Annotated in this window: 31 protein-coding genes and 2 rRNA genes; 17 read left to right on the top strand and 16 right to left on the bottom strand. The window is 38.1% G+C overall.

Features of this window, described 5'->3' with window-relative positions:
- Both E6H07_19790 and rrf read left to right on the top strand, forming a co-directional pair.
- Nucleotides 1-444, top strand: a 23S ribosomal RNA gene (locus E6H07_19790); the annotation flags it as partial.
- A 101-nt stretch (nucleotides 445-545) separates the two neighbouring features.
- Nucleotides 546-657 (top strand): 5S ribosomal RNA (gene rrf, locus E6H07_19795).
- A gap of 86 nt (nucleotides 658-743) precedes the next feature.
- Here the strand turns inward: rrf and E6H07_19800 are convergent.
- The 5 genes from E6H07_19800 to E6H07_19820 are packed head-to-tail and all read right to left on the bottom strand — an operon-like array spanning nucleotide 744 to nucleotide 7,197.
- Nucleotides 744-3,041 carry a hypothetical protein gene (locus E6H07_19800; GenBank protein ID TMI61308.1) on the bottom strand — a complete coding sequence of 766 codons (2,298 nt, stop codon included), beginning with the start codon at nucleotides 3,039-3,041 and terminating at the stop codon, nucleotides 744-746.
- Nucleotides 3,042-3,066: 25 nt separating this feature from the next.
- On the bottom strand, nucleotides 3,067-4,794 hold the full coding sequence (locus E6H07_19805; GenBank protein TMI61279.1) for a hypothetical protein: 1,728 nt from the start codon (nucleotides 4,792-4,794) through the stop codon (nucleotides 3,067-3,069).
- 43 nt (nucleotides 4,795-4,837) lie between these two features.
- Entirely contained in the window at nucleotides 4,838-5,263 is a 426-nt protein-coding gene (locus tag E6H07_19810) for a hypothetical protein (protein ID TMI61280.1), read from the bottom strand.
- Nucleotides 5,264-5,293: 30 nt separating this feature from the next.
- Nucleotides 5,294-5,755 (bottom strand): hypothetical protein, encoded by a 462-nt coding sequence (locus E6H07_19815; GenBank protein TMI61281.1) that lies wholly within the window; start codon nucleotides 5,753-5,755, stop codon nucleotides 5,294-5,296.
- 44 nt (nucleotides 5,756-5,799) lie between these two features.
- Nucleotides 5,800-7,197 (bottom strand): phosphatase PAP2 family protein, encoded by a 1,398-nt coding sequence (locus tag E6H07_19820; GenBank protein ID TMI61282.1) that lies wholly within the window; start codon nucleotides 7,195-7,197, stop codon nucleotides 5,800-5,802.
- Nucleotides 7,198-7,447: 250 nt separating this feature from the next.
- Here E6H07_19820 and E6H07_19825 point away from each other — a divergent pair, with 250 nt between their 5' ends.
- Nucleotides 7,448-8,584: a hypothetical protein gene (locus tag E6H07_19825; GenBank protein TMI61283.1), complete on the top strand. Its 1,137-nt coding sequence runs from the start codon at nucleotides 7,448-7,450 to the stop codon at nucleotides 8,582-8,584.
- On the top strand, nucleotides 8,581-9,294 hold the full coding sequence (locus E6H07_19830; protein ID TMI61284.1) for a response regulator transcription factor: 714 nt from the start codon (nucleotides 8,581-8,583) through the stop codon (nucleotides 9,292-9,294). The genes E6H07_19825 and E6H07_19830 overlap by 4 nt, the downstream gene beginning before the upstream one ends.
- Nucleotides 9,295-9,297: 3 nt before the next feature.
- Here E6H07_19830 and E6H07_19835 read toward each other — a convergent pair whose 3' ends face one another.
- From E6H07_19835 to E6H07_19845, 3 genes are all read right to left on the bottom strand, one after another.
- Nucleotides 9,298-12,570, bottom strand: coding sequence for a TonB-dependent receptor (locus tag E6H07_19835; GenBank protein ID TMI61285.1), 3,273 nt, complete (start codon nucleotides 12,568-12,570; stop codon nucleotides 9,298-9,300).
- A 110-nt stretch (nucleotides 12,571-12,680) separates the two neighbouring features.
- Entirely contained in the window at nucleotides 12,681-13,433 is a 753-nt protein-coding gene (locus tag E6H07_19840; GenBank protein ID TMI61286.1) for a response regulator transcription factor, read from the bottom strand.
- Between the two features lie 48 nt (nucleotides 13,434-13,481).
- Nucleotides 13,482-16,142, bottom strand: coding sequence for a hypothetical protein (locus E6H07_19845; protein ID TMI61287.1), 2,661 nt, complete (start codon nucleotides 16,140-16,142; stop codon nucleotides 13,482-13,484).
- Nucleotides 16,143-16,456: 314 nt separating this feature from the next.
- Here E6H07_19845 and E6H07_19850 point away from each other — a divergent pair, with 314 nt between their 5' ends.
- From E6H07_19850 to E6H07_19865, 4 genes are read left to right on the top strand one after another with little or no spacing between them, the layout of a single operon-like run.
- The gene (locus E6H07_19850) at nucleotides 16,457-17,158 is read left to right on the top strand and encodes a hypothetical protein (GenBank protein ID TMI61309.1); all 702 of its coding nucleotides are present in this window, start codon (nucleotides 16,457-16,459) and stop codon (nucleotides 17,156-17,158) included.
- Between the two features lie 54 nt (nucleotides 17,159-17,212).
- Nucleotides 17,213-18,211, top strand: coding sequence for an FAD:protein FMN transferase (locus tag E6H07_19855; protein TMI61288.1), 999 nt, complete (start codon nucleotides 17,213-17,215; stop codon nucleotides 18,209-18,211).
- A 13-nt stretch (nucleotides 18,212-18,224) separates the two neighbouring features.
- The gene (locus E6H07_19860) at nucleotides 18,225-19,433 is read left to right on the top strand and encodes a Gfo/Idh/MocA family oxidoreductase (protein TMI61289.1); all 1,209 of its coding nucleotides are present in this window, start codon (nucleotides 18,225-18,227) and stop codon (nucleotides 19,431-19,433) included.
- 10 nt (nucleotides 19,434-19,443) lie between these two features.
- Entirely contained in the window at nucleotides 19,444-20,811 is a 1,368-nt protein-coding gene (locus E6H07_19865) for a DUF1080 domain-containing protein (protein TMI61290.1), read from the top strand.
- An 8-nt stretch (nucleotides 20,812-20,819) separates the two neighbouring features.
- Here E6H07_19865 and E6H07_19870 read toward each other — a convergent pair whose 3' ends face one another.
- The gene (locus E6H07_19870) at nucleotides 20,820-22,136 is read right to left on the bottom strand and encodes a Gfo/Idh/MocA family oxidoreductase (protein TMI61291.1); all 1,317 of its coding nucleotides are present in this window, start codon (nucleotides 22,134-22,136) and stop codon (nucleotides 20,820-20,822) included.
- Between the two features lie 86 nt (nucleotides 22,137-22,222).
- On the opposite strand from E6H07_19870, the gene E6H07_19875 reads away from it, so the two are divergent.
- Nucleotides 22,223-23,458, top strand: a complete 1,236-nt coding sequence (locus E6H07_19875; protein TMI61292.1) for a DUF418 domain-containing protein — start codon at nucleotides 22,223-22,225, stop codon at nucleotides 23,456-23,458.
- A 3-nt stretch (nucleotides 23,459-23,461) separates the two neighbouring features.
- On the opposite strand, the gene E6H07_19880 is transcribed toward E6H07_19875, so the two are convergent.
- The 3 genes from E6H07_19880 to E6H07_19890 form a co-directional block, all read right to left on the bottom strand.
- Nucleotides 23,462-25,165: an HAD family phosphatase gene (locus E6H07_19880; protein ID TMI61293.1), complete on the bottom strand. Its 1,704-nt coding sequence runs from the start codon at nucleotides 25,163-25,165 to the stop codon at nucleotides 23,462-23,464.
- Between the two features lie 101 nt (nucleotides 25,166-25,266).
- A complete protein-coding gene (locus E6H07_19885; protein ID TMI61294.1) occupies nucleotides 25,267-26,991 on the bottom strand; it encodes a hypothetical protein in 1,725 nt (574 codons plus the stop codon).
- Between the two features lie 129 nt (nucleotides 26,992-27,120).
- Nucleotides 27,121-27,375: a 30S ribosomal protein S20 gene (locus E6H07_19890; GenBank protein TMI61295.1), complete on the bottom strand. Its 255-nt coding sequence runs from the start codon at nucleotides 27,373-27,375 to the stop codon at nucleotides 27,121-27,123.
- Nucleotides 27,376-27,621: 246 nt separating this feature from the next.
- On the opposite strand from E6H07_19890, the gene E6H07_19895 reads away from it, so the two are divergent.
- From E6H07_19895 to E6H07_19910, 4 genes are all read left to right on the top strand, one after another.
- Nucleotides 27,622-30,372: a 2-oxoglutarate dehydrogenase E1 component gene (locus E6H07_19895; protein TMI61296.1), complete on the top strand. Its 2,751-nt coding sequence runs from the start codon at nucleotides 27,622-27,624 to the stop codon at nucleotides 30,370-30,372.
- Nucleotides 30,373-30,396: 24 nt separating this feature from the next.
- Nucleotides 30,397-31,650, top strand: coding sequence for a 2-oxoglutarate dehydrogenase complex dihydrolipoyllysine-residue succinyltransferase (gene odhB / locus E6H07_19900; protein ID TMI61297.1), 1,254 nt, complete (start codon nucleotides 30,397-30,399; stop codon nucleotides 31,648-31,650).
- Between the two features lie 9 nt (nucleotides 31,651-31,659).
- Nucleotides 31,660-32,514: a hypothetical protein gene (locus tag E6H07_19905; protein ID TMI61298.1), complete on the top strand. Its 855-nt coding sequence runs from the start codon at nucleotides 31,660-31,662 to the stop codon at nucleotides 32,512-32,514.
- A gap of 63 nt (nucleotides 32,515-32,577) precedes the next feature.
- Nucleotides 32,578-33,771 carry an Fmu (Sun) domain-containing protein gene (locus tag E6H07_19910; protein TMI61299.1) on the top strand — a complete coding sequence of 398 codons (1,194 nt, stop codon included), beginning with the start codon at nucleotides 32,578-32,580 and terminating at the stop codon, nucleotides 33,769-33,771.
- Here the strand turns inward: E6H07_19910 and E6H07_19915 are convergent.
- The 3 genes from E6H07_19915 to mnmA form a co-directional block, all read right to left on the bottom strand.
- Nucleotides 33,766-35,784: a T9SS type A sorting domain-containing protein gene (locus tag E6H07_19915; GenBank protein ID TMI61300.1), complete on the bottom strand. Its 2,019-nt coding sequence runs from the start codon at nucleotides 35,782-35,784 to the stop codon at nucleotides 33,766-33,768. The genes E6H07_19910 and E6H07_19915 overlap by 6 nt on opposite strands.
- Nucleotides 35,785-35,875: 91 nt before the next feature.
- Nucleotides 35,876-36,694: a hypothetical protein gene (locus E6H07_19920; protein ID TMI61301.1), complete on the bottom strand. Its 819-nt coding sequence runs from the start codon at nucleotides 36,692-36,694 to the stop codon at nucleotides 35,876-35,878.
- 131 nt (nucleotides 36,695-36,825) lie between these two features.
- Nucleotides 36,826-37,938: a tRNA 2-thiouridine(34) synthase MnmA gene (gene mnmA / locus E6H07_19925; protein ID TMI61302.1), complete on the bottom strand. Its 1,113-nt coding sequence runs from the start codon at nucleotides 37,936-37,938 to the stop codon at nucleotides 36,826-36,828.
- Nucleotides 37,939-38,073: 135 nt separating this feature from the next.
- Between mnmA and E6H07_19930 the strand changes: the two genes are divergently transcribed.
- From E6H07_19930 to E6H07_19945, 4 genes are all read left to right on the top strand, one after another.
- Nucleotides 38,074-39,849, top strand: a complete 1,776-nt coding sequence (locus E6H07_19930) for a transcriptional regulator (GenBank protein TMI61303.1) — start codon at nucleotides 38,074-38,076, stop codon at nucleotides 39,847-39,849.
- Between the two features lie 342 nt (nucleotides 39,850-40,191).
- A complete protein-coding gene (locus E6H07_19935; protein ID TMI61304.1) occupies nucleotides 40,192-41,454 on the top strand; it encodes a hypothetical protein in 1,263 nt (420 codons plus the stop codon).
- A 5-nt stretch (nucleotides 41,455-41,459) separates the two neighbouring features.
- Nucleotides 41,460-44,264: a hypothetical protein gene (locus E6H07_19940; GenBank protein ID TMI61305.1), complete on the top strand. Its 2,805-nt coding sequence runs from the start codon at nucleotides 41,460-41,462 to the stop codon at nucleotides 44,262-44,264.
- 18 nt (nucleotides 44,265-44,282) lie between these two features.
- Complete coding sequence (locus E6H07_19945; GenBank protein TMI61306.1) at nucleotides 44,283-44,672, top strand: LytTR family transcriptional regulator; 390 nt, start codon at nucleotides 44,283-44,285, stop codon at nucleotides 44,670-44,672.
- 296 nt (nucleotides 44,673-44,968) lie between these two features.
- Here the strand turns inward: E6H07_19945 and E6H07_19950 are convergent, their stop codons facing one another.
- Nucleotides 44,969-45,670: a VIT family protein gene (locus E6H07_19950; protein ID TMI61307.1), complete on the bottom strand. Its 702-nt coding sequence runs from the start codon at nucleotides 45,668-45,670 to the stop codon at nucleotides 44,969-44,971.
- Between the last annotated feature and the right edge of the window lie 360 nt (nucleotides 45,671-46,030).

The raw sequence follows: 46,030 nt of genomic DNA on the forward strand, positions 1-46,030 counted from the left end.
CGGGGATAACAGGCTGATCTCCCCCAAGAGCTCATATCGACGGGGAGGTTTGGCACCTCGATGTCGGTTCGTCACATCCTGGGGCTGGAGAAGGTCCCAAGGGTTCGGCTGTTCGCCGATTAAAGTGGCACGTGAACTGGGTTCAGAACGTCGCAAGACAGTTCGGTCCCTATCTGTGGTGGGCGTTAGAAGATTGAGAAGACATGACCTTAGTACGAGAGGACCGGGTCGTACGTACCGCTGGTGTATCAGTTGTGCCGCCAGGTGCAATGCTGAGTAGCTATGTACGGACAGGATAAACGCTGAAAGCATCTAAGCGTGAAACCTACTTCAAGATGAGTCTTCTTTTAAGGGCCGTCAGAGACTATGACGTTGATAGGCTACAGGTGTAAAAGTGGTGACACTAAAGCCGAGTAGTACTAATTGCCCGTACGCTTTAATTTTTTTCTTTGTTTTCTAAAAACAAAGCGCTGGGTACTCTCTAACATTTTCCAATATGTAAAGTTATTATGTTGTGCTTTTTTATTGAAGCATGATAAACGACTTATGGTGGTTTTGCCGAGGGTGTTCACCTCTTCCCATACCGAACAGAGAAGTTAAGCCCCTCATGGCCGATGGTACTGTACCACAATACGGGAGAGTAGGTAGCTGCCATATTTATTAAAAAAGCCTTTCAGTTTATTCTGAGAGGCTTTTTTGTTTTATATCACTATAAACTTATACTTAAAACAAAATCATATTTTCTAGAAGTCGATCCTCCAAACTCCGCTAATTGAATTTTGAGTTTCATGTGCCCATCCACCTGCTAAATAAATTTTATTATTGACAGAAATTAATCCCGCTTCACTTCTTTTAATTGGTAATAAACCTGTATACCAGGTGTTAGTATTCAAATTATATAGATCAAAATGTTGCCAGAGGTTTGTAAATAATATTTTATTATCCTTTAAGACAGCGTACTCTGCTGTAGTTGGGTGTGATAAATAATCAAATGAAGTGGCCTGAGTATTTGCATTTCTGACCTCAACTTTACAAACGGTGCCTTGACTATTTTCCCCTCCAGCCCAATATATTTTATCATTAACAGCAAAACCTCCCATTCTCACTTTAGGCTCGTCCAATGTTGAAACTGACCAGGAGTTTGTGGTTAAATCGTAAACATCTATTTTATCAAATAGCTGATGGCCACCAATTGTCCAAAGTCCTGTTTCTCCTCCAGCGAAATAAACTTTATTGTTAATCGCTACTGCTGATATACTGGTTCTTCCTTCACTAAGGGTTGCTGTAGACCATGTATTAGTGGAGAGATCATAAATATCCACTTTGTTGCTATAATGAAATGTTGCGAAGCTTTCGATCCAGTAACCTCCTGCAAAAAAAACTTTGTTGCCTATTGTGGTAGCTGAAATATAACCTCTCGGTTCACTCAGTGATGCAACCGACCACGAATTTGTTGCAGCGTCATAAATATCAACAGTTGCATATTCACTTATATCAACATCGCCATAAAAACTCGTGTGTCCTCCGGCAAAAAAGACTTTATTTCCAGCCGATACAGCTGCAATACCATGCCTTGCCACACTGAGCTCTGCTACGCTCCATGAATTAGAATTAATATCATATATATCAACTCTTGATTCACCTGCCCATGCAGATGGACCCTCTCTTGTATAACCACCAGCAAAAAATATTTTATTTCCAACTGATGCAGTTGCTAGTTCCATTCTCGGTTTAGAAAGATTTCCTAAAGGAGTCATGGTTACATTTACTACAGGTCTACCGCCTGTTAAGACTGTAAAGACAATATATTTTGTATTGTTTGATCCATTATTATCGGTTACTATGAGTGAGTAATTAAAAGTACCCTGAAATAATCCGGTTACTGTAGTGCTAGAGGAATTCGGGTTTGAAATTGTACCTGGGCCGCTCCAATGATATGAAATAATATTCCCATCGGGGTCATATGAACTACTCCCATCTAAAATTAAAGTTAGCGGTACCGCACTGCATGCCGGCAGGCTGGAATAAATTATTGAGTCATTTCCTGGGACTGCAACAGGTGGTAAATTGTTCGTGCTACTAGTTACCACGACAGTAGTTGTGTCTTTTGAAAACAACCCTCCTGCATCAGTTACTTTTAGTTCAAACTGATAAGTGCCTTGTATAAGATTCGTCACACTTGTTTGTGTAGCATTAGAGTTGACGATATTAAATGATAAAGGCCCGTTTATTTTTGTCCAGCTATAATTGGAAATATTACTATCTGGATCAAAAGAATTGCCACCATCAAGTAATACATTATTTATTGGTAAACGGATTGCTTGATCAAGTCCCGCATCTGCAATTGGTGGATGATTACTCGTTAATACTGAATCTACAGTTATCATAACTGTATCCTTTGCAGAAAGCCCATCGTTATCTGTTACTTTTAGTTCAAACTGATAAGTACCCTGTATAAGATTCGTCACACTTGTTTGTGTAGCATTAGAGTTGGCGATATTAAATGATAAAGGCCCGTTTATTTTTGTCCAGCTATAATTGGAAATATTATTATCGGGATCAAAAGAATTGCCACCATCAAGTAATACATTATTTATTGGTAAAAGAATGGTTTGATCAGGTCCGGCATCTGCAATTGGTGGATGATTATTTGTTAATACGGAATCTACAGTTATCATAACTGTATCTTTTGCAAAAAGCCCATCGTTATCTGCTACTTTTAGTTCAAACTGATATATTCCTTTTGAAAGATTTTTTATAACAGTTGAAGATGAGGTGGCATTAATAATATTAAATGCAGCAGGTCCGGAAATTTTTTTCCAGAGCCATTCATTTATTGTTCCATCAGGGTCGGTGGATGCAGAACCATTTAAGAGAATACTATCGGTTGGCAGAGTGACGATTTGATCAATGCCAGCAACTGCGATAGGGGGTTTATTGCTATCTTTACAATTCTCACACGATGTTTCTTTTTTACACGAATAAAATACGGCATGCATTACAATCAATGATATCACCAATAAAAGAGATTTTTTTTTCATATTGTTGATTGCATGGTTAGAGAATTTAAAACTCCAATTTCCAAACCTGGCTTGAAACTGATCCGTTTAGATAACCACCGGCTACATAAACTGAATTGTTTACAGAAATAATTGTAGAAGAATTAATATTTACTGGCAATGCACCAATTGACCAGGTGCCTGTGCTTAAATTATAGATATCGATCCTGTTGTTTGTTATTGCAGCATTGTTATTACCTGTGAAAAATATCAATTTATCATTTGCCTGCACTGCATTAAAAAAAGTTCTTGGACTTATACATGCATAGCTGGAAGTTCCTGTGGATAGGTCCCTTATTTCAACATTATCTGATAATATAAATCCACCGTTTAATGCTGCATATTTATTTCCGCCTGCCCAGAATATTTTATTTCCTGCAGCAATAGATGCATGAGCCATTCTTGAATCTCCTTGAAATACGGATGTCGACCAAGTGTCCGTAACTCCATCATAAATGTCAATTGAGTTTAATACATTCAGCGAAACCCAATAACCAGCCGTACCTCCTGCGAAGTATATTTTATTTTCAATTGTTGTAGCACTATGATCCATTCTTCCGGTACCCATGGAAGCTGTAGACCATGTATTTGTTGAATTATTATAGATGTCAACCCTTGAGCTTCCAATAAGATTTGGTTCCCAATCACCGCCACCAGAAAAGAAAACCTTATCTCCTAAAGTAGTTGCTGTCATGAACTCTCTTTTTTTACTTAATTCAGCAATTGACCATAAATTGTTAACTGCATCATAGATATCAACCCGTGATGTTGTAATACCGTTATCATTATCTCCACCGCCTGCAAACAATATTTTGCTTCCAACTGATGCAACTGCCATGCCCTGTCTTTCCGGTATTGTTAGTTCTGCCGTTGACCATGTATTTGTTACAGTATTGTAGATATCTACTCTTGAAGAATAATGACCGAAAGGAACAAAGCCACCTGCAAATAAAATTTTGCCACCGGCTGTACCGCTGCTTAATGCAATTCTTGCTTCAGAAAGTGTGCCTATCGGAATAAGGTTTACATTAATAACAGGCCTGTTACTGCAAGGTTCAATAGCAGCTACCGGATGAACTGTAACTTGTACTGTGTCATGGGAGAATAATCCACCTGCATCCGTAACTTTTAATTCAAATTGATAAACACCTTCAGTAAGAGATGTTATTTGTGTTTGTGATGAAGCTGGATTTGCAATATTCAATGATGAAGGTCCCGAAATTTTTGACCATTGATACCCAGTAATATTATTTTCAGGATCTGTGGACTGTCCGGCATTAAGATTAACTGTATTATTGGGTAAAGTGATCTCTAGGTCTGCACCTGCATTGGCAACAGGAGGCTGATTGGCTCCTGTTGAATTTGTTACTGTTATGGTTACTGTATCTCTGCCAACAGCACCTTTATTATCTGTTATTCTTAATTCGAATTTATATACTCCAATAACCAATTGTTTTATTTTAGTGATAGCAGATTGAGAGGTAGTGATTGTAAAAGAAGCCGGGCCGCTGATGTGAGACCAATTGTAAGCACTGATATTTCCATCGGGGTCATATGAAGTACTTCCATCAAGAGTAACGCTATCCTGTGGTAAAAAAATAAAAAAATCATTTCCAGCTTTTGCCACAGGTTGTATGTTGTTGCAATCCATACAGGAGTTGTGTTTCCGGCAGGATATAAAAAAGCAAAAGCCCAATAATAAAAAAGGAGCAACTTTTTTGAAGAATAATTTCATATTAGTGATTTTATTAACTCACCAAACTTCAGTTGAATTTTACCTATTTGTACTTTATTAAAACATCTGATTGATGATGGTTTAATTCAAAGGTTGTCCTGGCAAATAGTTGTAGCTGTCCTGGTGTTGCCGAATACGAAATATGAACAGTATCTGTTAAATTGGGATCGAAATAACTCACAGGGATTCTTACCCATGGACTTTCGCCAGCACCCAATACAGCAATCTCTACATTTATTCCCCTGATAATTTGCTCCTGGGTTAATCGCTGTGTATTTATCTGTAGTTTATATCCGTTTGAAGCAGTATCCCACGGTTGATTATAAAAAACCTCCTGGTTGGGCGGTGGGGGAGGTGGGAGTACTGGGGAGCCACTTCCAGACCCGGAGTAAGTACTGCCATCTTTACTGCAAGATGAAATAACAAAAACAGTGAGAATCATTATGGTTACTGTTATTTTGGCTTTCATGATTTTTATTTTTACCTGTTATCAGTCTGGTTATGGAAATTTAACCCGTACGGTAACCTTTTTGCCAACTAGATCGGGAGTTTCGTTATTCGTCAGAATACGTAATGTTGTGAGATTACTATAATACCAATAATAAAAATCATTAGGAGCATATATAGGGCTGCGTTGTGCATAATACCAATCTGTGGAGTTTTCCAATTTTAATGAAACTTCAAACTGCCTGTATATGCTAAAAAGACCTGGCCTTGGAGGAGTCGTTACTAAAGTGAAATCTCTTTCCATACCCTCGTCGTATACCGTGTTCCAGGTAAGACTGTCAAATTGGAATGTCCTGCCACTCAAACTGTCTATTACTATTGGAGGCAGATTTGATGGCCGGGATGGCGGTGGTGGTGCAGTATAATCATAGCCATTTTTATTTTCATTCCCTTTATGACAGGAAGTAATAGCGATAAATAAAATTATTATATAACTTAAAAGATGTAATCTCATTTTCATGTTTTATGGTTTTTCTAACCAAAATATTTTGATAAACATTAATTCTCCAATAATGAATGTGTCGCTATCCAGTTGCCAACACTGTTTCCTAAATTTTCGCCATCGATACAAGCTTTTCGAAAATGATATCCTACATAAATTCTCGATAAAGAATTCTCTCTTGCAGCTTGTGAAAAACTTGTATAGCTTCTTGGGTTTCCAGGTAATGAAGTACTACTAAATGAAAAATTGAAATTATCCTTATCAAAAAAATGTTTCAACAATTCTGCTGCAGCACCACCAGCGGCGGCATGAGCAGAAGGATGATCAGCGATAGGTGGAATAGGAGCAACAAGTACCTGCCAGGTCGGATCAGCAATTGTATTAGGGTTACCATCAATATCTCCCAAAAGAATTGCAGTATATGGTCTCCAGAAGAAATGGATCATTTTTGTTTTAAGGCACGCAATGTATGCATCTGCAATACTCATCTGTAATAGTGCAAGCAGCCGTGCTGTTTTCCATGCGTCTATGTTTTTTTGTTCTATGATTGCTTTTGCAACTTTATTCCATCCGAATGCCGAACTTTCAACCCAAAATCTTGCAATTTTTTCCTGGTCTTCAGTACGGCCATTTGCACCGGTACATGTCGCACATCCTAATCTTTTTACTTCATTATAATCAGCAGTATATTCCGAACTTATTAAAGAATAAGGAGGTGGAACCACAAACTGGATACTGGTTTGTATACCAAATGGTTTTACATTACCCCAACCGGGTGAATCATAAAATCCATTTGCAGTAAAAGGAGGAGTGGAACGATATTCTCCCGGTAATGTGCCTTGAGTGATCGCAAATACTGCAGTGGCACTCCCATCATTAGCCCGGTTTTGAATAATTGCTTGAGCAGCTGCAATCCCTAATGCGATCCCTTTTGTTTTTGCTTCGCCGTTTGGAATTGAACTCAAAGATTGAACTAACAAATTATGAATAGAATCCTGTATCGATTGAGGTGTATTATTTGCAGGTGGGTTCAGTTTGCCAAAGAAAAAAGAAATAACATCATGTGCCGCCTGTGCTACTGCTGCATCCGGATCAGCATCTTTATCTCTTGCATTTAAAGCATAGCTTTTGTATTTAGGTACAATATTATTTAATGCATCATACATTGCCAGGTTAACCATAGCATAGTAATGGCTTTCACGAAATGGCGGGATGCGTGGTGCAGCTTGTAGTTGCAATGTTCTTAATACAACATAAGTGGCTGCATCATTCCAACGTAAAACCATTTCAGGACTTATATTACCGAAATGATTACCATTGTTATTTAAACCCGCTGCACTTGCAGGTTCAGTGTTTACTGAACGGTTTGAATTGTTTGTCTCTTTTTGACAGGAAGTAGCAAATAGAGTAGCGAATGATAAAAACAGAATTGTGTACTGTAATCTCTTTCTCATAAAAAAATATTAAGTGATGAAAAATTAGATTTGATTTTGATTGTGAAAGCAAAATAGAACTACATGGATTCAATTTCTAACCTTAATAGCTTAGTGCAATGTTTCTTAGAAATAAAGCCGACAAAGTGCTTTAATGGCTTTGGTAAAGACAATCCTGCCGTTTATCGGAAATAAAAGCGGTTGGTCTTTTTTACGATCTAGTTGTCCTGTGAACAAGAGTAAATTCTTATTTTGCAAGAGATAGCACCAAATGAAGGCTTTTAAAACCATTGATTTTATTTTTTCTCCCCGGTACCGTTTACGGCGACATATATTTTATTGGTTGCTGCACACAATTTTCTGGACAGTTCTGTTGAATTTTATGCTACGCCGCAATTCTGTATCCCAGGACTTTTCTCTTTGGCACAACCTCTTTAATGTATCGGGCTGGTTACCTGTTGTCATTCCCTATAGTTATTTACTGGCCTATTTTATTGTACCTAAATTTTTATTAAGGGGAAAATTCGTGCAATTTGCTTTCTCTGCACTGTTATGGATTATTGCCGGAGTGGCTATCAATTATTATTATAGGATTTATATTCTTGTTCCTGCACAAGAAGCCATGCACTTCGGCACTATTGCAAGAGGTGGTTGGCAACTTCCTTCCTATATGTTGCTTATTGTGCATGGAACAAATGTTGCCATCTTTAAATTATTTAAGTACTGGTTTAAAAAACAACAGGAATGGATGAAGGCAGAAAAAGAGAAAATAACCGCCGAATTGCAGCTGTTGAAGGCGCAGGTGCATCCGCACTTTCTTTTCAATACACTTAATAACATCTATTCGTTCTCATTGGAAAATTCGCCCAAAACTCCCGGTCTGATTTTGAAGCTTTCTTCACTGCTTAGTTATATGTTGTATGATTGCAGGGCAGAAGAAGTATTGCTGGAAAAGGAAATCGAAATAATGAAAAATTATATTGACCTGGAAAAAGAACGATATGGTAATAAGATTGAAATATCATGGGATATTGAAGGGGACATCAAAGATAAATTTATAGCTCCTTTATTAATGTTTCCATTTTTGGAAAATGCGTTTAAGCACGGCACTTCCGAGCAACTTGAAAAACCCTGGCTGAGTGTTGATATTTCAGTAAGACAAGATACACTTAGATGCAAAATTGCTAACAGCAAAAACGAGTATATGCCGGTTAATACCCACGGAATCGGGATGCAGAATGTACAAAAACGACTATCATTCATATACCCGGACAAGCATGAACTTAAGGTTAATGATGAAGGAAATTTCTTTGTAGTTTCGTTATTTGTTGAGCTAAAAGCAAAAAAGAATAGTCCGGTTATCTCTTCACAGAGTAATTTACATGCTGCTGAAAAAATTGCACTATGAAGCTGCGTTGCTTACTTATAGATGATGAACCTCCTGCTTTAAAGGTTTTGGCTTCTTATATTTCCAATATTAATGGGCTTGAAATTGTTGCCCAATGTAAAAATGCGATTGAAGCTTTGGATGTTCTGCATCAAAAAACTGTCGATGTTATTTTTTTGGATATAAAAATGCCCAAAATATTGGGCACCGAATTTCTAAAAAACTTATCCCATCCTCCGAAAGTTATTTTCGTAACTGCTTATCGTGATTATGCAGTAGAAGGATACGAGTTGGATGCGGTTGATTATCTCGTAAAACCTGTTTCCTTTGAACGATTTTTTAAAGCTATTACAAAACTAAACAGGGTAATTGACAAGGAAACTGTAACTACAACTGTTGAGTATAAGCCGAACCCTGAAGCGTTCGTATATCTGAAAGTAGATAAGGATATGAAAAAAATTTTTGTGAATGACATCATTTATATCGAAAGCTGGAAGGATTATGTAAAACTTTTTCTTTCAAACGGGAAAAATATTCTTGTAAAACAATCGATTAGTGCGATGGAAAACCTGTTATCCGATCACAAATTCATGAGGGTTCATCGGTCATACATGGTTTCACTGAATAAAATTTCAGGATATAATGGCCTTTCAGTTCAGTTGGATGCAAAAGAAATCCCTATTGGCCGTTTGTATAAGCAGGTTGTTATGGAAAGACTGCAAACACAATAGTTTTTAATTCAAATTTATTTTAATACCCAACTGACTTATCCAGCGGGCACTATTGCCGGGAATGGTGCTGGTTTGCAATGTCCAGGGCTTTCCATTGAATGGCCTGAATTGATATTGAGGAGTAAGCGTTGTTGTGCTGATAAAACTTTCAAATGTTATCAGCGGGTAGCTATCATTTGTTAAGAACCAGGTGTGTCCCCAGTTTTTGTTAAGCATATTCGTAAAGTTGAATACATCATAAGTAATTGTAAGTCCAACTTTTTTGTCTTTTATTTTTAAAGTAAAGTCTTGCTGTAACCTGAGATCAATAATATGAGTAAATGGAAGTCTTGCTCCATTTCGTTGCGAAAATTCTCCGCGGTGTTCTCTTAAATATTTATCGCCTTCAATAAAAACATTTAATGCATCTTTTTGCTGCTGTGGAGTATATGACACAGAACCTGTGATCGGGGCAAAGCTCATATTTATAAGATCATTTGTAGTTGGGATATAAATAAGATCAAAGTTTTCATTTCTTTTTCCATTATCGTTGATCATGCTATTTGTATACACATAACTATAGGGCGATCCCGACTGGCCGTTATAGAAAAGCGAGATGGTTGTTGCTGTTCTGTTTTTTGAATAATTTATTTTTTTTGAGATCCAGGTTGTAATGCGATGTCTCAGATCATTATCGGAAGTGGAAAGAGGAGCAAAGTTTCTGCCATTTACTGTTTCCATATTCCTCCATTGTGAAAGAACGAGGGTTTGAGGGCCGGTTATTTCAAATAAAAGGTTTGACCGGCCATAAGTATAGCTGCTGTTAAAGGAAAAACTATTTGCTTGTTTGTGAATAATGAAACTTAGACTGTATGAACTTCCTTTTTTACCATGATTATTTGCAAGTAACATGACCTGGCTAAATGGATTTATCCCATTGCTTTTTAATGGTATTTTGGTCGGAGCAGAATTAAGAGAATAGATATTTCTCGAATCGGGTAATGCCGATGTCAGGGTGGGTGGTAAAATATTTACATTACGGAAAACAGTTTCATGAATATTCTTTGTGAAAATTCCTTCTATTGAAATTGTCCAGTTGTTTTGCAATTTTTTTTCAGCAGTAAATGACGATCTGAAAACCGAAGGATACTTATAATGCTTAGCCATTAAGTTTAGTGCTCCTTTGAGATTGGATGGATCCATGTTTAATGATTCCGGAGTTGGCTGATTGTAAGGATCGGGATAAAATTGCGACGGAACAATATCGATATTGCCCGTACTGCTATTGAATACGTCAAAGGTCCAAGAGTTAATGGGGTGTCCAATAAATATTCCTGCCCCTCCTGTTAAATTTATCTTCTGATTTAATAAGTTATAATGTAAGCTGAATCGGGGGGAGAGTCCCCATTGCGCATCCATTGGTTTACCAGACCGCGCCCCTTCAAGATCATAATAACGTGAAATGATATTGATGGCAGTGTCATTAAAAAACTGGTCAATGGCCGGCTTTGATACGATTGAATTCACATCAAGACGGAGACCAAAATTTAGTTTAAGATTTTTACGAAGCCTGATCTCATCGTTTGCAAAAAAACTGCTTCTTAATGTGTGGAATTTTTCGGAGATCCTTGAATCCTGGTAAAATGCACGCTGGAGTCGGGAAGGTGCAATGATATTTACAAAATCACTTAGACTCCTGAATTGATAGGCACCAAAAAAAAACGATAAAAGCTGCAAGTTATAAGCTGAATAATTAATGTCTGTTCCAATTGAGTATACACTTTTCTTTTTAATGTAAGTAAATACATCAAACAAACTAAGATCAGAGGCTTTAAAATCATTGCTGTCTGTGTTGGCTTCGCTTCCAAAACTGAGAGTGCCATTACCATCAAGGATGGTAACTGAAGGAAACGGCTCCCCGATCCATTTCCGAACTTCAGCAACATTGGTAAAAGTTAACAGCAAGCGATTATTCATGCCGGGTTTTAAAAAACGCAACCATTCAAGGGATGATGAATGTGTGCAGGAGGGTAAGATGATCCCATTGTTGTCAAAAGAAATAGCATTGGCGCCGCTGGGACGGGGAGCTGTCCTTCGACTGGCATAGCTATAGCGATAGCTCAGCATGAATTTATCTTTTAAAGAAGCATTCCAGTCCAATTTTAAATTTAATCGTGTTGCATCTAATTCATCTTTTGTTTCCAGAAAAGATCCCGGGTCATATTGATAAGTATCATGAATAAAACCTGACAATAGCTCCAATTGCTGCTGGTTGCTGTTGCCGCGATAATCAGCCATATTAAATGGTTGCGGTCTTGATTCGGATTGTCTTTCAACTAACGCAAAATAAAATAGTTTGTTTTTTATCAGGGCTCCGCTGTTCCATGCTCCAAAAACCTGGTTAAAAAATGTTGATAAGCGGGGGCGATAATAATTACCCGGTTCATTAGGCTTTTCGACAGGTTGTGGCGATCGGCCTGCAAGGTTTTCATTTCTGAAATAATACCAGGCTGAAGATTTGGTCTCGTTGCTGCCAGAACGGGTAATTGCATTAATGCTTCCGCCGGTAAAATTGCCGTATTGTACATTGTAAGGTGATAGCAAAACATTTATTTCTTCGATCGATTCAATGGAAACAGGAGGTGCACCTGTTTGCCCGCCATTCATTCCGTTTACAGACGTTCCTTTTATGTCAGTATTGTTTGCTCCGTCAATAAAGAAAGCATTAAAGCGGTTGTTTTGCCCTGCCAATGACATGACGCCTTCGCCATTGACCTTTGCCTGGGGTACTAGTCTTATATAATCCTGGAAGCTACGGCCGATTGAAGGCATAGACTTTAATACCGTGCCGGTAATAATTGTTTCTACACCGCTTTTATTCCGGTTATCGGATCGGGCATTAATAATAACCTCATCTAAGGCAATATTTTTTTTCTTTAAAGTAAAATCAGCTATCTCAGAGTTATTTATAAAAAAATATTCACCTGTTAGATGAATGAACAAATCATTTTTTTTTAATGTTTCATAACCAACAGAAGAGAAAGTTATACTGTATGGCCCGCCGGGTTTGAGGTTGAAGAAATAGAAATAACCGTCTTTATTTGTTAGATTAACATATTTGTTTTGCGTGGGCTCGTGAATTATTGTAACTGTAACATTAACTTGAGTTTCATTACTGTCTGAAATCACTCTACCGGAAGCACGGCTATTGGTTTCCTGAGCATAAAGACCGGAAATTAAAGTTGATAAAAAAGCCCCAATAAATAGCAAACGAAATAGGAAATAGTTACGGACCATGGTTTCGGTTTCAAAGCTCCCAAATTAATTAAAAGATTTGTGGAGGGCAATTTAATTAGACGAACAACCATTTTTTTAGATAACCGCCATTGATATTTTTTAAATGGCTTTTATTCTTTATAGGGGAGTAGTTTTTTCAATAATATTTCTTTCTTATTTCTTGCGACATCAATAGAAGTTCCATCACTCATTACCAAATAGCCGCCTTCACCTTTAATGTATTTTTCAATTTCATTCAGATTAACAAGATAGGAGCGGTGTACCCTGATAAATGAATGCTGTTCCAGGATCTCTTCTATTTCTTTTAATGAACGGGTGACCAGTAATTTTTTCCCGCCTTTCAATTTTATTTCTGTGTAGTTATCGTCCGACTCGCAACTGACTATTGTTTCAATCGGTATCATCTGTAATCCCTCCATGGTTGGCAATGCTATTTTACTTGCGGGATTGGAGTTTTGTTTCAGTTTTTCCATCAGTATTTCCAATTGCTGCGGAATTGTTACCTGTTGTCTTTCTTTTACTTTTTGTACAGCTTTTTTTAGTTCTTCCCTGTCAATAGGTTTGAGTAAATAATCTATAGCACTGAAACGGATCGCTTTTAATGCATACTGATCATAGCTGGTAGTAAAGATGAGATGAAAATTTATAGCTGGTAATTGTTCCAGCATTTCAAAGCCATTCATCTTTGGCATTTCTACATCGAGAAAAACAAGATCAGGTGAGTGCTGGCGGATGGCGGTTAATCCATCAGAGGCATTACTGCAGATACTTGTAACTTCTGCATCCGGGCAGTCGGATTCAAGCATTGCTGCCAATATCTCGCAGCAATAAGGTTCATCATCTATAATGATAGCTTTAAGCATATATACCCCCATCCCCTAAAGGGGAGTTTTGTGAACATTCTTTTTTATTCATACCATTTCTTCAACTGATTCTTTATACATGATCTTTAATTGTACTCTTGTGCCGGAAATTTCTCCATGTTCGTTTCTTAGATCTTCAATCTCATAAAATGTACCTCCGGTTGTACCCTGGTTCAATAATGATAATCTTTCTTTGGTAATTTTTAGTCCCATTGATTTTTCTTTTTCAGCTGACTTGCTTTTGAATTCTTCGGCTTTTTCCCTTCCTACTCCATCATCTGTAATTGCACAATGTAAAACTCCGTTTGTTTCATTTAGTTCAATATTTAAATGTCCATGCCCGTCTTTGTGCATCAGCCCATGCCAGATCGCATTTTCACAGAAGGGTTGTAAAAGCAGGGGAGGAATAAATACCGAGGAGTTTTCAATGGCATTGGTAGTAGTGATATGATAATCGAAAGCATTTTTAAAACGTAACCTTTCCATATCCAGGTAAAGTTTCAGCATTTCCAGTTCATCTTCCAGCGGTACCAGTTTTTTTTGTGAGTGAAGCAATACCATTCTTATCAATCTCGAGAAACGTGTAAGATAATCGGATGCTGCGGTAGTTTCATTTTTAAAAATGAAACGATTGATGGAGTTAAGACAATTAAAAATAAAATGCGGGTTCATCTGGGCACGGAGGGCTTGCATTTCCAGTTCAGCAACTTTTTGCTGAAGCTCCGCCTGTTCTTTTTTGATTAAAAGCTTTTCGTTTTTACGTTTCAAAGAAAAAACTCTGAAAACAAAAACCCCCAATAGTATAAACAGCAAAAGCCCTCCAAGGAGGGCATTGCGGATGAAGGCTTGTTGTTTCAATCGCTGGTCTTTTAAGTTGTTTTCTTTATCTGAAAGGATTAGTTGAGATTGGGTTTGATTTTTAAGCAGAAGTTGTTGCTTTAGTTCCTGGTCTTTAATCTGTAGTTGCTGCCCTTTTATTTCATTGTCTTTATCTAAAAGGCTGAGTTGCGCTTCATTTTGTTCTTTTATTAAAAATTGTTGTTGAAGCTGTTGTGCTTTAATCAGGTTGTCTTTTTGAAGTAATTGAATTAAACTGGTTTTTCTCTGTTCCTGGGATTCATTTTTTAAAGCGTTTAGTTTAAAATAAAATTGACGAGTGATCAGTGAGTCTTTGAGTTTGGTGTATTGTTTCAAATATGTGAAGGCGCTGTCAGGTTGTTTTAAGTTAGAATAGATATCCGAAAGAAGTTTATAATTAGTAATCATGAGCAATCGCCCATTCATTTGCCTAAGGTAAATCTGTGCTTCTTTGGCATATTGTAATGCCTGTTCATATTTTTTCTCGCCATTTGATGCATTGCCTGCTATCATGAGTGTTTGCGCAATAGGCGGAGTGATCCTGTTTATTGTTTTCAAATTTTTATAGTAAGGAAGAATCAATGAAAGAGCTTTTGAGTACTCTTTAAGATCGAGATACAAATATCCAAGATGCATTTTGCCGAAATTGTTTGGATTGTTATCTGTAAACTGGAAGTCCTTTAAGTAGTACATAGCCGAATCATAATTCCCAAGTAAACGATGTACATCGCCAATCTCTGCCATCCATGGGTTCCTTGAAGCAGAATCAAATGCTGATGGATAATATTGACGGCCGTAACGAATAGCCGCTAATGCTCCTTCATAATCGCCTGCAGTTTTGTAGAGTCTTGACATCCAGAAGTAAGCCTGCCCGGCTGATCTAGTCTTTGCGCTGCCCGCGGGTTTGTTTTTGAAATATTTTTCAATTAGAGATACACTTTTCTTTAATGTGGCAATACCTTTTTCAAATTCACCATTTGTTTCATAAGTTTTACATAATTCATTGGTCACTGTCAATTCTTGCTCTATATCCCCTGCCTCATGAAGGTATTGCATGGATTGTAAGTATGCGAATTCCGCTGATCGGTATTCATATTGGCGATAGTAAAAATTACCTAACTGTACATATAAATTACCTACAGAAGATTTATCTCCAGTCATCTTGTAGTAATAAATGGCCTTGTCTACTTGCTCCCTTACTTCAGGAGTAATCCCTTTTTCTGGCGCATTTATTCCTGCAAGTAATTGATATAACCAGGCAAGCTGACCTTCATTTCCTTTGCATTGTTCACATTGGGAAATGCCCAAATGACCGGTTATTTTTTTAGGCATTGATTTTTCATAGTAGTAGATCGCTTTCTCAACATTATTTTTAAACTTCGCTTGATCGCCTTTCCAACGTTCGAGCCATTTCAACATGTCATATACATCTCCAGCCAATCTGTAATCTTTTATTTCTTCTCCAATTTGTATTGCTTTATTTGCATAGTTATAAGCCTCTGTATAATTGGCTTCAGAATTATTATTGTTTCTATTATCATCTACACGGCCTCCAAAGCATTGGGCTTTCCATAAAAGTGCATAGCCTAGTCCTAGTTTGTAACCAGAATTTTTTGCAAGTTTATAGGCCTCTTCAGTGTACATACAAGCTGTGTCAAGCTGTTTATCATCCTCATCCCAGATATCATAATAGGCTTCTGCAAGAAGGTTCAAGCAATCTATTTTTTTATTTCCTTTTGCAGTCTTAAGTTCATTTTTAGTACTGTCAATAATTTTTCTGGTAGGCTCCTGGCCATTCAGGTAAGAAAATAAGAAAAATGAAAGGCTAATTAAAATGAATTGTTTTCTCATAACAAAACCCTCATGCCGGTTTAGGTTAAGAAGATGGTGGATAGAAGTTACGAAAAGAACGGCAATCGGATAACCGAAAATAGAATGTGGATATACTTTTTTATAGCCAGAATGGGTAGATAGCAGAATTTATGGGTGAGTGTGATAGAAAAATGGGTAAGAATTTATTTGCAATAGATTTGAAAGCTTTTGTAATTTGAGGAATGAGGATCAAGGATAAACGTGTTGAATCAACTGTTACAGTTTCTTCCTTTCAATAAAAAAATACGCTTGTGAATAATTACACGACGAAGTATAAAAATCTGCATCTATGGATGATCATTCCCATACTGATCATGCAAGCCGGAATATTTCGAGATTACTGGGGCGATTTTTCAGAGAACGCCTGGTCTGTGCATGTTCATTACATAACGGGGACTATCTGGTATTTCTATTTGATCATTCAACCTTATTTTGCTACCCATGGGCAAATGGCAAGACATCGTACCAATGGTATCATCGGCATGTTTATAGCCGGTGCCGTTTGCCTGACGGCGTTAAGCATGATGCATCGTGATATTGCGAGTGCTGAACATTCAGTGATCAGAAGGCAGGACTTTGGTCCGTTCGAGCCCTGGTTTTTCTTTGGTGTGGCTGCAGTGGAAATTGTAATGATGACAGCATTTGGATATGCGGTTATCAAAAGTATAATTCACAGGAAGCAAGTGGAAGATCATTCATGGTGGCTTATATCAACGGTGTTTATTATTATGATGCCTGCCCTGGGCCGTGGGGTACAATTTGTGTATATTGGACTGAATGGCCAGCATTGGCCCAATATTGATATAATATTTCCGCTTTATATTGCTGAAGGGATAATCCTTACAATGTTGCTATTGGGTGCATGGAAATATGGAAAGCTAAAGCATCCTGCTACCTGGTTGGCTGTAGCTGTGAATGTGTTTAATCTTTTTCTGGAACCCATCGGAAGATCAGAAGCAGTGCAATCCTTTTTAAAAGTATTGATCAAAGGCTAACGGAGTTTCTTGTAGTAAAATAATTTTTTATTTGAATCAGGCTATTTTTGAAGTATGAGATGCCTGTTATACTGTTGGCTCCCCTTCTTGTTTATTGTTCGGAATGGTGAGTTGAAAAAATATACTATTACTGGTTTTGCACAAGGTACTACTTACTCTATTACCTATTATGCAACAGATAGCATAGTTATAAAAAGACAAGTTGATAGCATCCTTGACAAAATTGATAGTTCGCTTTCACTGTATAAACCTTACTCTATAATTAATCAATTCAATAATTCCAGGACTGGCAGAAAAATTGATAACCATTTTGTAAACGTGATAAAGAAGTCAATTTTAGTTTATCATGAAACAAATGGACTTTTTGATGTTACCGTTAAACCACTTGTTCAGGCCTGGGGTTTTGGGGTGACTAAAACTGATTCTTTGCCGGGGAAAAAGGAGATTGAAGCAATAAAAAAATGTGTTGGCACAAACAGGCTGCTACTGGAAAAAAATTATTTGTCCAAAAAAGATAGTTGCGTGCAGGTTGATTTGAATGGAATTGCACAAGGTTATTCAGTTGATGTGATTGCTGATTTTATTGAAAAGAATGGGATTAAAAATTATCTCGTTGAGTTGGGAGGAGAAATAAGAGTGAAAGGCAGAAAACAACCTTCGGGAGAAAAAATGAAGATCGGGATTGAATCGCCGGATGAAGATGAATTCAGGGATCATCCGATGCAAAAAATAATTTCACTGGAAAATGGCGCTATCACTACATCCGGCAATTACAGAAAGTATTATGAAAGCGATGGGAAGAAAATTACGCATATCATTGATCCGAAAACGGGCTACCCTGTACAGAATGAACTCATAAGCGTTACTGTTTATGCAAAAGATGGTATGACTGCCGATGCCTATGACAATGCCCTTATGTTGATGGGCTTGAAAAAAGCTCTGCAGTTTATTGAAAAACGAAAAGAACTTGCTGCTTATTTTATTTATAAAGACAAGACAGGAAAAATTGCCGATACTGCAAGTTCCCGCTTTTATAAACTCATGAATCCGTAACTTCATCCCGTCTATGAAAAGAAGGAATTTTATAAGTAATACTGGCCTATTTGCCGCTGGAGCATTAATGCACAACAAGCTTTTAAGTTTATACGGCTCTACACAACCTGGCGATATTATTAGTATTGGTATTATCGGTAGCGGTGATAGGGGAAGAGGTCTTGCCGATACTCTAAATTCAATGCCTGAAAAATTTTCCATCAAAGCAGTCTGTGATATACTTCAGTTCAGGTTGGATAATATGAAGAATGCTGATAAACAGGGAAGTTTTCAATATCACAAAGAGTATAAAAAAATATTGGATGATAAAACGATTGATGCAGTTATTATAGCTACACCGCTATACAATCATTTTGAAATTGCTGCGGATGCATTAAATGCAGGTAAGCATGTTTACCTTGAAAAGGCTATGACTTATAATGCTGCTCAAACAATTGAACTTTCAAAACTCTGTACTCAATATTCCAAACAAATTCTGCAGGTTGGTCACCAATACCGTTACACACCACTTTATTTTAAAGTAAAGGAGATGATCGATAAAGGTTATCTCGGGAAAGTAGTACATATTGAAACCCGTTGGGATCGTAATTGGAACTGGCGTCGCCCTGTGCCGGATGGATATACTGACAGGCAGATCAATTGGCGGATGTATAAAGAGTATTCAGGTGGTTTACCAGCTGAATTATTATCGCACCAGGTTGATTTTATCAACTGGGCCTTTGATACACATCCTGATGAAGTACTGGGCACAGGTGGTATAGATTTTTATAAAGATGGCCGTGAGACTTTTGATAATGTACAGGCTGTATTGCGTTATAATAAAGATGGAATGATCGGAAACTTTGGAGCTACCTGTGGCAATGCAAAGGATGGATATATTTTTAAACTGAAAGGAACAAAAGGAACAGTTGAGTTATTAGTGGATGAAGGAATTTTTTATCCTGAAGCTACAACTAAAAAGGAATTGGAAACAGTAGACGGAGTTGCCGGTGCAACAAAAATTGAGTGGAATAAAGATGGTGGCATTCCTATCATTAAAGAAAAACTGAAAGATGGTAGTTGGTATGCACTGCAGGAGTTTTATAAATCTGTTACTGAAAAAATAAAACCAGTTTCAAATGTTATTACAGGTGGTAAAACAGCTATCTGTGTGCATATGATGAACCAGGCCATCTTCAATCACGGAATTGAAAAATGGAAACCGGAATATAATATCGCATAAATTATTAAGTATGAAAAAAACAATTCTGCCTTTAATCTTATTGATTTCATTATGTGTTAACAGCCAGAAACCGGGTTGGGAATATTTATTCGATGGCAAATCACTTAACGGATGGAAACAAATGACCGGCTCAGCAAAATATGAAGTGGAGAATGGGGCTATCGTAGGTACTGCGGTACCCAACTCGCCGAACTCCTTTCTGGTTTGTGAGAAAAAATTTACAGGCGATTTTATCCTGGAAATGCAGGTTATGATGGGTGATACTATAACCAATTCGGGTATTCAGTTCAAAAGTAATTTTGATCCCACTGCAAATAAAGGCGCCGGAAGAATATACGGTTACCAGTATGAATTAGATCCCTCTGCAAGAAGATGGAGTGCCGGTGTGTATGATGAAGGAAGAAGAGAATGGTTATATCCTGGTTCATTAAATTCAAAAGCGCAGGTTTATTTTACTCCTAATGTATATCACACAATAAAAATCGAATGCATCGATAATACAATTAAAACATGGCTTGATGGCGCAGCAGTGAGTTATGTAGTGGATACGTTAACGGCTAATGAAGGATTGATCGCTTTGCAGGTACATTCCATTGGTAAACCTGAGCATGCAGGTATAAAAATTTATTGGAAAAATATTTTGATCCGGACAGCGGGCCTGGCACCGTCACAATTTCCCAAAGGCATTTATGTCGCTAATCTTAAACCTAATACCCTAACGGATTTTGAAACGAAAAGCGGGTGGCAGTTATTGTTTGATGGAAAAAGCAATAAGGGCTGGACAGGGGCTTATAAAAAAACATTTCCTGAAAAAGGGTGGGAGATACGAGATGGTATTTTAAAAGTATTGCCATCCACAGGTCGTGAGTCAACTAATGGAGGTGATATAGTGACGACAAAACAGTACAGCGCATTTGATCTTTCATTTGAATTTAAATTGACACCCGGCGCTAACAGCGGACTAAAATATTTTGTGACGTTGAGTGAAAATAATTCCGGCTCTGCAATTGGGTTGGAATACCAGTTACTTGATGATACATTGCATCCCGATGCAAAAATGGGAATTGACGGAAATCGTACGTTGGCTTCATTGTATGATCTAATAAAAGCACAAAAGACGACACGTTTTATTAAACAGCCGGGCAACTGGAATACAGCCCGGATCATTGTTTATCCTAACAATCATGTAGAGCATTACCTGAATGGTGTAAAAGTGCTGGAGTATGAAAGAGGTTCACAAGCTTACCGTGATCTAGTTGCTATCAGTAAATATAAAGTATGGCAAAATTTTGGTGAAGCTAAGCAAGGCTATATTCTTTTACAGGATCATGGGAATGAAGTGAGCTTCCGAAGTATTAAAATTCGTGAGTTGAAATAACCTGTGCATCAGATCTTTGGTTCCCATCCCTTCTGATAGCTTCTTCTCCATAATTTCATTGCTGCATTATCATTCAGTATATGCCCGTTCCTCGGATCGCAATGCAAAGTATGTCCAGTCCGTTGTGCAATACTTGCCAAATGACAAAGCAAAATACTTTTATGTCCTTCATCAATCGGTGAATTGACTTTTGATTCACCTCTAATACTATCAACAAAATTATTGAAGTGGAAGAAATCAAGATTGCCTGTTGCACTTACTGCATTGGTGCCGTCATTTTGTGTAGCTGTCTTTACTTCCTTTACCAGTTTATTATCTGCATCAAAAATTTTATAGTCATCATTGCCGGCATTGATCAATGTTCCCTTATCTCCATAAATTACAAATCCACGACTGCCGCCTTCTTCATGCATTTTGTTGCAACTCCTGGATTCCCATGTTATCGCTTTTTCATTTCCGAATTCAAATGTGGCTACCTGCGTATCGGGAGTTTCCCAATCATCCTTAAAAGCATAACGGCCACCGGCTGATGTTACTTTGGTTGGATAATCAGCATTTAAAAACCAGCGGCACATATCTATTTCATGTGTTCCGTTATTACAAGTTTCGGATGTGCCCCAATGCCAGAACCAATGCCAGTTGTAATGAACATAGTTGTCTTTATAATCTTGTCGTGTTGCCGGGCCTTGCCATAGATCCCAATCCAATGTGGATGGTACAGGAACTATTTTACCATGCCCAATACTTTTCCTATTATTCGCATACCAGCTTCTTCCGAAATAAGCATTACCGATTATTCCATCTCTTACTTCTTTTACTGCATTGATAAGATTCGGCATCGAACGGCGTTGATTTCCCATTTGTATCAATTGCTTTGGATATTTTTTTATTGCCTGTATCAACAATTCACCTTCGTAGGGATTATGACTGCAGGGTTTTTCTACATAAACATGTTTTCCATGAGTAATTCCAAGTATAGTTGCAGGCGCATGCCAGTGATCGGGTGTAGCGACAATCAGTGCATCAAAATCTTTTTTATTTACCAGTTCACGGATATCTTTTACAATCGTTGGCTTCTTATCCTTTTTCTCAAATGGTTTCAATCCGTTTGCGATCGCTTTATCTTCCACATCACAGAGATATGCCACTTCTACATTTGTAAGTTGTGAAAAACACTCAGCAAGATAAGCGCCGCGGCTATTAACTCCCATTACAGCAACAAGCACTTTATTCGAGGGTGCATTTTTCCCAAATACAGGAAAGTTAAGAATTGTAACTCCTGCTGTAGCAAGCGATGTGTTTTTAATAAATTCTTTGCGGTTCATAAGTTGATATTATAAATTTAAAGTTAATGATTAAGTTTGTCTCAATGTTATTGTGAGGAATCTATTGTAAAGCTAAAACCAACTATATGCTTAAGCAGTCTTCAATGCCTGTTAGTTTAACCGAACGTTCCGATATTCTAGATGTACTTCGTGGCTTCGCTTTGTTTGGAGTGATGATGGATAATCTTTTTGGATTTACGGGTTGGGGTTATTTGACTGACTCCAGTCGTGAAGCACTTTCTACATGGCCTGCTGATGGCTTAGTCGGTTTATTCGAGCAAACTTTTATCAATGGAAAATTTTACAGTTTATTTTCCTTGTTGTTTGGCATTGGATTTTCCATCATTTTAATTCGAAATGAACAGAAAGGTATTAATCCATTAAAAATATTTTACCGAAGAATATTTATACTGCTTTTGATCGGTGCTTTTCATTTGTTTGGATTATGGGAAGGCGATATTCTTTTTTTATATGCTTTAATTGGGTTGATCTTACCATTATTCAGGAAGTGTTCGGATAAAACATTATTGATCCTTGCATCCGTATTAATTCTTTCTCCGATCCTACTTGATTGTATTTATATGCTATTAAATGGAAAACCAGGAGAATTTCTGGAAAAAATTGCATTTCGTATTGATGAAAATAACGGAATTGTCGGTGATGGATACCGCGATTATCTCTATAAAGATGGAAGCGGATGGCAGGAGTGGAGAAACTGGCAGGAATCTGGTTTTTTATATCGCTACTCTTATATTCTTGATAGCAACCGCATCCCAAAAGTGCTTGGTATGTTTTTAATCGGATTTTATGCCGGAAGAAAAATGATGTACATACAACTTGAAAATTATGTACAGCTTTTTAAAAAATTACGTTTATGGGGTTTTGTGATTGGAATACCATCTGCAATCGCTTGTACATATTTTGAATTTTTTCAAAAACAAATTCCTAACCCAATTGGCATTTTTCATACAATTTTTTATGCTACTAGTGTTGTTCCTCTGTGTTTGGCTTATGTTTCTGTTATCTGTTTACATTGGATAAAAACGAAAGGAAATAGCAAATTAAAAGTGCTGGCGCCAATGGGCAGAATGGCATTGACAAATTATTTAATGCAAACGATAATTGGGATCACTCTTTATTATGGTGTAGGTTTTGGATTTGGTGGAAATATCGGCCCGGCAATATTTGTCCCGATCGGTTTAGCGGTTTATGCATTGCAAGTGTTGTACAGTAATCTTTGGTTCAAATATTTTAATTATGGACCATTCGAATGGATATGGCGTATGCTGACTTACGGAAAGTGGTTACCATTAAAAAAATGATCGTTATGCCGGCGCAGTATATTTTTCTTTTATCAAATTGAGAACTCTTTCTTTTGATCTTGCCGGGTCAGTTTCCTGTTCTTCTATTTTTTCTGTCGCATCAGCAAGTTCATCATCATGCACAGCATTGCGAAACCAATCAGAATATTCTTTTTTGCCGAGATGGTATATCCAGGTGTCATCATCCACACCTTCTGCCATTTGAATAAACAGCATAAGGTTGTTGGCTTTTAAATTAAGTTTATTGCCGGGCCCCTTGAAATAAAAACTGTTATCCTGCATATCGCCAGTCGCATATTTTTTCTTATGTCTTTGCATAAGCTGTGCAGGCTTTTCTATACGCACCGGAATTGGATCGCCTTTATCAATTTCCCATATCCATGCTTCACCTTTATTCAACTCTTTAATTGGTATGTCAGGCATTGAGTTTTTCTTAAGCCGGGCATATTGATTGATGATGTTCTCAGGTTCTTTTCCAATTGCAATTGCCAGGTCTGTATGCGATACAATTGCCGGATTTATCAATTCCGGTTCGGTAGTCACTAACATGAAATTGTTAAGATCCCTTGGAATATTAAAGAAAGATTTTGTAGCCGCTTTAGGAATAAGATGGTGTGCCTCATCAAAGATGAACCAATGCGGATGACCAAAACTTTTTCTTAATTCCAATAAAGCAGCAAGCAGACTATTAAAAAACTCGGGGCGATCGTTAAGGGGAATTGCAAGTGTATTGACAACTACATTTTGCAACGGATTTGTAAGCAGGTTCATTATCTCTTCAATAACCGGTAAATGGGTTGCATCACCTATCGTAACTGCACCCTGCAATTCAGAGTAATCACCTTCCGGATCGACCAAACAAAACTGGTATTTTTTTGCAATCAATGTTTCTAAAAAAAATGTCGTGAGTGTTGTCTTGCCGCCTCCAGATTCACCGGCTAATAAAATACCTAAGCGATAGGGGCCGATCTTATATTCATCACCATCAAATTTTTTTCCAAAATTAAGATAATGTTTTTCCAGTTTTTCATCCAGTACGTGAAGATCATCCTTTAATAGTTGGTTTATCATTTCAGTAACACCATCTCCATGATCACCATTAGTTACCCAGTCAACTGTTTTCTTTAAAGCGGGCAATGCATTCTGCACAACAACGGCACACTCTGCTGCTTGTAACATGGCACTGTCATTTTCGGCATCACCAATTGCAACTACATTATGCATGGAATAATTTAATTCTTTCAATACAGATGAAAGCCCTTTGGCTTTATTAATGCCCGCGGGTAAAACCATGACTGCACCTTTATTGAATATAACCTGTCTTTCGATCCCTGATCTTTTTATTGATTCCAATACTGTGTTTTGATGAGGTTCCCAGGTAGCTACAATAACTCTTCCAACTGAGAGTGGCATTACGTTTTGTTTTTTCAGATCATTTATAAAAGACTCAGGAGGTCTTTCGCCCAGTAATCTTTCTTCTAACGTGGCTGGATTATAAATGAGAGCTCCGTTCTCGGCAACAATACGATCAAACAATAAATGTTCAGGGAAAATTGATTTAAGTTCATCAAGTTCCCTTCCGGTTACCAGTATTATTTTTCTTTTGGACGCTTTTAATTGCCGTAAAGATTCAATTGTTTCTTCTGAAACTCGTCCATGATGTGCTATCGTTCCATCGTAATCAAGGGCTACAACCTGGTATCTCATTGACTGTTATTTTATGTGTAATTCTAACAGCCAATTTTAATACCAACAATTATTGGGGAAAATGATTGTTGAAAAGAATAAAAGAAGTTGTAACGATGAACTTATTTCACTCTATAAACAGGATACTGCAAGTAAACCGGTTCAACCCATGGAGAGTTTTCATAAACGAAGTTCAATTGTGCCCTTCCACTTTTTGCAAATGCGGTATCAGATGCTACACGTTGGCTCAGTTTTGTTTGTAAATCAGGATTTTTTTTCAGGTAATCCGCAGCAATATCTTCAAATGCATAAGCACTGTATCCTTCTTTTTGACCGAGTATGCCATCAAAAAAGTTCCATGCGAAATAAGAGTCTTCGGCCTGCGGCTCTAGTGTTTCAATCAGGAAACGATTGGCAACCTGGTTAAGAGGAATATAGTAATCTCCTTTTTTGAATTGTATTTTCTTCATACTACTACTTAGTTTCACTTCGTTGTTCATGTGATGCATTTCATATTGACGTGGCATCGCTTTGTAATCATCGATACGGTAGACCTCTACTTCAATCGTTGTATCTTTTTTCAATTGTGTCATCTGTACTTTATTCAGCTTTAGCAGATCTATTACTTTCCACCAACCCTGTGGAATGATATAAGCTTTTGGTTTTTGTACAAATGTTTTAGGAGGGAAATAGTTGAATATTTTTATTTTCTTTTCGTAAGGTTTGTTGCGGTCATAATATAATCTTGGCAAACCGGAGACTTCACTGGGTTTGCGACCTGCTTCATATCCTTTATAAGTTATTTCCTTAAACTGCGAACGATCAAGCGACCAACCGATAGGAAATTCAACTGCTGATTGAACTGATCGTTTGGTTTGATCACGCAAGTTCCTGATCGTTTCTTTATTCTTTGTTGTGAACTCGATGAATGATTGCATTAAAGCATAAGTGGCTTTTACACGTTGATCATAAGGTTTCAACATATGCGTTTCGGGAACAAAAGAGAATGTATGCCATAAAGCAGCATAGCCGCTGCTGTATCTCGGGCCATCCCAATATTCAGGCCAGCCATTATCAGGTGTGTCGCCGAATGAATTAACATAAGGGATCAGATCATAACCTTTTGTTTTCATTGAAGCATAAATGCCCGGTTCCAATTCTTTTTTAAGGTAATCACCCATCGCACCACCAAGCTTGCTGCTTTGTGTGCTGAGTAAAGTCATCACATGTTGGTAATCGGCTCCGTTGCTTACATGATTATCTATAAAAATATCCGGATCAGTTAAGTGAAATATTTCTACAAATGCTCTTGCATCTTTTGAATCACATTTAATAAAGTCACGATTCAAATCAAGGTTCTGGCTGTTGCCACGAAAACCAAATTCTTCAGGGCCATTTTGATCAACACGATAGTTTGCGCTGCGGTTGAGACATCCACCGATATTGTAAATAGGAATGATTGCAAGAACAATATTATCGGGTAGTGAAAGTTTATTTGTTACTATATCTCTTACCAGCAGCATACTTCCATCTACGCCATCAGGCTCGCCGGGATGTATGCCATTGTTGATAAGAATTACCGATTTATTGTTCTTGCGAATATTATCAAAATTATAATCGCCATTATTTGCAATGACGATCAAATGCAAAGGATAACCCGCATCGGTCATGCCCATCGTAAGCATTTTTACTTTGCCACTTTTTTCGTCAAGCTTTTTCCACCAATCAACAATTTCAAAATAAGTTGGTGTTTGTGTTCCGTTACTTTGTTCAAATTTTGTAGTGATATTTTGTGCAAAGAGATTAAAGGATGCAGTGATGCTAATAAGCAGCAATATTTTTTTCATGTTGTTTGTTTAAATGCCGAAAGTATTACCGGACGTACAACAGCAAAATAGTAGTACAGACGCTGGTTTCCAAAAATAAAAAAAGGCACCCCATAACGGAATGCCTCTTAAATAATTTATTCGCTTAAGTTATTTAACTGCGTTTACCTTTTTAGTCAGCTTGCTTTTCAGGTTTGCTGCCTTGTTTTTGTGGATGATGCCACGTTTAGCCAGTTTGTCGATCATGCTGGAAACTTCAACGAGCTTTTTACCTGCTGTAGCTTTTTCGTTCAATTCCTTGAGGTCACGAATTGCATTACGGGTCGTTTTTCCGTAATATTTATTTCTTTCTGTTCTCTTAGCCGCCTGGCGGGCATCTTTTTTTGTAGCACTGTGATTAGCCATTTACTCTTATTTTTAAGGAGGGCAAAGGTAGGGTTGGGCACTCTATCAGCCAAATTTTCAAGACTTTAATTATAAAAAAGCTGCCCACACTCTGAACGGCAGATAAATCAAATTCAGAAACCCAATAAGGCCATTTTTCTGAACTCCGTAAAGCCCTCAAAATGACGGCTTTTTCGGTTTTTTGGCTGATATTTGCCTTCAACCCCGCCCATTACCATTTAAGTGGAAAAGGAGTTAGAAACTGAAATGAAAGACTTCCAATACATCACTTCGCAGCACCCACAGTATATCGAGAGCTTATACCAGGATTTTGTAAAAGACCCTGCAAGCGTTGACCCTGAGTTAAGAAAATTTTTTGAAGGATTTGATTTTGCCATCGGCAGTCATGCTACAAATGGTAAGACAACTACTGCAGAGCCTATAAAAGCAGCAACTGTCTCTGGTATTGACTGGATGCGTGAAATAAGTGTGTACCGAATGATCCTTGGTTACCGCAACAAAGCCCACCTGATCGCAAAAACAAACCCTATACGTAAAAGAAAAGATAGGGGGGCTAATCTTGAATTAAGCTTTTTCAATTTTACAGAAGCTGATCTTGATAAGGAGTTTAATGCAGGTAATCTTATAGGCCTTGGCAAAACAAGTTTGAAAAATATTCTTGCGCATCTCCAAAAAATTTATGCCGGGCATGTAGGTATTGAATTTAAATATATCAGTAACCAGGACAAAGTTGATTTTCTTACCAGCGCCATGGAAAAAGATTTTTCAAAACAATTGCCGCTTGAAAAAAGAAAAAGAATACTTGAAAAATTGAACGAGGGTGTAATGTTTGAAAAATTTTTGCACACAAAATATGTCGGTCAAAAAAGATTTTCGCTGGAAGGAGGGGAGACGACGATTGCAGCGTTAGATGCCATTATTAATACCGGTGCGGATAATGATGTGCATGAAGTAGTGATCGGTATGGCCCATCGCGGAAGACTGAATGTGTTGGCGAATATTATGGGTAAAACCTATGAACAGATATTTAGTGAGTTTGAAGGCACAGCGAAACTGGATCAAACAATGGGTAGTGGCGACGTAAAGTATCATATGGGTTATGGAAGTGTAGTAACAACTCCCGATAACAGAACGATGCATCTGAAGCTGATGCCTAATCCTTCACATCTTGAAGCAGTAAATCCTGTGGTGGTTGGTTTTGCGAGAGCCAAGGCAGATGTTATGTATCATAGTAAGTTTGATAAAATATTGCCGATATTGATTCATGGTGACGCATCAATAGCCGGGCAGGGAATTGTGTATGAAGTTTTGCAGATGAGTTATCTGAACGGTTATTATACAGGCGGTACCATTCATTTTGTTATTAATAACCAAATTGGATTTACAACTGACTTTGATGATGCAAGAAGTTCTGATTATTGTACATCACTGGCTGCTGCAATTCAGGCACCTGTTTTTCATGTAAATGGTGATGATCCGGAAGCAGTAGTAAAATGTGCTGAGATAGCTACCCGTTATCGTCAGCAATTCAATAGCGATGTATTTATTGATATGGTTTGTTACCGTAAGCATGGACATAATGAAGGCGATGACCCTAAGTTTACACAACCTCAATTGTATGCACTAATTGATAAACATCCGAATCCGCGGGAAGTATATATAAAATATTTATTGGAGAATGGCGAGGAAGATGCACAGGAGCTGGCGAAAGAAATGGAGAAAAAATTCTGGGCTGATCTGCAGGAACGTTTAGATGAAGTGAAACAAAACCCATTACCTTATCAATATCAGCCACCGGAGCTGGAATGGAAAAAGTTGCGTCGTGCCACAATACAGGATTTCGATCAGTCTCCTGTAACTGCTATCAATGAAAATGATTTTAAGAAAATATTTGATGCCATTATGAAATGGCCTGATGATTTCAAGCCACTAAAAAAAGTAGAGAAGATCATCCAGGATAAGATCAAATTATTTCAGAATGAAAATAAAGTAGATTGGGCTACAGGTGAGCTGATGGCTTATGCAAGTTTATTGCTGGATGGAAAGAATGTTCGCATGAGTGGACAGGATGTAAGGCGAGGAACATTCAGTCACCGCCACGCCGTTTTGCGTGATGATGAGAATAACAAAGCATACAATCGTCTTAGCCGGATAGATGGAGCTACTGGAAGATTCAGAATTTATAATTCATTATTGAGTGAATACGGTGTATTGGGTTTTGAATATGGTTATGCAATGGCTAATCCCAATACACTCGTTTTATGGGAGGCACAGTTTGGAGATTTTAGTAATGGTGCACAAACTATGATCGATCAATTCATAAGTGCAGGTGAACAGAAATGGAACCGGATGAACGGGGTTACGATGCTGCTGCCGCATGGATATGAAGGACAGGGGCCTGAGCATAGCAGTGCAAGATTGGAACGCTTTCTTCAGCAATGTGCTGAACTCAATATTATTGTTACAAATATTACAACATCTGCAAACCTGTTTCATGCATTGAGAAGACAATTGGCATGGCCGTTTAGAAAACCGCTGATCAATTTTTCACCGAAAGCAAATCTTCGTCACCCGGGTTCATACTCAGCTATGAATGATTTTGTGAATGGTGCATTTAAAGAAGTTATTGATGATAATTATGCTGATGCTTCAAAAGTGAACAAGGTTTTATTCTGTAGTGGTAAAATTTATTTTGACCTGGCTGAAAGACAACAAAAAGAAAACAGGAATGATGTTGCTATCATTCGAATGGAACAAATATATCCATTGCCGGAAAAACAATTAGAAGATTTATATAAAAAGTACAGTAAGGCCACATGGTTCTGGGTGCAGGAAGAACCTTTGAATATGGGAGCAGCATCCTTCTTGCAAATGAACCTGAAAAGTATTAACTATGGAGTGATCAGTCGCCAACCATCTGCATCAACAGCAACAGGCTATAATAAAGTGCATGTGCAGGAGCAGGCAGAGATCGTGGAAACAGCTTTTTCTATTTGAAACGAAAACTTATAATTTAGGAGTATGATTGATATAAAAGTTCCAACAGTTGGTGAATCCATAAGTGAAGTGACTTTGTTAAAATGGACAAAGAAGGATGGCGATTATGTAGAAAGAGATGAAGTGATAGCTGAACTGGAAAGTGAGAAAGCGACATTTGAAGTAAATGCTGAAAAAGCAGGCATTATAAAATTGGCTGCTATCAGTGAAGGCGATTCAATTAAAATTGGTGATCTGCTTGCATCAATTGACGAATCGGCAGCAAAACCTGCTGCTTCAAATGGTAAACCAGTTGAGGAAAAGTCAGTAGACGCTAGCCAGGAGTCAGGAGCTAAGAAAACTGAATCAAAAAAGGAAACTAAGAAGGAAGAAAAGAAATCAGAGTTTGTTGCAGATGTAAAAGCCTCACCTGTTGCTGCAGCAATGATGGCTGATAAAAAAGTGGATCCGAAGAAAGTTACTCCAAGCGGCCCCGAAGGAAAGATTTTGAAAGACGATGTATTGGCTGCTTTACAAAACCCCGGAAGAAAACCCGGAGCCGCACTCAACAGCCGCAATGAAAAGGCTGAGAAGATGAGTAACCTCCGCAAAACGATTTCACGCCGGTTAGTTGAAGCAAAGAATACAACGGCGATGCTCACTACTTTCAATGAAGTGAACATGCAGCCTATTATGGATATCCGAAATCAATACAAGGAAAAGTTCAAAGAGATCCATGGTGTTGGCCTGGGCTTTATGAGTTTCTTTGCAAAGGCTTGTACCTATGCATTGCAGGAATGGCCTTCAGTAAATGCCTATGTCGACGGTGATAATCTTATTTATCATGATTACTGTGACATATCGATTGCCGTTTCTACACCAAGAGGATTGACTGTGCCGGTGATAAGAAATGCAGAAAGCATGAGTATGGCAGATATAGAAAGAAAAGTTGTAGAGCTGGCAGGCAAAGCAAGAGATGGTAAATTAACAACAGAAGATCTGCAAGGCGGCACGTTTACAATTACCAACGGTGGAGTTTTTGGTTCTTTATTAAGTACACCCATTATTAATATTCCTCAGTCAGCTATTCTCGGAATGCATAAAATAGAGGAGAGGCCGGTAGTAGAGAAGGGGCAGATAGTAATAAAACCGATGATGTATGTAGCATTGAGTTATGATCATAGAGTAATTGACGGAAGAGAAAGTGTAAGTTTTTTGGTGAGAGTAAAAGAATTACTCGAGAATCCACAACTGATGTTGTTTGGTAAAGACCCTGTAAAAACTTTATTGGAATTATAATTTTAGCTCATGAAAAAACAGTTATTATTTTTCTTGTCAATCATTATTTTTCTTGCTTCATGCAAGAAAGAAGTTGATTATGCCCCAGGTGGCGGAGGAGGAGGTGGTGGTACAACTAATCAGAAGCTGGTTCGTATAGGTACACGCAGTGGTGCTGATACTACTACTACTGATTACAATTATAATACAGCAGGCAAACTGATCCGCCAGTATACAGGGGGTAATGTGCAGGGTACGGCTTATTTCTTTGAAACAAAACTCAACCGTAATGGATCAGGTATTATAACAAGTGTAGTACTTAAAAGCGACCAGTTTGCTGCATTGGGTGTTGATAGTATTGTAACAGTTGTTAAATATAATACCGGCACATCAAAATATACAGGAACGATAACAGCGTTAACAATATTTGGATTTGCTTTGAAGGATAGCGCTGTTTTCACTTACGATGGCTCAGGAAAAATTACACAACAAGAATCTTTTTCAGCAGACCCAATTACCGGGATATACCAGAAAGCATCCAAAGATGTTTACACTTACCTGGCCAGTGGTAATGTTGGCAACGAAAAATATTATCAATGGAATGATATTACTTTAAGCTATGATTTATCTGAGGAATATACAGAAGAGTATGATACTAAGGTGAGTCCTTTACAGATGGGTATAGAAGCGATCTTTTTGGGTGACCTAGTTCTTGCTGCAACCAATAATCTCACAAAAAGCATTTATGTGGATGCCACTGACCCGTCTAATAATGAGACTACATCTCTTACTTATACTTATAACACTTCTAATAAACCTGCTAATGCTGTTTCAACTGTTACTCCGGGCGGAGCAGTAACAATAGTAACATATACTTACCAGTAAAAAGAGTTTAGTCAATGAAAAAGCGGTTGCAGGATTGCAACCGCTTTTTGTTTTCTTTGCATTATGAGCAGATATCATTCATATCTCAACAGTGCTATAAGAATTATAGAGCAATACAAAGGAGAGGAGCCATTTGCTTCTTTCCTGAAAAAGCATTTTGCAGCGAATAAAAAATATGGATCAAAAGACAGAAAGCAGATAGCTCATTTGTGTTATTGTTGTTTTCGTTTGGGTAAAACAGCTTCTGGGTTGGTTGCTGAAGAAAGATTTTTAACTGCTTTATTTCTTTGTTCTGATTCATCTAATGAAATACTGACTGCACTAAAACCGGAATGGAATGAAAAGGTTAGTTTACCTGTTGAAGAAAAATGCTCAATACTCAATATTCAATTTTCAGCGTCCGATATATTTCAATGGAATGATGAATTAAGTAGTGCTATTGATCATGAAAAATTTGCCAGATCATTTCTCACACAACCGGATTTATTTTTAAGAATAAGACCCGGGCAAATAGAAATTGTTCTGAAAAAATTGGAAAGTGCAGGGGTGCAATATCAATTTGACGGGAATAATTGTATTAGTTTATCAAATTCAACTAAACTTGAAGATATACTCGGGCTGGATAAAGAAGTTGTGATACAGGATTACAGTTCACAGCAGATTGGTGAGTTTTTAAAATTGATAAAGGATGATTTAATCCCGAAAGCTTTCGGGACACCGTTAAAGGTTTGGGACTGCTGCGCCGCAAGCGGGGGTAAATCTATTCTTGTAAAAGACATATTGGGTGAATTAGATCTAACTGTGAGTGATATACGTGAAAGCATTCTTGCTAACCTTAAAAAAAGATTTAATGAAGCCGGTATAACAAAGTATAGATCCGTTATTGCTGATCTTACTGCATCAAATATCAGGTCTTCAATACTAAGTCTTCAACCTTCTGTAATCATAGCGGATGTGCCCTGTAGTGGAAGCGGTACATGGGCAAGAACCCCTGAGCAATTGACTTTTTTCAAAACAAGTGAAATTGAAAGATACAGTTCGTTGCAAAAGAAAATTATCAGCAATACAATTACTCAACTTATGCCGGGTGGCTATTTTCTATATATCACCTGCTCCGTTTTTAAAAATGAAAATGAAGAGAATGTCGAGTTTATAAAAAAAGAATTCCATCTTGATCTGATAAAGATGGAATTGCTGAAAGGTTATGATAAAAAAGCAGACACGATGTTTGCTGCTTTATTCAGGCGTTCTTTATAGTTTTATCCATTCTTCTGTTGAGATAACTTTCTTATCGTTATATACAGTTATATAATATTTTCCTTTACCGAATTTGAGATAAGGAATTTCAATTGTTGTTTTCCCGCTTCCTTTTGAAGTTTTTAACTGGTGCATCAGTCTTCCTTTTGAATCATGAATTACGATCGTCATTTGCGACACTGCATAAGGTGTTTCTATAACAAGATTGGTAACAGATGAAGATGGATTGGGAAATACAGAAACTTTTTCGCTGTTGGGATTAGCGCCACCTGTTCCGGTTGTTGTGCATGCTGTTGCAAGATTAATACTTGTTGTGTCGATATACTCAAATGCCAATTCTGCTGCGCTGGTATCAATAAATTGTTTGATGCGGTATTCTATTGTGCCTGATGAAACATTCGTCAGGGTATTTATGAATTGATAATTCCTGGTTCCTAATAATATATTTCCTGCAGTAGCAGCCACATCTGCGATTTTTATAAAGGTAGCATCACCCGGAGCCTTTCTTTCAATTTCATAACGCATAGCACTCACATCCTTTGTGCTCCAGTTTAATGTCACATTGCATACATTCAATGTTGATGATGAAGTGGCATAGTCTCGCAATAAAGCACCAAATGCTTTTTTCATATTCGGGATTCCATAACCGATACTATCATTTGGATTTGTAAAACGGCTACCTGCTTCTTTAAGTGCTCTTACGATCCGCATATTATTATACTCTGGAAAACCTTGCCATAAACAAGTTCCTAAACCAGCCATATTCGGACAAGCAAATGATGTTCCATTACCGCTGGCAACTGTATTACTTGTTGTTTGGATTCTTGCACCTACACCAACAGAAGCTACTTCCGGTTTTACCTGCCCATCAGATGAAGGTCCGAGACTGGTAAAATTTCCCGCAACTCCATTGGTGCCTACTGCACCTACTGCTACAACACTATCTGCATCTGAAGGAGTAATGATAAAATGCCATGCTCCATTACCTTCATTACCTGCTGCATTAAAAAAGAGGATTCCTTTTTTTGCAGCAAGATCAGCACCCCTTGCACTAATAGTAGTGTTGCCATTCATATTGGCATAGGTATAATTAAGTGATGGATCATCAAATTCAAAATAACCGAGTGATGCGGAAATTATATCGGCACCTGTACTGTCAGCTCTTTCCATTCCACATACCATATTGTGTTCTTCAATAGGAAATTCGCTGCCGGTATCTTCTGTACGGTATAAATAAAAATTTGCTTTGGGTGCTTTACCCATAAATACACCGGGAATATTGGCACATATAATGGATAAGCATTGCATACCATGCGGATGATCGTCATTCACATTTGTATTGCTACTTACAAAATCCCATGTACCCAATACCTGGTTATTTATAATGATGCTGTCCATTGCATCCAATGTCTGGTAATTAAAAAATCCGCCGTCTAGAATAGCGATCTGCATACCCTGCCCACGCAACCCGATATTGTGAAGGAATTGTCCTTTATGCAAATTGATCTCATTGAAAGACGCAGCACCATAATTAAAAAAATCTGCTGTTGTTTGTGTTACTCTTAGCTGCGATTGTTCTGAAGATACAAGCTGTTCTTCAAGAAAAAATTTATCCGGCTGCAATCTTCCGCTTCCTCCTGAATGTTTAGCGGCGAGCACAGATACGCTTTCAACAAAAGGCATTGCGCTAATAGTACTGACCGCTGTATTTACACCCGTTGTATCAATACTTAATTGGTTCAACCATTTCGAAACATTCAAAACTGTAACACCGGGTATCGCTGCAATTTGTGCAACAAATGAAGGATTAACAGGAAGATCAGTACTGTCAATAGCAATACCGTATCTCGTTCTGCGATCAATGGCACGTTGTGACAAATATGCAGTCGGGTTGGCAATAGTAAATGGTGTACCACCCTTATGTTTAAATTTTACAAGAAAACGAGTAGGCTGGGCTTCGATAGTTTCAGCAAAGAGTAACAGACTTATTAAAGCAATAATTGTTTTTTTCATGGACCGTTTTTGGCGAGCCAAAAATACTAAATCACAACGGCAAATTAAGCCTTGATTTATCAATGGTGAATTTGGTTAAAATAAGAAGAAGTTAATTGTGATCGATCATCCACATTTTGATGCCGAAACCAATGCGGAAAGGATCGTAATTATAAACAGGGGGAGGACCAGGGTTTACAAGGATCGGGTTAGGCTGTTGTTCCCAAAGAAAATATTCACGGTAAACAAGACCAATATCTTTCGAATATTTTTCTACGCTGCGTGCCTGTGAAGCATATGATGTAGGATCCGTATTTGGAAAATTCTCGGTTTCATCCTGCTGTTCAACAGTTAATACGTCTGAATAATTTTTTCCACCAAAAGAAAATGAGCCACCTGTTTCTTCGTAAAAATAATCCCAATCGAACATCGCATCATCCACACTGAAATTGAATACAGGGCCATATGGGTTAGTGGGTAAAAATTTATTTCCTTTCCAGTTGTTGCCTTCACGTATGCCTAAATGAAGTTTTATAAAACGGAGATTATCGTCGTCTGTTATTTCTAATTGATCGTGCAGAACAGTTACCATATAACTTCCATAAGGTATCCATGCCTGTGCAGGAGTCCACGAAGTAGTATTAACAGAATCACGGATAAAACGAAACACTCTCCATGAAGGACGTCCTTCGTTATCTGTTATCTGCTGATCGACTAAATGTTTTACCTGGTATTTGCGTATGGCGGTAACACGGCCAAAGTTTGTGAATACAGTACTATCTAAACGATAGGTGATATATTTCCCTGTTTGCAAAGGCACATAATCAGACAATGCTTCGGTTTGAAATTCTTCAGTTTCTTTTTTACAGGAAGAAATAAAAATTGCGGCAGCAATCAAAAGATATAATCGTGAAAGTAGAGTTGCTCTCATAAGATGGTGTTCGATTTCAGGGATACAAATTTTTAAAACTGGCGCTAAGTTAAAAACAAAAAGCGGGGCTACATAGAGTCCCGCTTTAAAACGTATTTTTTTAGGCATTATTGCCTGAGAATCAGCTCAAATTATCGTTGATTATTAAGGCTTCCTGACTGGATAATCCCGCCACCAAGCACATCATCACCCTCATAAAACACGGCACTTTGGCCCGGGGCTATGCCTTTTACATGCTCATAAAACTTCACCTTCATCGTTCCATTTTCAGGATAAATATTTGATAAGGCACCTTTATCCTTATAACGGATCTTGGTAACCGCCTCCATTCCGGGGCTGATCATATCATATTTTATCAGGTTCAGTTTACCAACCTTCATTTCATTTTGTTCCAGGTCTTCTTCATCGCCTAAAACAACGGTGTTGGTATCGGGGTCAATCTTTGTTACAAAAACAGGTTTACCAAATGCAATGTCCAAACCTTTACGCTGTCCAATTGTATAAAATGGATAGCCTTTATGTTTACCTAAAATATTTCCATGCTTGTCAACAAAATCTCCGCCGTTCACTCTTTCTTCCAGCCCTTCTACATTTCTTTTTAAGAAACCACGGTAATCATTATCGGGAACAAAACAAATTTCATAACTCTCAGATTTTTTTGCCAGTTCAGGGTAGCCATAGTCCAATGCCATTTGACGTATCTCTGTTTTCCGGAAAGGAGCCAATGGTAATAATGTTCTGCTGAGTAGATCCTGTTGTAATCCCCATAAAACATAACTCTGATCTTTAGTATCATCAATTGCTTTGCTCACAACAAACCTTCCATTATCGTGCTGACGGATCTTTGCATAATGACCCGTTGCAATAAATTCACAATCCAATGCATCGGCTCTTTTCAATAATGCACGCCATTTAATATGTGTATTGCAAAGCACACATGGATTAGGTGTACGACCGGCGAGATATTCATCGACAAAGTTTTCAATTACGAATCCGCCAAACTCTTCACGTATATCGAGAATATAATGTGCAAAGCCATGTTCAACGGCAGCCTGCCTTGCATCGTTGAAAGAATCCAAATTACAGCAACCCGTTTCTTTTTTACTTCCACCACTTGCAGCATAGTCCCATGTCTTCATAGTAATGCCCACTACTTCATATCCCTCGTCATGAAGCATCAATGCGGTAACGGTACTATCAATACCACCGCTCATGGCCACTAAAACTTTTCCTTTTTTGCTCATAAAAAATGAAGCTGCAAATATACGTTGAATTTACCGGGCACTGGATTCCGAAATGAGTAATAATTAACCTAAATATTCCATTCAGAAATTTGCCGAAATCCTTATTTTCAAGGCTAAATAACAACATCATACGCCGTGAAGCTGTACGCCCTACTTACTATTTCTTTTTTCTTCTCAATTCAATTTGTTTTTGCTCAACCTGCGCATGCAGAATTAGATCCAGAAAAATGGGCTGTTGAATTAAGTAAAAAGGATCGTAGTGTATACGATAGTTTGCCTGGCCTGATATCAAAATTGCAGAAAATTGACAGCCTGCAAGCTTTTCAATTTATAGATGAGTTGGCTGAAAAGAGAAGATCAAAAGGGGATCATTTCAAGGCGTTTTTCAATTGTCTAAAGGCCCGCATGATCTTTTACAAATGTTACTACGAGTTTCAGCGGGTTGGAAAAGTGCCTGTCAATGTAGACTGGGTCAAACAACAACTTATAACGCTATATTCTTCTGCAATTGATATTGCTTACCGATCAGAAGATGATTTGTTGGTGGCATATGTGAGCTATGTTTATGGAAGTGTTAGTATACTTTTTGGAGAGGTTGGGCTTTCTGTTATGTATGCCAAAAACGGTATCGATCTTTATGAAAAACTTTCATACCCCGTCGGGCCAGCGCAATACCAGTTCCTAGCAGAGCTGCTTTACAGGGTAAGAGAGTACGATGAATCTATCCGCTATGGCAAAAAGGCAATAACTACCTGGCAAAGTTTCCCCACCGAATTCAAATCATATACGGTAAGCTGCATGAATACGGTTGCATTAGGTTTTCATCGTCAGCAAGTTTATGATTCAGCATTGATCTTTTACAACCGGGCATTAGACCTGGCTAAACAAATAAAAGATACCGTGTGGACAGGAATCGTTTCGGGAAATATAGGACAGATATTTTATGCCCAGGGAAAATATGATACAGCGTATGCTTTATTAAAAGGAGATTATAATGCCAGCAAAGCAAAAAAGTACTTTGACAATGCAGGTAATTCATTACAATGGGCTGCAAGAACTAACCTGGCGTTGGGCAATAAAGCGTCGGCCTTAGCCGAAGTAAGAGAAGCATTTCAATTATTAAAACAGTGGCCGGATGCAAATTATTTAAGAAATACCTATTATACCGCCACGCAGATATTCAGAGAACTGGGTAATTATGATAGCGCATTTTATTATAATAATCTTTGGTCCCGGATCAATGATTCGCTTGAAAAAGTAGTAGCCACCAGTAGTTTGGCTATTTCAAAAGCAAAACTAAATGATGAAACAAGCCGCTACAATATTCAAAACCTGAACAAGGAAAAACGATCGCAATTACTGTTCCGAAACATCATCATTGCTTCAATTATTATTCTCTTTCTCATTGTTGTATTAGCTGTTAACAGGCAGCGGTTAAGGCAGAAATTAAAAACGGAGAAAGTCGAGCAGGAAAAACTATTGATGGAGCAGGAAGTAACTTCTGCTAAAGATCAATTAAAAATGTTTACGGAAAACCTTGTTGAAAAAACAAACCTGATCGAAAAGCTGGAATTGCAGGCAAAAGGCAAACAAGCAACATCAGAACAACAAGAGATCATTTCGGAACTCAGCAGGCAAACAATATTGACCGAAGAAGATTGGAATAAGTTCAAATCTCTTTTTGAAAAGATACACCCCGGATTTTTTATTAACCTCCAGGAAAAGGTTTCCGATATAACAGTTGCCGAATTGAGAATGGCAGCGCTAACCAGGCTGCATTTATCTACCAGCCAGATCGCATCAATACTCGGGATCTCTGCAAATAGTGTTTACAAAACAAAACAACGTCTGCGTCAGCGATTGAACATTGATGCGGAAGTCAGCATTGAAGAAGCAATTACTAAAATGTAAAGAGGAATCACTCTTAAATTAGTTTCACCTCACTCATCTCAAATTAAAATTCATTTTCAACTGATTAGTTGACTTGTCACATTCTTGTCCACTACTCCGGCAAATTTTTGTCCATCCCCCGGCGAATTATTGTCCTCTCGAAAAATTGGAAACCGTTATTGCCACTTCTAATTTTCGGGCTGATGATTTTTAACATGCGAAATACTAAAACAAAGATTTTTTTCATCCTGGTCATCATCGTAACCATGTTATTAATACTTGTTGTTATCAAAGTTTTTGATAAACGAATTCAAAAACTAGATACGCAAGAACAGCCACGATAACCCGAAAACCAATAAATACATGAAACAGCAACTGACTAATCAAATGAGAAATTTTTCTTTAGCTACACTACTGCTTATTCTTGCTCAATTCTCTTCCAGTTTACAAGCTCAAAATGTAGGGATAGGTATAACTACACCCGATGCCAGTGCATTGCTGCATGTAAATAGTACCAGTAAGGGAATGTTGATCCCGAGAATGACAACAGCACAAAAGAATATTTTGGCTTCACCCGCCAATGGTCTTATAATTTTTCAAACTGATAGTGTGCAAGGTTTGTATTATAATTCAGGTACATCAATTACGCCAGTTTGGGAAAGAATGGTGACTTCAAAAAGTGCATGGAACCTGGGAGGAAATGCCGGTACTACACCCGCTACACATTTTATCGGAACGACTGATAACAATGGATTGCGATTTAAGGTCAATAATATCAACGCTGGTTTAATTGATGGATCCAATGCTTCGTTTGGAGTGAATAGTATGTCGTCAAATATTACCGGTTTTGATAATACAGCGATCGGTAATCAAAGCCTACGCGAAAACACGAACGGATATACCAATGTCGCTATTGGCTCGCTGAGTTTAATGGTCAATACTACAGGGTTTGGTAATGCTGCGCTGGGTTACGGCAGTTTATATTCTAACATAAGCGGGAATAACAATACGGCAGTTGGAACGGTAAGTCTACGAAACAATATTTCCGGGTATTCCAATACAGCCATTGGCATAGAAGCATTGCGATCCAATGAATCCGGCAGCAATAATGTAGCTGTTGGTGATAGTGCACTCTGGTCATCATTTGGAATATCAGGTAATACCGCCATCGGCTCAAAAGCACTTTACAGTAATTTAATAGGCACCAGCAATGTCGCGGTAGGTTTTAATAGCATGTTGACCAACACAACCGGTTCAAGAAATACTGCACTAGGTCAATTTACCCTAGCTTCTAATTATACAGGCAACAGCAATGTCGCGATCGGGGATAGTGCCTTATGGGCCACGGTGGTTGGCGGCAATACGGCAGTCGGTGCCCGGGCCCTGCATTTTAATACCAACGGAAATTTAAACGCGGCTTTTGGGTATCATTGTTTGTATACGAATACAACAGGACAAGCCAATAGCTCATTTGGTTACCAGAGTATGGCGAACAACACGACCGGCAGTCGTAATTCAGTTATAGGCACACAAACATTGTATTGGAATACTACGGGCTCGGATAATACCGCGACAGGATATGAAAGTTTAGTATTTAATACAAGAACACCGCAACAGGGTCATTGAGTTTGATGCTCAACACAACTGGGTATAATAATACTGCTACCGGTTCAAATAGCCTGGCCAATAATACTATTGGGATCTTAAATACTGCTATGGGGGTTTCGAGTCTTGGAGACAACACTACCGGCACCAGTAATTCTGCATTTGGTTCCGGATCTCTATTAAGCAATACAGTAGGTAGTTTTAATACCGCACTAGGGCAAGCGACCATGCTTCAAAATCTCTCAGGTAATAATAATACGGCAAGTGGATACCAAAGTCTTTACCAAAATACTTCCGGAAGCCAAAATACAGCTATGGGGGTATCAAGTTTGAATGCCAATACAACAGGTGAATACAACTCAGCATTTGGATACGCAGCACTTTATTCTAATCAAACAGGATATTTTAATATAGGTATCGGATCTGTTGCTTTACGAAATAATATTGGTGGTCATTATAATATTGCTATTGGTGCAGAAGCATTACGGACGAATGTAAATGGTACTCGCAATGTGGCAATCGGAGATAGCGCCTTACACTTCAATACAAATTCAGAGAATACTGCCATTGGGTCCAGAACTTTATTGAGCAACACAACTGGGGGACAAAATACTGCCTTAGGCTATGCGGCCTTAAATAAAAATCAAACTGGCAATGAAAATACTGCAAGTGGTTATGGTGCCCTTCTTAACAATACAACGGGTCATCATAATACAGCAGTGGGAAGTGTCAGTTTGCTTAAAAATACCGTAGGGTATTTTAATACAGCTACAGGTTCCCAGTCATTATATAATAATACAACGGGGGAGTCAAATACGGCAGTAGGATTTCAATCAATGTACAACAACACGACAGGAGAGGGAAATACTGCATTAGGCACTGCGACCCTCGGATTTAACACAACAGGAGTTAACAATACAGCTACAGGAGGTGGTAGCTTAGTAAATAATACCATAGGGTCAGCCAATACCGGAATTGGTTTTGCTGCACTAAATGCTAATCAAACTGGCAACAATAACGTAGCCGTGGGTGACAGTGCACTTCTTTCTAATACAGTTTCGCAGAATACGGCTGCGGGGTCAAAAGCGTTGAGGAATAATACAACGGGTACTTACAATGTGGCGGTGGGATATAATAGCCAATACAGCAGCACCGACAAAAGCAATAATGTATCAGTAGGAGCATCTACGCTTTATTTAAATGCTGCTGCTAATAATACTGCGCTGGGCCACGAAGCGATGATGAACAACACAACCGGCGATCTGAATACAGCTGTAGGGTACATAAGCCTGAAAGCGAATACAACGGGTTCTTCCAACACTGCTGTTGGTGCTCTTAGCCTGAATAGTAATACTTCAGGAAGTTTTAATACAGCAACCGGTTTTCATGCGCTGTTGTTGAATACAACGGGGCAGGAGAATACGGCCAGCGGTTTGCAATCTTTGCGAAATAATACCACCGGGTCAAAGAATACTGCTGCAGGATACCGGGCATTAACAAGCAATACAACCGGTTGGTATAATAATGCGATTGGTGATAGTGCTTTGCACAACAGCACTACCGGCAGCCATAATACAGCAATAGGTCATAAAAGTTTAAGTAGTAATACCAATGGGCAATTCAATATTGCGATCGGGACCGCTGCATTAAGCACCAGCCTGTCTGGTAACAATAATGTAGCGATCGGGGACAGTGCCCTTCGGACAAATACAGCCTCTGGTATCACGGCGATCGGGGCAAAAGCACTAGCTAAGAATACAAGTGGGACTAACAATAGTTCCGCAGGTTTCCAGAGCCTGATGAATAATACGACCGGCCGTTCCAATACTGCGTTTGGCAATGAAACACTTGGACTCAATGTATCGGGAATAAATAACGTGGCAGTTGGTGACAGCGCATTGCGTAATAACCTGGGATCTGGAAATACCGCTACGGGTTCAAAAGCTCTGTTGAATAATATTTTTGGTAACAATAATAGTGCGAATGGATTCCTGAGCCTGAATAGAAACAATGGATCCAATAATACAGCGTCGGGCTACCTTTCGCTGTCAAACAATACCAGCGGAAATAATAATACAGCTTTGGGTGCGGAGGCTTTAGTGACAAATAATGCTACTAACAATACAGCTATAGGTTATCAAAGTCTCACGGCTAATACGACAGGCGCAACGAATGCAGCAATAGGTGTACTTAGCCTTGCAAGCAATACAACCGGTAACAGTAATACAGCGGCTGGCTATGGTTCTTTGTATTTGAATTCGGTAGGGGAAAGTAATTCAGCATTTGGAAATCTTGCTTTAAGAAATACTACAGGTTCTTTCAATACTGCGATTGGTCAAAACGCAGGCTATAACCTTAGTTCTGGTTCAAATAATATAATGATTGGGTATGATGCGCAGGTACCGGTTGCAACAGCCAGCAACCAGGTTCGCCTGGGTGATGGGTCTATTACTGATGCGTATATACAAGTTGGCTGGACTGTAAGTTCAGATGCGAGGTACAAAACAAATATCCGCACAATCTCTTCCGCTTTGCGGCTTATCAATGAACTGCGTCCCGTTTCATATAAAAGAAACAACTCTTCCCGCAACGAGTATGGATTTATTGCACAGGAAGTTGAAGCTAGTCTTATAAAATTGGGCTTGCCCGTTAAAGGCATCATCTCCAAAGATGATAATGGATTTTATTCAGTTCGCTACAATGACTTTATTCCTGTACTGGTGAAAGGAATGCAGGAACAACAAACAGTAATTGAAGATCAAAATCAAAAACTGAATGACCTGCAACAACAAATAAATGAATTAAAAAAGTTGATTGGTTTAAAACATTAAAATCTCAATTCAGAAAACATGAAAACATTATTCATAAACAATCAAAGTAATACGGGTCAGCAGATACTTCTGCTGCGAACCGACAGGGGGATCAAACTAATCGATATTGACACAATAGTAAGAATAGAAGCCCTCAGCAATTACAGTAAATTATTTTTTTCGGATAATAAAACACTGGTTGTAGCAAAACTGCTGCATTGGTTTGAAGAACAGCTTTCATCCCTTTCTGTAAAAGACAATAGGGGAGAGAATGAGGATTTCATTCGCATACATCGTACCCATCTTGTCAATAAAAAATTTATCCGGCACTATCAATCAGGAAAAATAAAACTGGTAAGTGGTGAGTACATTGATGTGGCTAAAAGAAAGAAAACTTTGTTCCTGAAATTATGGGATGCTGCTGCTTAAAATTTTTTTATTCTTTTAAAATGAGGTATAGAAAAATATTTTGAAAAACCTGCCTGCGGGCAAACAGGTATTCATGGTCCAGGCTCCATTCACTTTCCGTTTCGGATACTCAGGTTAAAAAAAATCCTGCTGAATATATAAGCAGGATTTTTTATTATTTGGTTTACTCAAGTGAGTTGCTGCAGGGGCTTAGTGACTCACATCTTTTTTTTGAAGACTTTCAACTTTAATCGGACTCCCTGGTCTTCATTGTAATCGGTGGCGTAATTTTTCACGGTTACTTTCCAAAAATCAAACTATACTTTAACCCCAAAAAGATAGCCTACTAATGCGGATAAGCCCATTGCAATCGTACCCCAAATAGTAATACGTAAAATGGCTTTTCTTATGTTTGAGCCTCCTGTTTTTGCTGAAATAGCACCTAAAACAATTAGAAAAATAGTTGTGAAACCGTATAGCCAATATTCCATTCCTTTTATTGGGGCAAAAAGTACTACCAAAAGAGGTAATACTCCTCCAACTGTAAATGAAGCCCCCGACGCTATTGCAGCTTGTATTGGGTTTGCTTGACTAATCTCGTTTATACCTAATTCTTCTCTAATGTGTGTTCCCAATGCATCTTTCTCTGTGAATTCAATTGCTACTTGCATTGCGGTTTCCTTTTTTAGTCCTCTCTTTTCATAGATTTGAGCTAATATTTTTAACTCTTCTTCTGGCATTTCTTTAAGTTCAATTTTTTCTCTTTCAATGTCTGCTTTCTCTGTGTCAGTTTGTGAACTTACAGAAACGTATTCACCGGCAGCCATTGATAATGCACCCGCAACAAGTCCAGCAACAGTTGCTAAAATTATAGGATCTCTTGTTGAGCTTGCCGCAGCAACACCAATTGCAAGACTTGAAATAGATATTATTCCATCATTCGCACCTAGAACAGCTGCTCTTAACCAATTGCTTCTATGTATATAATGACTGTCTAAATAGTTGTCAATTGTTATCATTTTCTTTTTTTATGTTCTATGTCTAAAAAAAAGTAACTCCCAACCACCAGGGCAATCTTCTGTGCTGATATTCTGTTATTCGTCACCCGAACCGCTTTTGAGTAAAGTTAATGCAGTTGATGTTATATTTTGCCGCTTGGCTATATTCTTCAGCCAGCAGAGCAGAAAACCCCGTCCTATGTTTACAATTCAATAAATTTAGTTACAGATATAAGAACGGATTCAGAAAGAACAAAGAGCGGAATAAGACCGTAAAACCGCATTGGCTAAAAGCCATTACAACATGATAGTCCCCGCTCTTTTTCTTACCCGATGCTGAACAGTTCAACAAGCTTCACTGAAAGCCTGCATTAGGATAGA

This window comes from Bacteroidota bacterium (genome assembly GCA_005882315.1).
Classification (GTDB): domain Bacteria; phylum Bacteroidota; class Bacteroidia; order Chitinophagales; family Chitinophagaceae; genus VBAR01.

What these genes read in the sequence shown, in the direction of transcription:
- E6H07_19875 (TMI61292.1), top strand. Translation starts at nt 22,223, where the DNA reads ATGCTTAAGCAGTCTTCAATGCCTGTTAGTTTAACCGAACGTTCCGAT.
- E6H07_19915 (TMI61300.1), bottom strand. Translation starts at nt 35,784, where the DNA reads ATGAAAAAAACAATTATTGCTTTAATAAGTCTGTTACTCTTTGCTGAA.
- E6H07_19855 (TMI61288.1), top strand. Translation starts at nt 17,213, where the DNA reads ATGAGATGCCTGTTATACTGTTGGCTCCCCTTCTTGTTTATTGTTCGG.
- E6H07_19860 (TMI61289.1), top strand. Translation starts at nt 18,225, where the DNA reads ATGAAAAGAAGGAATTTTATAAGTAATACTGGCCTATTTGCCGCTGGA.
- mnmA (TMI61302.1), bottom strand. Translation starts at nt 37,938, where the DNA reads ATGAGCAAAAAAGGAAAAGTTTTAGTGGCCATGAGCGGTGGTATTGAT.
- E6H07_19825 (TMI61283.1), top strand. Translation starts at nt 7,448, where the DNA reads ATGAAGGCTTTTAAAACCATTGATTTTATTTTTTCTCCCCGGTACCGT.
- E6H07_19800 (TMI61308.1), bottom strand. Translation starts at nt 3,041, where the DNA reads ATGAAAAAAAAATCTCTTTTATTGGTGATATCATTGATTGTAATGCAT.
- E6H07_19890 (TMI61295.1), bottom strand. Translation starts at nt 27,375, where the DNA reads ATGGCTAATCACAGTGCTACAAAAAAAGATGCCCGCCAGGCGGCTAAG.
- E6H07_19865 (TMI61290.1), top strand. Translation starts at nt 19,444, where the DNA reads ATGAAAAAAACAATTCTGCCTTTAATCTTATTGATTTCATTATGTGTT.
- E6H07_19805 (TMI61279.1), bottom strand. Translation starts at nt 4,794, where the DNA reads ATGAAATTATTCTTCAAAAAAGTTGCTCCTTTTTTATTATTGGGCTTT.
- E6H07_19870 (TMI61291.1), bottom strand. Translation starts at nt 22,136, where the DNA reads ATGAACCGCAAAGAATTTATTAAAAACACATCGCTTGCTACAGCAGGA.
- E6H07_19850 (TMI61309.1), top strand. Translation starts at nt 16,457, where the DNA reads ATGATCATTCCCATACTGATCATGCAAGCCGGAATATTTCGAGATTAC.
- E6H07_19940 (TMI61305.1), top strand. Translation starts at nt 41,460, where the DNA reads ATGCTCAACACAACTGGGTATAATAATACTGCTACCGGTTCAAATAGC.
- E6H07_19815 (TMI61281.1), bottom strand. Translation starts at nt 5,755, where the DNA reads ATGAGATTACATCTTTTAAGTTATATAATAATTTTATTTATCGCTATT.
- E6H07_19895 (TMI61296.1), top strand. Translation starts at nt 27,622, where the DNA reads ATGAAAGACTTCCAATACATCACTTCGCAGCACCCACAGTATATCGAG.
- E6H07_19910 (TMI61299.1), top strand. Translation starts at nt 32,578, where the DNA reads ATGAGCAGATATCATTCATATCTCAACAGTGCTATAAGAATTATAGAG.
- E6H07_19880 (TMI61293.1), bottom strand. Translation starts at nt 25,165, where the DNA reads ATGAGATACCAGGTTGTAGCCCTTGATTACGATGGAACGATAGCACAT.
- E6H07_19950 (TMI61307.1), bottom strand. Translation starts at nt 45,670, where the DNA reads ATGATAACAATTGACAACTATTTAGACAGTCATTATATACATAGAAGC.
- E6H07_19905 (TMI61298.1), top strand. Translation starts at nt 31,660, where the DNA reads ATGAAAAAACAGTTATTATTTTTCTTGTCAATCATTATTTTTCTTGCT.
- E6H07_19935 (TMI61304.1), top strand. Translation starts at nt 40,192, where the DNA reads ATGAAACAGCAACTGACTAATCAAATGAGAAATTTTTCTTTAGCTACA.
- E6H07_19840 (TMI61286.1), bottom strand. Translation starts at nt 13,433, where the DNA reads ATGCTTAAAGCTATCATTATAGATGATGAACCTTATTGCTGCGAGATA.
- E6H07_19885 (TMI61294.1), bottom strand. Translation starts at nt 26,991, where the DNA reads ATGAAAAAAATATTGCTGCTTATTAGCATCACTGCATCCTTTAATCTC.
- E6H07_19945 (TMI61306.1), top strand. Translation starts at nt 44,283, where the DNA reads ATGAAAACATTATTCATAAACAATCAAAGTAATACGGGTCAGCAGATA.
- E6H07_19810 (TMI61280.1), bottom strand. Translation starts at nt 5,263, where the DNA reads ATGAAAGCCAAAATAACAGTAACCATAATGATTCTCACTGTTTTTGTT.
- E6H07_19835 (TMI61285.1), bottom strand. Translation starts at nt 12,570, where the DNA reads ATGGTCCGTAACTATTTCCTATTTCGTTTGCTATTTATTGGGGCTTTT.
- E6H07_19845 (TMI61287.1), bottom strand. Translation starts at nt 16,142, where the DNA reads ATGAGAAAACAATTCATTTTAATTAGCCTTTCATTTTTCTTATTTTCT.
- E6H07_19830 (TMI61284.1), top strand. Translation starts at nt 8,581, where the DNA reads ATGAAGCTGCGTTGCTTACTTATAGATGATGAACCTCCTGCTTTAAAG.
- E6H07_19820 (TMI61282.1), bottom strand. Translation starts at nt 7,197, where the DNA reads ATGAGAAAGAGATTACAGTACACAATTCTGTTTTTATCATTCGCTACT.
- odhB (TMI61297.1), top strand. Translation starts at nt 30,397, where the DNA reads ATGATTGATATAAAAGTTCCAACAGTTGGTGAATCCATAAGTGAAGTG.
- E6H07_19920 (TMI61301.1), bottom strand. Translation starts at nt 36,694, where the DNA reads ATGAGAGCAACTCTACTTTCACGATTATATCTTTTGATTGCTGCCGCA.